General features: G+C 69.7%; 59 protein-coding genes and 1 pseudogene (2 of these 60 only partly in view). 39 read left to right on the top strand and 21 right to left on the bottom strand.

The features are described from left to right. From ACIRGB_RS32645 to ACIRGB_RS32605, 9 genes and pseudogenes are all read left to right on the top strand, one after another. Positions 1-919: the 3' portion of a hypothetical protein gene (locus tag ACIRGB_RS32645; protein WP_403872534.1), read on the top strand. 473 nt of this gene lie to the left of the window's left edge; only the last 919 of its 1,392 coding nucleotides appear in the window; the start codon falls outside the window, past its left edge; its stop codon occupies positions 917-919. Positions 920-951: 32 nt separating this feature from the next. Then, positions 952-1,614: a hypothetical protein gene (locus ACIRGB_RS32640; RefSeq protein WP_403872532.1), complete on the top strand. Its 663-nt coding sequence runs from the start codon at positions 952-954 to the stop codon at positions 1,612-1,614. Then, a complete protein-coding gene (locus ACIRGB_RS32635) occupies positions 1,611-2,216 on the top strand; it encodes a hypothetical protein (RefSeq protein WP_403872530.1) in 606 nt (201 codons plus the stop codon). Before ACIRGB_RS32640 ends, ACIRGB_RS32635 begins: the two co-directional genes overlap by 4 nt. A gap of 292 nt (positions 2,217-2,508) precedes the next feature. Next, positions 2,509-2,808: a WXG100 family type VII secretion target gene (locus ACIRGB_RS32630; RefSeq protein ID WP_403872528.1), complete on the top strand. Its 300-nt coding sequence runs from the start codon at positions 2,509-2,511 to the stop codon at positions 2,806-2,808. Between the two features lie 96 nt (positions 2,809-2,904). Further along, complete coding sequence (locus ACIRGB_RS32625) at positions 2,905-3,216, top strand: hypothetical protein (RefSeq protein ID WP_403872526.1); 312 nt, start codon at positions 2,905-2,907, stop codon at positions 3,214-3,216. A 3-nt stretch (positions 3,217-3,219) separates the two neighbouring features. Continuing rightward, the gene (locus ACIRGB_RS32620) at positions 3,220-4,473 is read left to right on the top strand and encodes a putative T7SS-secreted protein (RefSeq protein WP_403872524.1); all 1,254 of its coding nucleotides are present in this window, start codon (positions 3,220-3,222) and stop codon (positions 4,471-4,473) included. A gap of 12 nt (positions 4,474-4,485) precedes the next feature. Continuing rightward, positions 4,486-5,058: a hypothetical protein gene (locus ACIRGB_RS32615; protein ID WP_403872522.1), complete on the top strand. Its 573-nt coding sequence runs from the start codon at positions 4,486-4,488 to the stop codon at positions 5,056-5,058. After that, on the top strand, positions 5,055-5,753 hold the full coding sequence (locus tag ACIRGB_RS32610; RefSeq protein ID WP_403872520.1) for a hypothetical protein: 699 nt from the start codon (positions 5,055-5,057) through the stop codon (positions 5,751-5,753). The genes ACIRGB_RS32615 and ACIRGB_RS32610 overlap by 4 nt, the downstream gene beginning before the upstream one ends. A 720-nt stretch (positions 5,754-6,473) precedes the next feature. Then, positions 6,474-6,569: pseudogene (locus ACIRGB_RS32605) on the top strand (IS5/IS1182 family transposase); the annotation flags it as partial. Between the two features lie 15 nt (positions 6,570-6,584). On the opposite strand, the gene ACIRGB_RS32600 reads toward ACIRGB_RS32605, so the two are convergent. From ACIRGB_RS32600 to ACIRGB_RS32580, 5 genes are all read right to left on the bottom strand, one after another. Beyond that, positions 6,585-7,022, bottom strand: coding sequence for an MOSC domain-containing protein (locus ACIRGB_RS32600; RefSeq protein ID WP_403872518.1), 438 nt, complete (start codon positions 7,020-7,022; stop codon positions 6,585-6,587). A gap of 203 nt (positions 7,023-7,225) precedes the next feature. Then, entirely contained in the window at positions 7,226-8,299 is a 1,074-nt protein-coding gene (locus ACIRGB_RS32595; protein WP_403872517.1) for a hypothetical protein, read from the bottom strand. A gap of 8 nt (positions 8,300-8,307) precedes the next feature. After that, entirely contained in the window at positions 8,308-8,979 is a 672-nt protein-coding gene (locus ACIRGB_RS32590) for a hypothetical protein (RefSeq protein ID WP_403872515.1), read from the bottom strand. Positions 8,980-9,137: 158 nt separating this feature from the next. Next, entirely contained in the window at positions 9,138-10,187 is a 1,050-nt protein-coding gene (locus ACIRGB_RS32585) for a hypothetical protein (protein WP_403872513.1), read from the bottom strand. After that, positions 10,175-10,861: a hypothetical protein gene (locus tag ACIRGB_RS32580; RefSeq protein ID WP_403872511.1), complete on the bottom strand. Its 687-nt coding sequence runs from the start codon at positions 10,859-10,861 to the stop codon at positions 10,175-10,177. Before ACIRGB_RS32580 ends, ACIRGB_RS32585 begins: the two co-directional genes overlap by 13 nt. Positions 10,862-11,108: 247 nt before the next feature. Here ACIRGB_RS32580 and ACIRGB_RS32575 point away from each other — a divergent pair, with 247 nt between their 5' ends. Beyond that, a complete protein-coding gene (locus ACIRGB_RS32575; protein WP_403872509.1) occupies positions 11,109-11,600 on the top strand; it encodes a hypothetical protein in 492 nt (163 codons plus the stop codon). A 290-nt stretch (positions 11,601-11,890) separates the two neighbouring features. Then, positions 11,891-12,175, top strand: a complete 285-nt coding sequence (locus tag ACIRGB_RS32570) for a hypothetical protein (protein ID WP_403872507.1) — start codon at positions 11,891-11,893, stop codon at positions 12,173-12,175. A gap of 52 nt (positions 12,176-12,227) precedes the next feature. Here the strand turns inward: ACIRGB_RS32570 and ACIRGB_RS32565 are convergent, their stop codons facing one another. The 3 genes from ACIRGB_RS32565 to ACIRGB_RS32555 form a co-directional block, all read right to left on the bottom strand. Continuing rightward, entirely contained in the window at positions 12,228-14,378 is a 2,151-nt protein-coding gene (locus ACIRGB_RS32565) for a hypothetical protein (RefSeq protein WP_403872505.1), read from the bottom strand. Between the two features lie 92 nt (positions 14,379-14,470). Continuing rightward, complete coding sequence (locus ACIRGB_RS32560; protein ID WP_403872504.1) at positions 14,471-15,220, bottom strand: hypothetical protein; 750 nt, start codon at positions 15,218-15,220, stop codon at positions 14,471-14,473. A 43-nt stretch (positions 15,221-15,263) separates the two neighbouring features. Beyond that, on the bottom strand, positions 15,264-16,139 hold the full coding sequence (locus ACIRGB_RS32555; RefSeq protein ID WP_403872502.1) for a hypothetical protein: 876 nt from the start codon (positions 16,137-16,139) through the stop codon (positions 15,264-15,266). A gap of 516 nt (positions 16,140-16,655) precedes the next feature. On the opposite strand from ACIRGB_RS32555, the gene ACIRGB_RS32550 reads away from it, so the two are divergent. The 9 genes from ACIRGB_RS32550 (at position 16,656) to ACIRGB_RS32510 (ending at position 23,407) form a co-directional block, all read left to right on the top strand. Continuing rightward, on the top strand, positions 16,656-17,378 hold the full coding sequence (locus tag ACIRGB_RS32550) for a hypothetical protein (RefSeq protein WP_403872500.1): 723 nt from the start codon (positions 16,656-16,658) through the stop codon (positions 17,376-17,378). Positions 17,379-17,396: 18 nt separating this feature from the next. After that, the gene (locus ACIRGB_RS32545; protein ID WP_403872498.1) at positions 17,397-18,290 is read left to right on the top strand and encodes a hypothetical protein; all 894 of its coding nucleotides are present in this window, start codon (positions 17,397-17,399) and stop codon (positions 18,288-18,290) included. Then, the gene (locus tag ACIRGB_RS32540) at positions 18,287-19,594 is read left to right on the top strand and encodes a CpaF family protein (protein WP_403872496.1); all 1,308 of its coding nucleotides are present in this window, start codon (positions 18,287-18,289) and stop codon (positions 19,592-19,594) included. The genes ACIRGB_RS32545 and ACIRGB_RS32540 overlap by 4 nt, the downstream gene beginning before the upstream one ends. 50 nt (positions 19,595-19,644) lie before the next feature. Next, positions 19,645-20,646, top strand: a complete 1,002-nt coding sequence (locus tag ACIRGB_RS32535) for a type II secretion system F family protein (protein ID WP_403872568.1) — start codon at positions 19,645-19,647, stop codon at positions 20,644-20,646. Then, entirely contained in the window at positions 20,643-21,563 is a 921-nt protein-coding gene (locus ACIRGB_RS32530; protein ID WP_403872494.1) for a type II secretion system F family protein, read from the top strand. Before ACIRGB_RS32535 ends, ACIRGB_RS32530 begins: the two co-directional genes overlap by 4 nt. A gap of 113 nt (positions 21,564-21,676) precedes the next feature. Beyond that, positions 21,677-21,937 (top strand): hypothetical protein, encoded by a 261-nt coding sequence (locus tag ACIRGB_RS32525; protein ID WP_031035077.1) that lies wholly within the window; start codon positions 21,677-21,679, stop codon positions 21,935-21,937. A 193-nt stretch (positions 21,938-22,130) separates the two neighbouring features. Then, entirely contained in the window at positions 22,131-22,511 is a 381-nt protein-coding gene (locus ACIRGB_RS32520) for a TadE family protein (RefSeq protein ID WP_356855687.1), read from the top strand. After that, a complete protein-coding gene (locus tag ACIRGB_RS32515; RefSeq protein ID WP_403872492.1) occupies positions 22,512-22,946 on the top strand; it encodes a TadE/TadG family type IV pilus assembly protein in 435 nt (144 codons plus the stop codon). Continuing rightward, positions 22,943-23,407, top strand: a complete 465-nt coding sequence (locus ACIRGB_RS32510; RefSeq protein ID WP_403872490.1) for a TadE/TadG family type IV pilus assembly protein — start codon at positions 22,943-22,945, stop codon at positions 23,405-23,407. Before ACIRGB_RS32515 ends, ACIRGB_RS32510 begins: the two co-directional genes overlap by 4 nt. A 281-nt stretch (positions 23,408-23,688) precedes the next feature. Here the strand turns inward: ACIRGB_RS32510 and ACIRGB_RS32505 are convergent, their stop codons facing one another. From ACIRGB_RS32505 to ACIRGB_RS32480, 6 genes are all read right to left on the bottom strand, one after another. Next, a complete protein-coding gene (locus ACIRGB_RS32505) occupies positions 23,689-24,027 on the bottom strand; it encodes a hypothetical protein (RefSeq protein WP_403872488.1) in 339 nt (112 codons plus the stop codon). A gap of 22 nt (positions 24,028-24,049) precedes the next feature. Further along, complete coding sequence (locus tag ACIRGB_RS32500) at positions 24,050-24,673, bottom strand: hypothetical protein (RefSeq protein ID WP_403872486.1); 624 nt, start codon at positions 24,671-24,673, stop codon at positions 24,050-24,052. Then, complete coding sequence (locus ACIRGB_RS32495) at positions 24,673-25,086, bottom strand: hypothetical protein (RefSeq protein WP_403872484.1); 414 nt, start codon at positions 25,084-25,086, stop codon at positions 24,673-24,675. The genes ACIRGB_RS32500 and ACIRGB_RS32495 overlap by 1 nt, the downstream gene beginning before the upstream one ends. A gap of 345 nt (positions 25,087-25,431) precedes the next feature. Further along, positions 25,432-27,018, bottom strand: a complete 1,587-nt coding sequence (locus ACIRGB_RS32490) for a WXG100 family type VII secretion target (RefSeq protein WP_403872482.1) — start codon at positions 27,016-27,018, stop codon at positions 25,432-25,434. A gap of 79 nt (positions 27,019-27,097) precedes the next feature. Continuing rightward, positions 27,098-27,289, bottom strand: coding sequence for a DUF397 domain-containing protein (locus ACIRGB_RS32485; protein ID WP_403872480.1), 192 nt, complete (start codon positions 27,287-27,289; stop codon positions 27,098-27,100). 8 nt (positions 27,290-27,297) lie between these two features. Then, a complete protein-coding gene (locus ACIRGB_RS32480; RefSeq protein WP_403872478.1) occupies positions 27,298-28,149 on the bottom strand; it encodes a helix-turn-helix domain-containing protein in 852 nt (283 codons plus the stop codon). Between the two features lie 220 nt (positions 28,150-28,369). On the opposite strand from ACIRGB_RS32480, the gene ACIRGB_RS32475 reads away from it, so the two are divergent. Further along, on the top strand, positions 28,370-28,795 hold the full coding sequence (locus ACIRGB_RS32475) for an ATP-binding protein (protein WP_403872476.1): 426 nt from the start codon (positions 28,370-28,372) through the stop codon (positions 28,793-28,795). A 71-nt stretch (positions 28,796-28,866) separates the two neighbouring features. Next, positions 28,867-29,076, top strand: a complete 210-nt coding sequence (locus ACIRGB_RS32470; RefSeq protein WP_403872474.1) for a hypothetical protein — start codon at positions 28,867-28,869, stop codon at positions 29,074-29,076. Here the strand turns inward: ACIRGB_RS32470 and ACIRGB_RS32465 are convergent. Both ACIRGB_RS32465 and ACIRGB_RS32460 read right to left on the bottom strand, forming a co-directional pair. Then, positions 29,066-30,181, bottom strand: coding sequence for a hypothetical protein (locus tag ACIRGB_RS32465; protein ID WP_403872472.1), 1,116 nt, complete (start codon positions 30,179-30,181; stop codon positions 29,066-29,068). The genes ACIRGB_RS32470 and ACIRGB_RS32465 overlap by 11 nt on opposite strands. Beyond that, positions 30,169-30,834: a hypothetical protein gene (locus tag ACIRGB_RS32460; protein ID WP_403872470.1), complete on the bottom strand. Its 666-nt coding sequence runs from the start codon at positions 30,832-30,834 to the stop codon at positions 30,169-30,171. The genes ACIRGB_RS32465 and ACIRGB_RS32460 overlap by 13 nt, the downstream gene beginning before the upstream one ends. A 283-nt stretch (positions 30,835-31,117) precedes the next feature. On the opposite strand from ACIRGB_RS32460, the gene ACIRGB_RS32455 reads away from it, so the two are divergent. From ACIRGB_RS32455 to ACIRGB_RS32440, 4 genes are all read left to right on the top strand, one after another. Further along, on the top strand, positions 31,118-34,132 hold the full coding sequence (locus tag ACIRGB_RS32455) for a BTAD domain-containing putative transcriptional regulator (RefSeq protein WP_403872468.1): 3,015 nt from the start codon (positions 31,118-31,120) through the stop codon (positions 34,130-34,132). Next, positions 34,129-34,872: a prepilin peptidase gene (locus ACIRGB_RS32450; protein ID WP_403872466.1), complete on the top strand. Its 744-nt coding sequence runs from the start codon at positions 34,129-34,131 to the stop codon at positions 34,870-34,872. Before ACIRGB_RS32455 ends, ACIRGB_RS32450 begins: the two co-directional genes overlap by 4 nt. 78 nt (positions 34,873-34,950) lie before the next feature. Further along, complete coding sequence (mqnC, locus tag ACIRGB_RS32445) at positions 34,951-36,150, top strand: cyclic dehypoxanthinyl futalosine synthase (protein WP_403872464.1); 1,200 nt, start codon at positions 34,951-34,953, stop codon at positions 36,148-36,150. A gap of 7 nt (positions 36,151-36,157) precedes the next feature. Then, entirely contained in the window at positions 36,158-36,757 is a 600-nt protein-coding gene (locus tag ACIRGB_RS32440) for a hypothetical protein (RefSeq protein ID WP_403872462.1), read from the top strand. Positions 36,758-36,791: 34 nt separating this feature from the next. On the opposite strand, the gene ACIRGB_RS32435 is transcribed toward ACIRGB_RS32440, so the two are convergent. Beyond that, the gene (locus tag ACIRGB_RS32435) at positions 36,792-37,802 is read right to left on the bottom strand and encodes a hydrolase (protein WP_403872460.1); all 1,011 of its coding nucleotides are present in this window, start codon (positions 37,800-37,802) and stop codon (positions 36,792-36,794) included. 190 nt (positions 37,803-37,992) lie between these two features. On the opposite strand from ACIRGB_RS32435, the gene ACIRGB_RS32430 reads away from it, so the two are divergent. The 4 genes from ACIRGB_RS32430 to ACIRGB_RS32415 are packed head-to-tail and all read left to right on the top strand — an operon-like array spanning position 37,993 to position 42,476. Beyond that, on the top strand, positions 37,993-38,403 hold the full coding sequence (locus ACIRGB_RS32430; protein WP_403872458.1) for a hypothetical protein: 411 nt from the start codon (positions 37,993-37,995) through the stop codon (positions 38,401-38,403). An 18-nt stretch (positions 38,404-38,421) separates the two neighbouring features. Then, on the top strand, positions 38,422-40,641 hold the full coding sequence (locus ACIRGB_RS32425) for a bifunctional polysaccharide deacetylase/glycosyltransferase family 2 protein (RefSeq protein ID WP_403872457.1): 2,220 nt from the start codon (positions 38,422-38,424) through the stop codon (positions 40,639-40,641). Beyond that, complete coding sequence (locus ACIRGB_RS32420) at positions 40,641-41,738, top strand: acyltransferase (RefSeq protein ID WP_403872455.1); 1,098 nt, start codon at positions 40,641-40,643, stop codon at positions 41,736-41,738. Before ACIRGB_RS32425 ends, ACIRGB_RS32420 begins: the two co-directional genes overlap by 1 nt. Positions 41,739-41,780: 42 nt before the next feature. Then, entirely contained in the window at positions 41,781-42,476 is a 696-nt protein-coding gene (locus tag ACIRGB_RS32415; protein WP_030145363.1) for a demethylmenaquinone methyltransferase, read from the top strand. On the opposite strand, the gene ACIRGB_RS32410 is transcribed toward ACIRGB_RS32415, so the two are convergent. Both ACIRGB_RS32410 and ACIRGB_RS32405 read right to left on the bottom strand, forming a co-directional pair. Further along, positions 42,463-42,855, bottom strand: coding sequence for a PASTA domain protein (locus tag ACIRGB_RS32410; RefSeq protein ID WP_403872453.1), 393 nt, complete (start codon positions 42,853-42,855; stop codon positions 42,463-42,465). The genes ACIRGB_RS32415 and ACIRGB_RS32410 overlap by 14 nt on opposite strands. Before the next feature lie 109 nt (positions 42,856-42,964). Further along, complete coding sequence (locus ACIRGB_RS32405; RefSeq protein WP_403872451.1) at positions 42,965-43,486, bottom strand: GNAT family N-acetyltransferase; 522 nt, start codon at positions 43,484-43,486, stop codon at positions 42,965-42,967. Between the two features lie 97 nt (positions 43,487-43,583). Between ACIRGB_RS32405 and ACIRGB_RS32400 the strand changes: the two genes are divergently transcribed. Continuing rightward, positions 43,584-44,876, top strand: coding sequence for a geranylgeranyl reductase family protein (locus ACIRGB_RS32400; protein WP_123625696.1), 1,293 nt, complete (start codon positions 43,584-43,586; stop codon positions 44,874-44,876). A 72-nt stretch (positions 44,877-44,948) separates the two neighbouring features. On the opposite strand, the gene def is transcribed toward ACIRGB_RS32400, so the two are convergent. Together def and ACIRGB_RS32390 are read right to left on the bottom strand one after the other, a co-directional pair. Continuing rightward, complete coding sequence (gene def / locus ACIRGB_RS32395) at positions 44,949-45,575, bottom strand: peptide deformylase (protein WP_403872450.1); 627 nt, start codon at positions 45,573-45,575, stop codon at positions 44,949-44,951. A 130-nt stretch (positions 45,576-45,705) separates the two neighbouring features. Continuing rightward, on the bottom strand, positions 45,706-46,545 hold the full coding sequence (locus tag ACIRGB_RS32390; RefSeq protein ID WP_403872448.1) for a C40 family peptidase: 840 nt from the start codon (positions 46,543-46,545) through the stop codon (positions 45,706-45,708). A gap of 803 nt (positions 46,546-47,348) precedes the next feature. Between ACIRGB_RS32390 and ACIRGB_RS32385 the strand changes: the two genes are divergently transcribed. The 8 genes in view from ACIRGB_RS32385 to nuoH are tightly spaced (at most 12 nt apart) and all read left to right on the top strand, a layout consistent with a single transcriptional unit that may run on beyond the window. After that, positions 47,349-47,708 carry an NADH-quinone oxidoreductase subunit A gene (locus tag ACIRGB_RS32385; protein ID WP_003974383.1) on the top strand — a complete coding sequence of 120 codons (360 nt, stop codon included), beginning with the start codon at positions 47,349-47,351 and terminating at the stop codon, positions 47,706-47,708. A 12-nt stretch (positions 47,709-47,720) separates the two neighbouring features. After that, positions 47,721-48,275: an NADH-quinone oxidoreductase subunit B family protein gene (locus ACIRGB_RS32380; RefSeq protein ID WP_031141109.1), complete on the top strand. Its 555-nt coding sequence runs from the start codon at positions 47,721-47,723 to the stop codon at positions 48,273-48,275. After that, positions 48,272-49,027, top strand: coding sequence for an NADH-quinone oxidoreductase subunit C (locus tag ACIRGB_RS32375; RefSeq protein ID WP_403872446.1), 756 nt, complete (start codon positions 48,272-48,274; stop codon positions 49,025-49,027). Before ACIRGB_RS32380 ends, ACIRGB_RS32375 begins: the two co-directional genes overlap by 4 nt. Next, positions 49,024-50,346, top strand: a complete 1,323-nt coding sequence (locus ACIRGB_RS32370; protein ID WP_403872444.1) for an NADH-quinone oxidoreductase subunit D — start codon at positions 49,024-49,026, stop codon at positions 50,344-50,346. The genes ACIRGB_RS32375 and ACIRGB_RS32370 overlap by 4 nt, the downstream gene beginning before the upstream one ends. After that, on the top strand, positions 50,343-51,215 hold the full coding sequence (gene nuoE / locus ACIRGB_RS32365) for an NADH-quinone oxidoreductase subunit NuoE (RefSeq protein ID WP_403872442.1): 873 nt from the start codon (positions 50,343-50,345) through the stop codon (positions 51,213-51,215). Before ACIRGB_RS32370 ends, nuoE begins: the two co-directional genes overlap by 4 nt. Next, a complete protein-coding gene (gene nuoF, locus ACIRGB_RS32360) occupies positions 51,212-52,561 on the top strand; it encodes an NADH-quinone oxidoreductase subunit NuoF (protein ID WP_171987339.1) in 1,350 nt (449 codons plus the stop codon). The genes nuoE and nuoF overlap by 4 nt, the downstream gene beginning before the upstream one ends. Next, complete coding sequence (locus ACIRGB_RS32355) at positions 52,558-55,062, top strand: NADH-quinone oxidoreductase subunit G (protein ID WP_403872440.1); 2,505 nt, start codon at positions 52,558-52,560, stop codon at positions 55,060-55,062. The genes nuoF and ACIRGB_RS32355 overlap by 4 nt, the downstream gene beginning before the upstream one ends. Beyond that, positions 55,059-55,120, top strand: the beginning of a protein-coding gene (gene nuoH, locus ACIRGB_RS32350) for an NADH-quinone oxidoreductase subunit NuoH (protein WP_403872438.1). The gene runs 1,318 nt beyond the window's last position; 62 of the gene's 1,380 nt are visible here — the first part of the coding sequence; its start codon is at positions 55,059-55,061; the stop codon falls past the right edge of the window. The genes ACIRGB_RS32355 and nuoH overlap by 4 nt, the downstream gene beginning before the upstream one ends.

Raw genomic sequence — 55,120 nt, 5'->3', positions numbered from 1 at the left:
CAAGGACCTCGAGGCGAAGAGGAAAGCAGCCGGCGACGAGATCGACGCAGCGCGCGAGAAGATCAACGACGCGAAGCGGATCCGCGACGAGGCCGCCAGGCGTGCCCGGGAGTCCATAGACGCGATCATCAACCACGACTCCCTCAAGGACGGGTTCTGGGAGTCCCTGGTCGACGACATCGCGACCATCACCTCATGGGTCGCCACGGTGTGTGGGATCTTGTCGTTGCTCGTGGGCTGGATCCCGGTGATCGGGCAGGCTCTGGCCGGAGTGCTGGGCGCGATAGCAATGATCGCGACGCTCATCAATTTCGTCGCCACACTTGTTCAGGTCGCTCAGGGCAACGCCGACTGGATGGACGTGGGCATGGCGGCCCTCGGCTTCCTCATGATGGGCGTGGGCAAGGGCTTCTCCAAGATCGCGGGGAAGTTCGCGAAGGGGACGCTGGGGCGGCTCGGCAAGGCCGGAGCAGCGCGCACCGCGCGTCAGGTGAGCCGGGCCAACAAGAATCTCCGCCGGGCGGCCTACAAGGACGTCAAGCTCGGGAAGGGCGACGTCCTGAAGTCACTCAAGGAACCTTTCACGGAGCCCTTCTCCAAGGCGGCATGGGCGAAGAACCTGAAGACATTGAAGCCGGGCAGCGGAAACTGGAACGCAGCCAAGAACGAGTTGAGCCTGCGTGGTGAGGGAAGCGCCCTCAAGGGACTCCCCAGATCCTTCTCCATGGCTGACCCCGGTGTCGCCTCCGACCTGAAGTCGGTCAAGATGGGGACCGCCGCCTTGGGCGGCCAATTCGATGCCAACGCCGTCAACCAGATCTCCAAGACGGCCAGCCGTCTGTCGGTCGTCGGGGCCGGTATTACGCTGGGCGGGCTGAGCCTGGACGGAAACCTCCAGAAGATGGTCGGAATCGGCTGAGCCCCGTCCGTACCCGTATGAAAGGACCGAGCATGACCGCATCGGACGACCCCGCTCCGCTGGATGAGACCTTCGAGTGCACCTTCGAGTTCCAGCCCGGCTGGATCGACCTCACGCTGCGCGAGGGGACCAGGGCCGAGGCCAAGGCGCTGGCCACGGAGGTCGTGAACCGGCTCAATCCGCTCGGTCTCGAGATCGAGAAGAGCGCGGTCTTCGATGACATGGTCGAGCGAGCCGTGGACCTCAACGACGACGTGCCCACACTCGCGGCGGCGTACTACTCCGAGGCGGGGGAGGCCCTGGCCAACCTCACGGTCGACTCGTACGGAGACGAGGGCGTACCCCGCCCCGGCCCGGAAGAGGTCGTCCCGCTGCTTCTGCAGTGGGGGAACGCGGAGGTCACGGGCACGCCCCAGATCACGCACCTCGAGTTGGCCGCGGGACCTGCCGTGCGGATCCAGTCGATGCTCAAGGTCAAGCGGATGCTCGGCTTCGGCCGCAAGCTGACCGAGTTCATCAAGTACGCCGTCTTCCCACCCGGCATGGAGAGTCTCGTCGTCGTCACGGTGACCTGGGAGAAGATCGCTCTCACAGAGCAGATCACCGAGCTGGCCGACGAAGCGGTGCGGACCATGCGGATCACTCCGCTCCCGACGGGAGGCGCCCGGGCGTCCGCGGACGGAGGCACGGCATGAAGACGGCCGACCAGTTCTCCTCAGCGCCCACGGACTACAACGTCGTCGTCCCGGACGGCTGGTTCCAGCTCGCACTCGAGCCGGAGGAACGTGACCGCGGCATCGTGGCACTCGCCGAGCTGACGTTCCGCGGCCAGGACAACGCTCCGCACCTCAAGAAGCAGTTCATGCAGGACCTCCAGCGGAAGGCGAAGGACGCCTACCGGGTCGGTGGCACGGAGCTCTACCTCTCCACGATGACCGTCGGCCCCGTGCCCTTGTCGTCCTCGCTCCTCATCAGTGTTCCTGGCCCCGGAGAGTGGCCCGAGACCTCGGACGCCGCAGCGCTGGCCGAGCATGTGGCCGACCGGCGCGGCGACGAAGAGATCAGCGTGGTGGAACTGGCCGCCGCCGGCCGGGCCGTACGGCACCGCCGCCGCGAGGCACCCGACCCCGCACGGCAGTTGGGTAACACCCTGCCGACCACGACCTTGACCTACTACGTACCGATCCCCGCCACCACGCGCTGGCTGCTGCTGAACTTCTCGACGCCCGTCGACCAGCTTGCGGACCAGATGGTGGCGCTTTTCGACACCGTGGCGGGGACGCTGCACTGGGGCTGATCTCCGGTGAAAGAGCCGACGACGTCGGCATCGTGGTCGAGGGCGTAGCCGTCGGCGAAGGACTGCGGAGCGCCGCCGGGGCCGGGCCACACGACCCTCCACCTCACTGGACCGAGGCCGCCTTCACTGGCCGATATGTGCACCGGTTCACGCTTGTGCCGTCTGGTGTCCCTGTCGCCACAAGTGCCTCACCCCTAGGATCTTTGCTCATGCGGACGGCCTGTGGATGAGGGGCGTCCGCGTCAGTCACGCCACGGGGGAAGGCCCTGAGGCGATGGGAGGGAGAGCTGTCATGGCGAAGGACACAGACCTTACTTACGCCGAGATGGAGAAGAAGGCCACCGACCTCATCAAGGCGATGGGCGACATGGAGGACATGTTGAAGGCCATCGAGAAGGGTGTGGAGGAGCTCGTTGCCAACGGCTTCACCACGCAGAAGGCTTCCGGTGCCTACGACGAGTCCATCAAGGACTTCACCAAGGGCGCGGCCAAGACCATCAAGGGCCTGGAGGGCCTGTCCAAGTTCCTCACCAATGCCAAGAAGGCGTACGAGGACCTGGACGAACAGCTGGCGAAGAGCACCAAGAGCTGATGTCGATGTCGTCACTTTGTCCGGGCGCGAGGCGGCACGTACCCGTGTCCAGCCGCGTCCGGATGAGGTGGTGCCTGAGGAAGAAAGTCTGAACGGATGGCAGACAGAACTCGGCTCGACCTTGACGTGATCAAGGAATGCTCGAAGTCCCTGTACCGCATGCACCGCGAATTCAAGGACAACGGCAACCCGGCCGACGGGTACGGTGACGCGCTGGGCAGTGACAAGTTGCGCGACATATTCAGCGACTTCTCCGACACTTGGAAGAAAAATCGCAAGAAACTAATGGAGGACATCGAGAATCTCGCCAAGTACACCGGTAATGCGGCCAAGTCGTACGAAGAAATCGATCACGAGCTGGCGAACGCACTTAGGGAAGCCAAGAAGAGTGGGAAGAAGGGGAAGTAAGTAGTGACAGCCCGTCCGAAGGACTGGTCACCGATATACGACTCCGACCCAGTGCCTGGTGACCCGTACGAGGTGGCACGGCTCGGCAAAGAGTTGCGCGGCATGGCCGACGAGATCGACAAGCAGGCGCGGAACATCAAGGCGCTGGCATCAGTCGAAGGTTGGGACAGTGACGCCGGCCGCGCATTCCACGAGATTGCCGGTGACACGGCGAGTCGTCTCAAGGACGCCTACGACCGCTACGACGAAGCGGCGACCGCGATGGGTACCAAGGTCCAGGAGGGGGACGGGGAATCGTCCGAGTACGCCAGCGAACTGCACCGGGCGCAGCGGTTGGCGGACAAGGGGTTGCAGGAGTATCGCGATGCCGAGGTCGATTACAAGGCCGCCCACAAGATCCTGGACCCGTTGAAAGGCAAAGTGCTGACGGGTGATGACGCGGCACAGCACAGCAAGCATCAGAAGAAGAGCGACGATGCCGCGCAACTCATGCTCGAAGGCGAAAAAAAGATCATGCGGGCGAAGATCATCCGTGATGATGCAGCACGCCATGCCGCCCGGAAGATCAAGAACGTGATCCACCACGACGGGGTCAAGGACCCCGGAGGATTTATGAACTGGATCGCGGATCACGCTGACTGGTTCTCCGCTGCGGCGACATTCTTGGCTGTGGCGGCGTTGGTCGCTGCGATTGTTCTCTCTGGCGGCACCCTAGCGGTGTTCCTCGTTGTCGCGGCCGGGGCGTTGAGTGCCACCGCCTTGTCGGGGCGTCTTTACGACTACTTCGCTCGGGGTGGAAAACTCGACTTGCTGAAGATGGGGCTCGATGTCTTGGGTATTATTCCCGGGCTCGGGGCGCTCAAAGGCCTCACGGCAGCGGCAAAGGGGGCACGCCTACTCGCTGCAAGGAACGCCATCTGGTCCGGGTTTACTAATGGTTTCGCGGTGAAGAACTTCAACAAGGGTGTGGTTTGGGCCTCGAAGTTCCTGAAGAGTAAGGACATAACCAAGATCAAGCTGCCAGCGGGTGGATTCAACCCGGAAGTTCTTACGCGCTACGTCAAGGGTGCATCGCTGGTCAATTTGGGTGTACGCGGCGTAGTGAAGTTGAAGAACCGGTTCGAAGATCTCGGTGACTCGTCAGGTGAGGGCAAGACATCAAGCCAAGGACCTCGGCCCACACCGTCGCCATCGCCACAGCCAAGCCCGAAGCCGCGGTCGACGGCATTCCACACCGCACTGGCCCCCACTGGGTAAGGAGATGACCTCGTGAGCGACTACCACGCCATGGAGCCCGGAACGTTCGTCGATGACCAGGGCGCCGTCCACACCATGGTTCCGTCGTCGGTCGTGGCTGCCGTTCCGGAGGCCAAGGCCGCCGCCGAGCGTTTCGGACAAGAGGTGCGCTTCGATTTCCTCGATGACAGCGCTGTGCACTGGATGCTTTTCCAACGGCGTGAGGACACGGAGAAGGGGAGCCTCCTCGGATGTCTGCTCGTCCTGCCATTGCTTGTCTTCGGTGTGGGGGCCTGGCCTTTCTGGGACCTCGTCGCATCCCAGAAGTCACGCCAGTTCCAGATCGCCTTCATCGCCGTGGACGCCCTCATCGTCTGCGCTGCGATTCTTGCGGTCGTCCTGGTCCGGCGGCGCAGCCTCCTCGACCCCGTTGTGCGGAACGTACGCTGCCGCGCTCGCCTGTATCGGAAGATCGTTGGTATCGCCCGCAAGGGTGGCGCTGACATCCCGAGCATGTACCCCTATTACGGCATGTATGCGACCTCAAGGAAGTTCTTCCCCGACGCACCCGAACGCCCCATACCCGAAAGGGAAGAGTCCCCGTGACGAGCCGGTCCGAACTCGCCAAGCTGATCCCCACCCACCCGGCCCCGCCCCTGCTTCACTCCGACGACATCCAGGTGCGCTGGGTGATGCCGGAGATCTTCCACGACATCCCGGTCCAGGAGACAGACGACGATGAGGCCGTCCGCCTGCTGGGCGAACTCGCGGAGAAGGCACTTCCGGGTGCCGGCGACGAGGCTCAGACAGCACTCGCGGTCACGTGCGCGCTGGGCGTGGACGACCTTCTGGCAGCCGGTGCCCAGTACGCCGGCCTCTGCGTCACGGCGGTCGACGACACCCTCTGCACCGCCACGGTGTTCGCCACGCTGGTAGACAGCCCGGACGCCGGGGGCGTGGGTGACGCGGTGAAAGCGATTGCCGAACACCTGGACAAGCTCGGCGACGCAGAGGTGTCCGAGATCGAGCTGCCGTGTGGATCAGCCGTGTCGTACATCGGCAGTCGCGACGACAAACTGATCGGTGAGCTCACGGACACGGGCGAGGAGCTCATGTTCGAAACCTGGTACATACGCGTCTACGTGCCGCTTCCGAACGGCACCTCTCTCGTGATGGAGATGTCGACTCCCACCATGGCGGGATGGGAAACGTTCTCGACGATGTTCGGCAACACTGTCAGTAGCATCCGTTTGTTCCACGCTGACGGAACACCGCTCATCACCTCCGTGGCGGCAGCGTGACGACGTCCGCACCGGAGCTTCCGCCTGCGGACTACCGCATCTTGGTCCCGCGTGACTGGTTCCGGGTCGACCTCATGCAGGACCGCTGGCGTGGTCAGTTGAAGACCTACGTTGACAAGGAGTTTGCAGGGAGTCGGAGTTCCGGGGACATCTCCCGCAGTGTTTGGGTGACCTTGCGGAACACGGTCGAGAACAGCCTGTCGCGCGGTGCGTTGGAGTTCTTCCTCCGCACGGAATCACTGGAGGGAAGGGCTCCCGCACCGGCCTCTCTGCTGATCTCGTGGCCACCGATGCCTCGCGGCCTTGCTCCGACGCCGGAGGCGTTCGCCGAGGCACTGAACGGGCCCGAAAGTTCGGGCCACAACGCCGATGCCGACGTGGATGTCATCGAACTGCCAGCGGGGCGGACGATACGCAGCCGTACGGCGACATCACTGGATTACCACGTTCGGATGCCTGGCGACGCTGGCTACTTGCACCTGGCCTTTTCAATGCCGCTGAGTGGCACTGAGGGCCCCTTGGGCGGTCTCTGTGAGGCCATGGCCCAATCCCTGCGCTGGGTCCCGGGGGGATAATCCGACCCCAAAGGGCCCATCGACGCACAGCACATACGACCACTGAAGGTCGCCCTGCTCTTGTTCTGGGAGGAGCCAGAAGGTCGGCGGATCTGTACTACCAGATTGGCTCACCGCTTGGGCCCGCCACGGTGGTACCGGTCACCAGTGGCGAGGCCTGGCCACGCAAACGGACAAGCTCGCGATCGCCTACCAGGCCGCACTCCACCTCGCCGCCATCCTCATCTGGGCACGCCGATGACCACGGAACAAGAACCTAGACCCGTTCCAGCGGGCGGTGAGGGAGGGGCGGGAGTTCGACTCGGGCGGAATCGTCGGGGCGGACGGTCCCGCCACGGCGGACCACAGCCATGACGCCAGACTTGAAGGTGAACTCGCCGGACGCGGGGTCCATGGCGAAGACCTCACCGAGCAGTCCCTTGCGAAAGTCGTTGATGTTCTCGCCGAGATGGCCCGCGGAGACCTTGAAGCCCTTGAGTGCGAGTTCGTCGAAGAGTTCCTCGTGCATCAGGTGGGCCTGGCGCAGGTTGGGCAGGTCCGGCTCGTAGGTCATGCGGAACTGGTGGCGGATCGCCTCACCTGCGTGAACGTCTCCTTCCACTCCGAGCCCCGTGAGCAACGTGATGGCATCGCGATTGGGCTTGCTGAATGAGTACACCTCGTTGCGGCTCACTGCGGCGACCTGACCGGGCATCACGCCCTCCCCCTGTTGCCGTTCTGCGGCCGGTCGATCGTAGAGGTGGTGCCACCAACCTTGTGGGGGAGGCATGCAGTGAGCGGACCTCATGGGGCGGATGCGTCAGGTCCGGCACCCGACCGGCACCGTCCCGTCACTGAGCACCAAGGAGACAGCTCCTAGTCGCGTCTTCGCGATCTACGCGAGCCCTGCCGATCTCATCAGCGGTTGACCGCCTGGATCTCCTGGACCGTGACCGCCTGGGCGTTCTCGAAGGTGCCGTCGGGCAGGTCGCCGCCCGTGCCGCCGGTGCCGGTCCAGGCGATGTCCCAGGTGATGGTGGCTTGGAGGTTGAAGGTGCCGTCTCCGGACGAGCGGAGGTACTTGATGCCGCAGGGTGGCGTCCGGTCGGCCTTGCCCTTGGCGTAGGGCTCGCCGATGGAACCGTCGTCGTTGATCGTGCACTCGCCGGACGCCGGGTACGTCTCGGCATCCGGGGTGCCCGGTTCCAGCTTGAGCGAGACCGGTTTCGCGGTGGTCGTGGCCGTGAGGGCGAAGCCGGGGGCCTCGATGGCCGCCGTGGCCTGGACCTCGTGGAAGTCGGCCTTGTCGAGCCAGGCCCAGGTCGGCAGGTTCACCTTCGTGGTCCCGGCGGGGGCGAGGGTGACCTCGGTGCCGGGCAACTCCATGTGCTGGTACGCGAGGGCGGCGAGTATCTCCGGAGTGATGGCCTCCTCGTACTGGGGCGGCGGGGCCTCGCCGTTGTCGACCCAGAACGGGAGGTCTGTGCACGAGTTGCGCTTCAGGTAGTCTGGCTCGTTGGGATTCTCGACGCCGGCCCAGAACATGCCCTCGCCGTCCTTGGCGACGTTGTAGTCCTTGTAACCGGGGGTGTCGGTCCAGCCGTACTCGTCCTCGTAATGACGCTTCGTCTCGCCGATCGCTGCGGCGGGGGTCCCTGTCATCCCGGGCGCGCTCGCGGCCTCCTCTATCTCGGCGGACATCTTCTTCTTGAAGTCCTTGGCGCCGAGGTAGGGGGCGTACCAGCACGGTGGGGGAGACCAGTTGACGTCGGCGGACGTCACGTTTCCGGTGCCGCCGTTCGGGGCGACGGATCCGGAGTACTGGATGCGGACGGCGGCGTAGATGTTGGAACCCTTGCGGCCCCCAGCCTCCTTGGTGCCGGCGCCCTGGTCATTCCCGGTCGGTTCCGCGGCGTGGACTGGCGCACCGAGTACGGCAGTGCCGAAGGCCAGCATCAATGCTGCTGTGCCGGCGCCCAGTGTCGTACGCATTGCCCCCTTCACTGGCACTGCTTCGCCTTCGTCTCGACGAACACCTTGGATGCCTGCCAGAGGTGTTCGGCCGTGGGGTACTTGACCATGATGATTTCGAAGTGGTCGAAGTCGGCGATGCTGGGCGCGCTCTTGAGGACCTTCCCGGTCTTGACCTCTTTCCCGTAGAACTTGCTGGAGTCTACGCAGAAGGCGACCTCCACCGAGTTGCCGTTGGAGGCAGAGCGAGTGGAGACGTCGTAGTGACGTCGGGTGCCGGTCGAGGTCCATCCGCCGTCGATGCGGCTGTTGATCTGCGTCTCGGCGTAGTGCAGCCCGTCGCCGGTGGCGTATGCAGCCACAGCGGCGTCCTTGGCCGTGCGCTTGTCGACACCGCGATAGATCGCGCGGATGTAGTTCGCCGCATCCTCCATCGCGGCCGCTTCGTTCTCGTCCTTCGGCTTGTCCCAGTCGAAGACGAGGTTCATGTCCTTCGGAAGGGACAGGTCCACGCCGTCCGGCCTGTCCTCCGCCGGTGCCGCCGAGGGCTTCGTCGACTCCTTCGGAGTCTCCGTTCCCTGGTCGGCCCCCGCGATCTTGTCGTTGTCGCTGGACTTGTCGTCCCCGCCCCCGCAGGCCGTCAGTAGCAGAGCGGCTGAGGCGGCGAGCGCGGCAGCAACGGGCAAAGAGCGGCGCTTCACAGTGGACTCCCTGTGTGACAGAAGTGCGGTCGAGGTTACTGACGGTATCTGCATGCTTCCCGGTTTCGCCAGAGCGAATTACTACAGAAACTAGGGAAATTCAGCTGTTATGCGTGCATGCGGTACGGCCGACCGGTCCCTGGCGGATCGGGTGCTGTTCAGCGGTTGATGGACTGGATCTCCTGGACAGTGACGGCCTGGTCGTTGCCGAAGGTGCCGTCGGGCAGATCGCCGCTGGTTCCGCCGGTGCCGGTCCAGGCGATGTCCCAGGTGATGGTGGCTTGGAGGTTGAAGGTGCCGTCTCCGGAGGCACGGAGGTACTTGATACCGCAAGGTGGCGTCTGGTCGGCTTTGCCCTTGGCATAGGGCTCGCCAATCGAATCGTCGGTGTTGATGACGCACTCGCCGGAGGCGGGGTAGGTCTCAGCGTCGTCCGTGCCCGGCTCGAGCTTCAAGGACTTCGGCTTGGCGGTCGTCGTAGCCGCGATGTGTAGGCCACCCACATTCAGCTCGGCGGTGACTGAGACCTCCTTGAACGTCGCCCGATCGAGCCAGGCCCAGGTCGGGAGATTGACCTTGGTGGCCGCAGGGGGCGCGAGCGTCACTTCGGTCGTCGGCAAGCTGACCCGGTTGTAAGCGAGTTCGGCGAGGATCTTGGGAGTCACCGCGTTCTCGACGTCCGGGGCCTCGCCGTTCTCCACCCAAAACGGCTCCTTGTCGCAGAGCTGTGCCTCCGGCTCCATCCAGCGGTCCTCGTCCTGGACTGCGACCCACCAGTTGCCCTTGTCCGCCTCGTCCAGGTTGTAGTTCTGGTACTTCCCGTCCTTGTATCTGTCCCGGAACTGGCCGACGGAGGTCTTGGCGTAGCCGTGCTGGCCCGGGGCATTGACCGTCTCGTTGTAGGTGTCTTCGACGTACTTCGAGAACTCCTGGGCCGAGCGCGGTTCGTACCAACAGGCCGGCGGCGACCAGTCACCGACTGGCTGCACCCTGTCGGTGCCGCCCCCGCCATCATTTCCCCCGACGGCTCCGCGGTACGTAACACGTGAAGTGATGCTGCCACCGTGGCCGCCACCACCGGTTTCGGTTTTCTGGCCGTTCGACTCGCCGGGTGTGCCCCAGGCGAGTGCGGTACTTGGTGTCAGCGCAATGATTCCGGCAGCCGCGCTAGTGGCAAGCAATCGGCGGCGCGACTTCACCGAACGCACTTCTTGTTCCCCCGCTCCGAGTCCAGCTTTGTCGTCTGCCAGACGCCCTTGGCGTTCTTCTGCAGGCGAGTGCTGTACAAGACGTAGGACTGGTCGGTGGCGGGAACCTTGTCGACCTTCTGCGTCTTCCTGTTCTTGTTGTAGGCCTTGCTCTCGTCAGCGCAGTACGAGACCCCGGCGGTCTTCTTGTCGAACACGCTGATGTCCGGGTTGTAATAGCGCACAGCCCCGGAGTACGTCAGTCCCGCGTCGATGATCCCCTTCACCCAGTCCCGGCTGCCGGCGAGTGCCGTTCCTGACTGGTAAAAGCTCAATGCCGCTGACTCCGGGTCGCCTTGAGTGATCGCGTAGGTGACCGCGGTCTGTGCGTGTCCTGCGTCGGTCAGGACGGCAGCCTCCGTGGCGTCGCCGCTCTTCCAGCCCTCGAACGTTTCGGTTACGTCGTCCGGAAGCTCCATCGTCGGCCGTTCGGTGGTGTCGCTCGAAGCGTCTGGGGAGCCCGACGTCGCGGGTGCGGACACATCGGCCCCCGCGATCTTGTCGTTGTCGCTGGACTTGTCGTCCCCGCCCCCGCAGGCCGTCAGCAGCAGAGCGGCTGAGGCGGCGAGCGCGGCAGCAACGGGCAAAGAGCGGCGCTTCACAGTGAACTCCCCGTGAGACAGAAGTGCGGTCAAGGCTACTGACGGTATCTGCGTGCTTCCGGGTTTCGCCAGAGTGAACTGCTCCGGGGATCGCTACGGTGCTCTGGACACGCGAGGGGCTAGTGAGGGGCGGAGTCACGTGGCGGACGTCATATCCCGAAATAGGGCGGCCGCATCCGATGTGGTGCGGTGGCTGGCGTTCAGCCTGCTGTGTGCCGGGGGGTCGCTGGGGTTGGCCTGGCTGGGGCCCGTCGTGCCGCTCCCCTCCATGGTGCGTGGAGTGGGCGGCCTGTTCGCCGTTTTGATCTTTCCCCTGGCGTCGCTCCTGGTCCCGCTCCTCCTGCTGCGCCGCGTGCCGCGCAAGAAGCGCAAGATGGCGTGGCAGTTGATCGTGCCGCTGATCGCCGGAGCGGCCCTGGGGATTTTCGGTACGGCCGCCGGGGACACGGCCGCCCTCGCAGACCGGGGTGTGTCGGCCGACGCGGTGGTCGTCAGTGCGGACTACAGCAGCACCAACCACTGCGAACTGCGCACCGTCGACGGACGAGACATCTCGCCCTCGCTCTCGGAAAGCGACGGATGCAGTGACTGGACGTCGAGGGGCGACGAGTTGCCCGTGCGGTACGACCCCGAAGGCGTCGCGAGCCCCGACGACGGGCACGCCGGCTCCGACGGAGTGCTCCTGGCGACGCTCTTCGGGGCGGCCGTCGTGATGGGCGCGTGGGGCGGAGTACGGCAGAGCAAGTGGGATCGGGCGTATGGCGATGCGTGAGCGAGGGAGCGGGCAGGAGCAGCGAGAGCAGGCTCGCGGCGATCGGTTTCGTGTGCGAGACGGGGGCCGTGATCGTAGGGTTCGTCGTCGTCGCGGGTGTCGTCGTGTTTCACGGCTTCGGGGGTGCGCGCTGGGCCGCCCGTGAGGGTGCGCCTGCGCTGTACGGGCTTCCCGGAGGAGCCTGGAGCGTCGGGGGCGTTCTGGGGCTGGTCACTCTGCTCGGTTGGGGTGGCGCTCTGTCGGAGCGATTCGAGAGTCGTAGCGCGGGCGCGTCCAGGATGCTGCGGGGGGTGGTCCGCGGGGTGTGCTGCTTCGCTGCCATCGCCCCGGTCTTCTTCCTGCTCAGCGGGCTCCGGGGCAGGAACTGCCGGTCCTACGAGCCGGATTGCTCGTACGTCCCCGGCACCGGTCCCGCGCTCCTCGTGTACGTCGGTTGCGTGGCCGTCGTGGGATGGCTCGCCTACCGTCGGCGCCGTGCCGTCCTCGAAGAGCGCCGTGCGCGGGAGCGGGAGCGTCTGCGGAAGCTGCGCAAGAAGGGGAGGGGCAAGAGCCGCCGCGCTGCTTCCGGGCGGTAGCCGGCTCTCGTCTGTTCCTCTCGGGGGCGGGGACACCAGCCTGCTGCCCATCTCAGCGCGCAGGCGACGACTCCCGGGCCGCGGACACGAGCCGGGAGATCCCGTCGCGGAGCACCGACAGGGGACTGCCGTCCGGCTCGTCGTACGGCACCCGGCTGCCGGCCGGGCCCGGCAGCGTCAGCATCCGCTCACGCAGTTCGTGCGGGGCGGCGGTGGCCGAGTCCAGGCAGAGGGGGCAGAGTGGCAGCATGCGTCTGCGGTTGCCCTCCGCGGAGACCCGTACGTGGCGGCGCCCGGCCGCGGGGCCGTGGAGCGGGTTGATGCCGCAGCAGCGGTCGTTGGTGTCGCCGTCGAGGGCGTTGCGGGACGCGCGGGCGAGGACGATGACGGCCAGAAGGGTCGCCGGGTCGGTACCCGGTGCGCCCGATGAGCGCTCGATGTCGATGTCGCCGTCGACGAGGAACATGGCGGCCTCGAAACGGTCCCAGGCGAGGGCGAGCGTCGTCTCGTTCCCGAGGTCGGCCTCTTCGATGGCCTGTGCCGCGGCATCGAGTGCTGTGCCGGCCGTACGGCGCAGATACGCCGTGGACGGCTCGCTCGGTGCCGACGGATCCAACGCCCCCACCGGCACCGCTGCCGGGCGGCGCCTGCGCAGCACCGCCCCCACGATCCCCAGGACGACCGCCACCAGGCCGAGCAGCAGCAGCGCCGCGACGGCGCCGACGAACAGGCCCGGCCAGAAGTCGGTGGCGAACAGCGGCGGGAGGCTGTTCTCCGCCTTTGGGCTGAGGGGGCGGGCCGGGTCGCCGGAGGTGGTCGGCTCGTCGGTGCGCGGCGACTTGTCGAGGTACGTCATCAGCGCGTCGAGGCGCTCGCCCAGGAGGTGGTCGTCGGCCTCGTCCGCCCGGTCGTCTCCGTAGGAGATGAAGTCGGGGAGGTCGAACTGGAGGCGGTGACTCTCCACGCGCAGTCCGTGGTTGAAAACGTCGATGTAGCCGTCCAGCGGGTCGGCGACGACGTACACGCCGTCCGCTTCGCCGCCTCTGCCCGCCTTGGTGAGGTTTGCCCGTACCGCGGCCGCGAACAGCTCCTCGTCACCGGCTGACTCGTCCTCCGGCAGGTGCGGCACGACGGTGACGTACACCGGGCCGCCGCCCTCCGAGCCTCCGAACCGCTCGATGCGGTCGTGCAGTCGGGAGAGCTGGGCCTCGTCCAGCATCCGTGGGCTTTCCGGGTCGACGTAGACCGGGTCCTGGGCCAGGCCCTTCGCGACCCGTTCGACCCGAGCCGTCATGTCGCCGCTGGTGGGCAGCGGAGCGGGGCCGCGCTTCGTCTGGTCGAAGACGAGCGGAGCGGTGAGGGCGATCGCGCCCGCGGTGGCGAGGGCGAGGCCCGGGACGAGCAGGCGCCGCCACTTCGGGCGGGGTGCGGTCGGGCGGCGGTCGGCCTTCGGGCGGGTCGGGGTCGCTCGCGGGAGGCGACGCCGTGCCCGCCGTACGTACGGTGTCAGCAGCAGGATCGTCAGCGGTACGGCGGTGAGCGCGATGCCCGTGACGAAGGACTGGTTCTGACGGTCGGACGGGCCGATGTACATCGACTTGGGCTCGCTGCCGTCCCGGAGCTTCTCGCGGGCCGCGTCCGCCCGCGCCTCGGCCTTCTCGGTGCCCTGCGCCACGACGTCCACGAAGAGTTCGAAGCTGCGCAGCGGGCCCGCGTCGTAGGGGAGTTCGAAGACGGTGGTCGTCCGGGCGGCCTCCGCGGGGACGCGTACGCCGTAGGCGGCCGCCTCCCTCACCCCGGATTCGTCGAGGAGCACGAAGAGCCCGTCGCGCCCGAGCCGGTCGTGCACCGCGGTCAGCAGCTCCCCGCCGGAGCCGCTCTGGCCCGGCAGAACGAGCACGTACGTCGGTACGCCGGTGCGTTCGGCGAGCCGGGCGAAGTCCGGCGCCATGGAGCACGGGATCTCGCGGGGGAGCTGGTCCGTGACGTGGACCGGGTTTTCGCGGAGGCGGTCGGCCAGGTAGGTGGCCTGGCCGGACGGTCGGCTCGCCGCCGGCGCGTCGGCGGCGCGCGCCGGGGCTGCTGCCAGGTTCGCGGAGGTGAGGAGCAGGGCGGTGAGGCCGCAGAGGGCGAGCAGCAGGCGGAACGCACCGCTTGCGGTGTGGTCGGCCGGCGCCCGCCCAGCCGTCGTGAGTGTGGTCACCACTCGCACTCCCCGTGCCCCCGTCCCCCGGTCGTGGGTTCCTCGCCCGCGGCACTCTACTGAGGGCTTCGCTGCCGCGAAACCGCCCTTCTTCAGCCGAGCTTCGCGTTCTGTGCCCCCACCACCGTCGGTGAAAGCCGCGCGTCGCTCGGCCTGCCGTTGGCGATGGCCATGCCGTCGACCGAGAAGTAGACGGCGAGTACGTCGCCGCTGCGGACGACCTCGCCGTGCAGGACGTGCTGGACGCCGCGGAAGGTCATCGTGGACGTGAAGCCGAGCGACTCGTCACCGGCCGGGGTGACCTTCTCCGCCGTGACGGAGTCGTACGGGCTCTCGTTGCCGTTCGCCTTGGCCGTGAAACCGTCCCCGCACGCGTCCACGGCTTTCCGCGCGTCGGCGAAGGTGGGCCGCGCCTTCCCCGGGGCGTAGGCCGCCAGCGTGACGTACGTGAAGGTGACGCCCTTCGTCAGCTTCGTCGGCGCGTCCGTCGGTCCCGAGGTCAGCCGGGTCAGGTCGGCCTCGGGGGTGCCGAGGGGGAGTTGGTTCATGGCGTAGGCGAGACGTGCGCAGACGGGCTTGTCGACCGTCACCTCGTTGGTCGACTTGGCGAAGGCGTACGCGTCGTCCGGCTCGTCCACCTTGAAGCCGTCGGTGTCGGCCTCCGTGACGATCGTCGTGGCCAGGTGCTCCGCAGGGGAGGGGGCCTTCGACGAGGACGACGACGTGCTCGCCTTCGGTTTGCCGGTCGCCGGGTCCGAGTCCGAACCGCCGCCGCATGCGGTCAGTGCGGTGAGGGACAGCAGGGACAGGGCGGCGAGGGCGGCCGATGTGGGGCGGTTCACGGGTACTCCGTTGCTCCGTAGTTCGATGGTGGGGGGTTACGGGTCAGTCGCCGTCGACCAGCTTGCGCAGCTGCGGGGACAGCTCCGGTACACGTGCGCCCGCGGCCTGGGCTGTCTCCAGGGCCTTGATGTACTTCAGGGCCTCCTCGCGCAACTCCTCCTTCTCGCGGCCCTGGCGACGACCCGCCAACCAGACCCAGATGGCCAGGGGAACGAGGAGGAGGGCCGCGTATCCGACCGCGGTGCCCACGGTGACGGCCCAGGTCACGCCGCCCGCGCCGGCGAGGATCAGGAGGCAGCCCGTCTCGTCGTGCCAGCCGCCCGCGTCCACCGTCTGCTCGTAGTGCGAGACGGCCCAGGGCTTCGGCGGTACGGGTGCCGGTACGGGGACGGTGGTCGAGGGTGCCGCCGCTGTCTCCGCAGGGGCTTCCGGCGCCGGTTCCACCGGCGGATACGTCGGGATCGGCGCCGCGCCCTTCCCGCCCCCACTGGTCGTCCGGCCCTCCAGCCACGGCGGTATGTGCGCCAGCGGGATGCCGTGGGCGCGGGCGACGCCGAGGACCTCGCGGTAGCCGACCAGGGGACCGTGCGTCAGGGCGCGCTTCCACCGGGCTCGCACACGCACGAGTACTGCCACGCCGATGACCGTCATGCCGCCCGAGGCACCCAGTACGGCGAACAGGTGGGCATTAGGCGCGGGAGACATCCGAAGCCCGAACGGCAGGAACAAGCCCGTCACCAGTAGGAGCATCCCGAACCAGGCCGCCGGCTGTCGCTGCTCCGCCTCCAGGGACCTGCGCCCCTCCGCCAGCAGCGTGGTCACGGCCGCGTCGTCCGTGTAGTCGACGCCGTACCGGGCGCCGATGTCCCGCGCGGCCTCCCGTACCCGGGTGTCGGACCGCAACACCGTCCCGCTCACCGGAAGTAGGTCCATCCCCGTGCCCCCAAGCTCTCCGTGGCCGCCCCGTCACTGATCCGAGCGAAGATCATGGCACGGGCCGTCGGGCCCCTCGTGAGTGATTCGTGCAGGGCCCATGGGCGCTCCGTGACGAACAGCACGCGGACGGTGCCCGGGACCGGCCGTGCCGAATTCGCGCGAGCACAGTGGGAGAGGCCGCTCGGCGGGCCGTGCTCAACGGGGTTGCACGGGTGCGAAGTTGCAGATGGGTAACGGTGGGCGGGGTGGGTGGGCAGGGGGTGGGCATGCCTTGAGGGGCTTATGTGCGGCTGATACGGTGCGATGGCTTGACACTCGCCTTACTGCTGGTTATTCGCCCAGGTCGGGCGGGTGCGTCAGGGGATGCCCCGGGACGCCATCGGTCGGGCGGACACGGGCGAAGTGTCCGAAATTGCAGATGATTCTGCGTACTTGGACGATCGGCGTCCGAGTGGGTACGTGGCAGACAATTTTCTTGGTTGTACGGGGAGCGGTTGCGTGAAGATCCAGGAGCGTACGGGGGCGGGCGCGGGACGTTCCGCGGCTCCGGTTCAGCCGTCGGTCGGTGACCGGCTTCCCAGCCCCCCTCGCGAGCGCAAACCGGCGCTGGCCGCGCTGGCGGTGCTGCTGATCCTGGTGGGCGCGCTGGGCGCGACGATGCTGGTACTGCGGGCCGGGGACCGGGTGGAGGCCATCCAGTTGACGGCCGACATCAAGGCCGGTGAGTCCATCACCGACAAAAACATCAAGTCCGTCATGGTGAACGACGACTCCGGCGCCAACTTCGTCGCCTGGTCCCAGCGCGAGGGCCTGAAGAAGCTCCAGGCCAAGTCCACCCTCTACAAGGGTACGGTCGTCGTCGGCGAGATGTTCGCCGACAAGTCCGGCATGGAGGAGGGCAAGGCCACGGTCGGCGTCTCCCTCAAGGAGGGCCAGTACCCGAAGGGCCTGGACGCGGGCGACAACGTCGCCGTATACCGCGTCGGCAGCAAGACCTCCGGCGGCAGCGGTCAGGACGGGGCTTCCGGTTCCGCCGGTGGCGCCGACAGCTCGCTGCTGGTCGAGCGCGCGGTGGTCGAGTCGGCCGACGCCTCCTCCGGCGACAGCCTCGCCAGCACCAACCTGCCCGTCACGCTGACCGTCGACGCCGCCGACGCCGCGGCGCTGGCACAGGCCGCGTCCGCCGGCGAGGTCGCCATCGTCCTGATCCCCGGCAACTAGAAGGCGACCGAAGAAGCCATGGCCCTCATCGCCCTCGCCGCCGACAAGGGTTCCCCCGGCGTCACCACCGCGGCCGTCGCCCTCGCGGCGGTCTGGCCGCGCCGTGTCCTGCTCGCCGAGACCGACCCGGCGGGCGGCGACCTGGTGTACCGGTCGGCCGCCGCGCACGGCGGTCCGCTGAACCCGAACACCGGCATGCTGTCGATCGCCGCCACCGCGCGCCGCGGCCTCGTGCCCGACCAGCTCTGGGACCACGTACAGCCGCTCAGCGGCGGCCTCGAAGTCCTCGTCGGACTCGGCATCTCCGAGCAGGCCGCCGGGCTCGCCGGGCTGTGGCCCACCCTCGGCCGGGCCTTCGCCTCCCTCGCCGACTCCCCGAACGCCCCCGCCGACGTCATCGCCGACTGCGGCCGCGTCAGCGGGGACTCCCCGGCCACGGAACTCTTCCCGCACGCCGCCCTGGTGCTGCTGATCTCCCGCACCGAGCCGGAGGCCATCGCCCGGGTACGGGACCGCGCCGCCGCCCTGTCCAACAAGCTGCACGGGGGAGCGCGCGGCGCCGCGAGCCTGGGCATGCCGCTGATCGGCGTCGTCCTCGTCGCCGACACCAACAGCGCCGGCAAGCTCTCCAGCCAGGTCAACGACATGCTGGTGCACGCCCAGACCGGCGCCCGCGTGGTCGGCACGATCGCCGACGACCCCGCCGGGGCCGAGCAGTTGGCCGGGCGCAGGCGCGGCCGCCTGGAGAAGTCGCTCCTCATCCGCTCGGCCCGCAAGGTCACCTCGGACCTGTACCAGCAGTTCGGCGCCGCCTGGTCGATGCCCACAGGACCGGCCGGCCACGCCGGTCCCGGTGCCGCGGGCCATGCCGGTCCGGCCGGCAGGTCCGGCCACGCGGGGGCGGGCCGATGACCGCTGTCGACCACTCGTTGGTCAAGCGGTTCCGGCAGGACGCCGGCGACCGCATCGCCGAGCAGCGCCGCCAGGACCAGGTCGCCGGCGTCACGCCGATGTCCAACGAGGACGAACGGCACTACGCGCGCGCCGTCATCGCGCAGATACTCGAGGAGTACGCCCGCGCCGAGATCAACGCCGGGCGTACGCCGCTGGACGCGGAGACGGAGGAGGCGTACGCGGCGGCCGTGCACGCCGCGCTCTTCGGCGTCGGGCGGCTCCAGCCGCTGCTCGACGACCCCGAGGTCGAGAACATCGACATCAACGGCTGCGACCACGTCTTCGTCGGCTACTCCGACGGGCGCGAGGTGCGCGGCGAGCCGGTCGCCGAGACCGACGAGGAACTCATCGAGCTGATCCAGATCCTCGGCGCCTACTCGGGCCTGTCCTCCCGCCCCTTCGACTCCGCCAACCCGCAGCTGGACCTCAGGCTGCCCGACGGCTCGCGTCTGTCGGCGGTCATGGACGTCGCCCGGCGCCCGGCGCTCTCCATCCGCCGCGCCCGCCTGGGCAAGGTCTTCATCTCCGACCTGGTCGGCAACGGCACCCTCACCCCCGAGCTGGGCCACTTCCTGGCCTGCGCGGTCCGGGCCCGCAAGAACATCATGATCGCGGGCGCCACCAACGCCGGAAAGACGACGCTGCTGCGCGCCCTCGCCAACGAGATCCCGCCGCACGAGCGCCTGATCACGGTGGAACGCGCGCTGGAGCTGGGCCTCGACACCTTCCCCGAACTCCACCCCAACGTCGTGGCGTTCGAGGAGCGGCTGCCCAACTCCGAGGGACAGGGCGCGATCAGCATGGCGGAACTGGTCCGCCGTTCGCTGCGCATGAACCCCTCCCGCGTCATCGTCGGCGAGGTGCTCGGCGACGAGATCGTCACCATGCTGAACGCGATGTCGCAGGGCAACGACGGCTCGCTCTCCACGATCCACGCCAACAGCTCGCACGAGGTCTTCAACCGCATCTCCACGTACGCCCTCCAGGCGTCCGAGCGACTGCCGATCGAGGCCAGCCAGATGCTGGTGGCGGGCGCCGTCAACTTCGTCGTCTTCGTCCAGCGGCGCAACGACTTCCAGAGCGGCGGCCGCCTCCAGCGCACGGTCACCTCAGTCCGCGAGGTCAACGGCGTCGACGGCCGCGTGCTGTCCAGCGAGGTGTTCGCCGAAGCGCCCGACGGCCAGGTCGTCCCGCACGCCCCCATCGCCTGCCTGGAGGATCTCATCGCCTACGGCTACCGGCCCAACGGAACATGGGGGTGACGGGGACGATGCGGATGACCACACTCGCGGCACCGGGCTCGCTCGGCTCCATGGGCGGACTGTTCTCGACCACGATGCTGTACGCGCTCGGCTGCGGTGTCGCCGTCGGCGGCGGCCTCGCCCTCCTCCTGGTCGCGGTACGCGGACTGCCCGCCAAGCCCGAGCACGAGAAGCGGCAGGCCAGCGAGCGCGTCAACGAGCTGATCCGCTGGGCGGGCCGGCGCGGCTCCGCCGCGGCCCTGGTCGGCCTCGCCGTGCTGCTCCTGACCCGCTGGGCGGTGCTCGGCATCGCGGCCGGTGTCCTCGTCTTCTTCTGGGACCGCCTCTTCGGCGGTGCCTCCGAGGAACGCGCCGCCATGAAGCGGGTCGAGGCCCTCGCGTCCTGGACGGAGTCGCTGCGCGACACCATCGCCGGCGCGGTCGGCCTGGAGCAGGCCATCCCCGCCTCCGCCCGCGCCGCCGCGCCCGTACTCCGCCCCCACCTGGACGCCCTGGTCGACCGGCTGCGCTCGCGCACCCCGCTGCCCGACGCGCTCCAGCACCTCGCCGACGAGATCGACGACGCGTCCGCCGACATCATCGTCGCGGCGCTGATCCTCAACGCGCGGCTGCGCGGCCCGGGTCTGCGGCAGGTCCTCGGCGCGCTCGCCAAGTCGGCGCGCGAGGAGGTCGACATGCGCCAGCGCGTGATGGCGCAGCGCGCCTCGACCCGCCGGTCCGTGCAGATCGTGGTGGCGGTGTCGGTCCTCTTCGTCCTCGGCCTGTCCATCTTCAACCGCGACTTCGTCGAGCCGTACGGCTCACCCGTCGGCCAGCTCGTGCTGGCCTGCGTGTGCGGGCTGTTCGCGCTGGGCTTCTGGTGGCTGCGCAAGCTGTCGACCATCGAGACGCCGGAACGCTTCCTGGTCCGCGACGGCTCCGACGTCCAGTTCGTGCGCCCCCGTACGCCGGGCCAGCCGGGCCACTCCGGTCAGCCGGGGCAGCCCGTGCAGCGCCTGCCGCAACCGGCGCAGCCGTCGCCGGCGTCTGGGGACGAGGGGGTACGACGATGAATCTGACCATGCCGGTCCTGGTCGGCGCCGTCCTCGGCCTGGGCATCTACGCCCTGGTCAGGGCCCTGATGCCGAGCAGACGCAGCCCGATCCAGCAGGTCGCCCGGATCGACGCGATGCGGGCGCGCGGAGCGGCGTACGAGTCGTCCCGCGCGGCGAAGGACACCAGCCGGCTCGGTTCGCTGCGGGCCCAGGTCGGCGCCCGGGTCGCCGAGCTGTACCTCCAGCAGGGCTGGGAGCAGCGCTCGCTGCGCGCCGACCTGGCGGTGCTCGACCGCAGCTGGGAGAAGTTCCTGGCGACGAAGGCGCTGCTGGCCGCGGGCGGGCTGTTCTTCGGCCCGTTCCTGTTCGCCATCGTGTGGCAGCTGGGCTTCGGCGACAGCCCGATCATCCCGGTCTGGCTGGCCCTGCTCTGCGCCGCGCTCTTCTTCTTCCTGCCCGACCTGGAGGTCCGCAGGGACGCCGCCGAAAAGCGCCGTGACCTGCGGCGCGTGATCGGTGCCTACCTGGACCTGGTCTCCATGAGCCTGGCCGGCGGCCGCGGTCTGCCGGAGGCGCTGATGGCGGCGGCCGAGGTGTCGGACGGCTGGGCCACCCACCGCATCCGCAACGCGCTGGCCGACGCGCGCATCACGGGCATCAGCCAGTGGCAGGCGCTGGGGCAGCTCGGCGAGGACCTGGGCGTCGAGGAACTCAAGGACCTCTCCGCCTCCCTCGCCCTGGTGGCGGACGACGGCGCCAAGGTCCGCGAGTCCCTCGCCTCCCGCGCCGAGACCATGCGCCACCGCGAACTCTCCGAGATCGAGGGCAGCGCGGGTGAGAAGTCCCAGTCGATGCTCGTGGCCCAGCTCCTGCTGTGCGCCGGGTTCCTGGTGTTCCTCATCTACCCGGCGGCTATGAGGGTGTTCCAGGTGTGACGCACCTTTCCCCGCACCCGCACCCGCACCCGCATCCGCGCCCGCCCCGGCCCCGATCCAGCAGCTCCGAGCCGCTTCGCTCCCCGAACCGATACGAGAGGACGGAACCCACCATGAACGGACGGAACTTCCGCACCGGCACCACGGGCATCGTGCCCGTCGACTTCCTGATCACCTTCCTGCGGGCCCGCGTGGACCGCGCCCGCTCCGGCGAACTGGACCGCGGCGCCTCCGCGGTCGAGTGGGTCATCATCTCCGCGGTCGTCGTCGCGATCGTCGGCGTGGTGGCCGCCATCATCAACGCCGCGCTCAGCGACGGCGCCAACAAGGTCGGCGACTGCATCAAGGGCGCGGACGCGGGCAAGACCTGCTGACGGCCGTACGCGGCTGTACGGCTCTACGGCTATGGGCGCTGACGGGGACGACGTGACGGGACAGACGGGGACGAGGACGCCGGGCGCGGTGCGCGGCGTGCTCAGGGGCGCACTCGGGAGCGTGCACGGACGGGTGCGCCGCAGGGTGGACGCCGCGCGGGAGGCCGCGACCACCCGCGGCGACGACTCCGGCATGACCGCGATCGAGTTCGTGCTGCTCACCCCGGTCCTGTTCTTCATGATCTTCGCGACGGTGCAGTTCGGTCTGTACTTCTTCGCCGACCACGTGGCGCAGGCCGCGGCCCAGGCGGGCGCGCGCAAGGCCCGCGCGACGGCCGACGCCCAGCCCGGCGCGTGGCGCGGCGAGGCCCAGGACGTGGTCGACAGCTACATCCGCCAACTCGGCCCGCAACTGGTCCTGTCGCCCGACGTGAAGATGGTCCAGCCCGAGCAGAACACGGTCGGCGTGGAGATCACGGCCCGCATCCCCACGGTCTTCCCCGGCCTGGACCTGACGGTGCACGCGCAGTCGATGGGCCCGGTCGAGCGCTTCGTGCAGGAGGGGGGCAACTAGATGCACCTCTCCCGCCTCAGGGCCGGCCGACCGCAGGGGAACGGGGACGACCGGGGCCTGTCCACCGTCGAGGTGGTCATCCTGGCCCCCGTGATGATCCTGTTCATCCTCGTCCTGGTGGCCTTCGGCCAGCTGGTGGACGGCCGCGGCGCACTCGACGGCGCCGCCAGGGACGCGGCCCGCGCGGGCTCGATCCAGAAGGACCACGGCACGGCGATTGCGGAGGCCAAGAGGGCCGCCGAGGCGAACCTCTCGGACGTCTGCTCCGGCCCGGTCTCGGTCGTCCAGAAGAGCCCGGGCTTCGAACCGGACACCCTCTTCACGGTCGAGGTGAGCTGCGAGGTGCGCGGCCTGGCCTCGATCGGCCTGGACATCCCCACCACCCTGTCGGCGACCTTCAGTTCCCCGCTGGACCCGTACCGGAGGACGGCGTGAGATCTCCTCTCGTACGCGCGTGGCTCGCGGACCGGCGCACCCGGCTGGACGACCGCGGCTCGGGCGCCGGCGCGGTCATCATCTTCGCGCTGGTCTTCCTCTCCCTGTCGGCCTTCGTCATCGACGGCGGCATGTCCATCTCCAAGCGGGAACGCGCCGCGGACATCGCCGAACAGGCCGCCCGCTACGCCGCCCAGGACATCGACCGCGAGGCCCTCTACGACGACGTGGGCGGCCCCGCCCCCATCAACTACGAGAACTGCAACGCCCGCGTCAAGGCCTTCGCCGCCGAGATGGACATGACCGGCGCGGACATCGCCGCGACCCACTGCGTCACGGCCGACGCGGCCCAGGTCCAGGTCGAGGTCCAGCTCACCTACTCCCCGGTCTTCACCGGCATGTTCTACGGCGGCGACGTGGTGGTCCACGGTCAGGCGGTGGCGGAGAACGAGGTGGGGTGAGCGGACGCCCGCAGGCGTCGGCCCACTGGTGTCCTTGCCGGTCATCAGCCGAAGTACTTGCGGACCTCCCGCTGAGGGTTCCCCGACTTGCGCCACTGCGCGGCCAGGTGCGAGGCCAGCAGAACGAAATCTTCGTCGGCGTTCACCGAATGGAACGTCCCGTCTTTGAGATCCAGCCGGCGCACCCCGACGGGGCCACCGTCCTCGTCGGCCGGACGGACCGAACCCGCGAAGGCCAGCCGCAGAGAGAATGCCCTCGTCAGGGCCGGCCTCCGACGGCGCTACTTCTCCCCACCCCCACCCTTTCCTTTCCGCTTGTCTTCCGTCTTCACGGCGTCGTTGACCTTCTTGGTGAGGTCGTCGTCGAGCTTCTTGAACTCGCGGACCACGGCGTCCGACATGTTGGCGAGTGCGTCGAGTTGCTGGGTGATGTCCTCGCGGCCGTCCTCCCAGTTGGACTCGAAGTCGTCGAGCGCGTCGTTGACGCTGCCGTCGCCGATGTCGTCCTTGTAGGACTCGAAGAGTTTCTTGGTGTGGTTCAGCCGCGTCTTGAGCGACCGCAGCTGGCGACCGTAGTCCTCCAGCTCGGTCAACGGGATCGCGAGGTCGCTCCTGCCCATGGCCCGAAGTCCTCTCTGCGCGTCAGACGAAACGGAACGTGCCGGTCACAGCGTCGAAGATGTCGTGGAACGCCTCGGCGAGATCCAGCACCGGGCTGGCTCCGGAGACGAGGACGACCTGCTCGGTGGTTCCCGGGACGGGGATGTACGTCTGCGTCAGCACCATACGAAGCGTACGACTGTCGCCCTGCGCGACGGGCACGTCCTCCACGCCGTACGTCCGCGCGGCCGGGCCCACTTCGGGAATGTCGACGGTCGTCACCTTGCGCCAGGCGTCGCCTTCGCGGCGGGCGCTGATCGTTCGCAGGCTCTCGGCGATGGCCCGAGGGTCGGTGGACAGGGCGACGCCCTGCTTGTTCTTGGCGCCGAGGACGGACACGGTGACGGTCGCGGAGAGCGGCACGCCGTCGAAGTTCTCGGCCATACAACCCAAGTAGAGCGCCCCGGAGTCGTGGGCGTCCTTGGCCATCTTGCGGAGCATGGCGGTCAGGTCGGCGCGGTAGGGGGCCAGGTCGGGTACCTCGCTGACACGCTCGTCCACCAGCGCGCGGATCGTCGACTCTCGACCCTCGGGGCGGATGTCGAACTCCCACCACGACTCGGGCACCGATAGGGAAACACCAAGGGGAGCGGAACGCGTGGACATCAGGCCTCTTCGTCGTAACTAACCGGGGAGTAACTCTGGACGTACTCCGTGAGGAACGCGACCGCTTCACGAGGCAGGTGCAGCGGTGCGCGCGCTACGTACTCGAGCAGCAGTTTCGGCGGGTAGTAGTCGATCGCTTCGTATTCCACGACATCAGGTTCGTAGCGATCCGCCACACCCAGGACGGACAGCAGGGACGCGAGGCTCAACTCCATGACGTCGCTGCCAAGGTCCACCGGGAGACGGTACGGGACGACGTCGGAGGACGACCGGGGAATGACGCCGCGGGCGATTTCCGTAATGTCTTCCAAGTGCAGACGGAACCACGGCCCGTTGCGGTTCACCACCATCCACCGATCGGCAACGCCGCTCTGGAACACGCAGCATTCGGCACCGGAGAAAATCTCCGTCATGCCCAGTCCCATCCTGGTAAGCAGAGGAGGGGATCCGTCCAGGCTCTCGATCTCTTCGTGGCCGGCTCGCAGCATACGGGTGAACTCTTCGAAGAACAGCCCGTTCCGATCGGACTCCGACAGGCAGGAGAAATGGAGGTTTCCGTCGAGGAAGGAGGGCTTCGAGGCCCACGGATCCCGCAGTAGACGGTACCCCGCGACACTGTCGCTCTGTCCCGTGATGAGTGGGGCCGGAGCTCCACAGATCTGGCACTCATTCACGTCTGGCATCTTGATCGCCTGTCGGTCCGGGTTTGGGTTGCTTGAATCGCAGAGTAAAGCGGGCAGTGCGCCGCTTATTTGTCATCATAGGCCGGTCACTGGGACGATTCCGCCGCGGTCGCTGATAGGGCCACCCGGAGGGTAAGTTCCCTGGGGCAGCTCCAGAACACCGGTGTTGTCGAAGAACCGGACTTGCCCGTCACGGCTGATGACCGCTTCCATATGAGGGGTCCGCTTGTTGTCCAGGTCGCGGCTCATGCTGTTCTTCAGGCCGCGAGCGGCTTCCATCTCGTCGGGCGGCCCGGGCAGGCGGTCCTCGGGATGCGTGTGCACGGTGAACTTGTAACCCTCGTCGCGCAGCTCCTTCGGAACGATCGTCGTCACCTCATCCCCTTGGAAGAGACGCATCTGACCCGAGGGGTTCTGTACGACTGCGTGCTCCACTCCGTGGAACTGCTGAAGTTCGGACATGTGGGATATGTTGACTTCGTTGGGTGAGATGTGAACGGGCCCTTTGGTCAGATCCCTTGCCAATTGCCGTGCCTTGGGGGTGAGGGCCCGGTAGGGAATCGTGCCGCCGAAGAGGCGGGTAGATCCCTTGAAGGGGCGGTAGATGCCGCGTAGGCCATCTCCCGCCCTCAGCTGCTGGATTTTCTTGACCAGCCCCCCACCGATGCCCTTCATGAACCCGGTGCCCAAGGCCCGCAGGCCGCCCGCTTTCCACAGCTTGCCGAGCTTTGCGAGGCTGGTGAAGCCCTTGGTGGCCGGTATGCAGTCCAAGGCGGCCCATAGGAGATCGCCCCAGCCGGCCTCCCCTTTGATGACTTTTCTTATCGTGTCCGCCATCACCACAAGTGCCGCCGCGAAGACCAACCAGCCCAGCGGGCCGCCCACGACCATCACGATGATGCCGACGATCGTCACGACCCACTTGCATATCGTGACGATCTCGTCCCAGTGGTCGGAGACCCAGTCGCCGATCTCCTCCCACCAGTGCCGGTTCGGGATACCGGCGTCAGAGGCTTCCCGGAGCTTGGTCACCGTCCGGCGAGCGGCCTCCTCACGCAGCCCCTTCGCCTGACCGGCGAGCTTCTTGGCCGCGTCGAGGGCGCTCTGAGCACTCTCGACGTTCCGTTCCGCCGCAGCCCGGCGGGCTTTCGCGTGCTGGGCGTCACGCGTGGCGCGGCGGACGTCGGCCTCGTCGGGCTTGGGGACGTCCTTGCCACCGCTCTTGACCGGGTCGTACGAGTCGGTCTTCTCGGTCGCCCTGCGCACCCAGTCCTCGGCGCCGGTCAGTGCGGTCTGCGCGGTGGTGAGTTCCTCACGGGCCTTGCGCCCGTCGCGCAGCGCCTTGTCGGCCTTCTCCTGGGCGTCCTGGAGGTCGGGCCAGAACGAGGCCAGCGCGTCGCCCGCCAGGCCGTACGACTTCTTCAGCTTGCGCAGCTTCTTCGGGGCGTCCTCGAACTCCTCGGCGAACACCTTCGCCGTCTTGCCCGCCCAGGAGAGGATCTCTTCCTCCTTGGCGATGCCCTTGAGGTCGCGCAGGACGTCGGACACGTCGTCGGCGAAGTCGTGCAGGGTGCCGGCGAGTTTGCGAATGCGGTCCGGATCGCCCGGTGTCGGGTCCTTGTCCAGGTCGAGTACGTACCAGTCCGCCGGCCTGTGCGACACCGTGTTTCTCCCCCGTGCACGTGCGATGTCCTCGCTTAGAACGCGCGTATGAACCTATCGCACGCGATCCGTCTCCCGGTCAGACAGTGGTCCTCTTGAGGCTCTGGACCAGGGAGGTGAAAGAGCGGAGAGGAACGGTAAGTGTGCCTTGGGACGGCGCCTTCGAGTCGCGTATGGCTATGCGGTCGGGGAGGAGCGCGATCTCGACGCAGGTGTCGCCCTCTCCGCCGCCCGAGAAGGACGACTTGCTCCAGTTCTGCGGCTCGGTCATGGTTCCCCTCACAGTTCTCTGGCCATGTCGTGGATGACGTTCCGCGACGTCTGAGGATCCAGGGATGCTTCTTCCACCCTGCTGAGCAGAGTTCGGAGCCGGGCCAGCTGGGCTTCCGCGTCAAGGAACACGACGCCCGTCGGGGCGTCCCGAAGTCCCGTGTCCAGCTGGGGGACCTTGCCCTCCAGGTACAGCATCGAGGCTCCGGCCCCGGCGAAGCCGTCCTGGTCGGTCGGGATGATGCGTACGCCGACGCGCTCCTCCTCGATCAGGCCCAGGATTTGTCGGAGCTGCTCGCGGGCGACCCGGCGGTCGGCCACGCGGATGCGCAGCGCCATCTCGTGAACGATCGTCGTGTACGGCGTGGGCTCGTCGCCCTCGATGACCGTCCGTCGTCTCAGCCGGTGTTCCACCCGAAGGGCCAACTCTCGTTCAGAGAGTTCGGGGTTCATGTACTGGAATACCGCCCGGGCGTAGTCCGGGGTCTGAAGTAGCCCAGGGACGTAGGTGGTGACGATTTCCCGAAGGTAGGTGGCGTGGTGCTCAGCCTCGGCGACATCCAGGTGCACCGGGGAGAGGCGCTCGCGGTACTCGTCCCACCAGCCGCGCCTTCGGTCGCCCGCCATGGCGACAAGCGCGTCGATCAGGGCGTCATCCGTGCAGGAGTAGTGGGCCGCGAGGGCGCGGATGCGCTCCGCGCTGACCGCGGCGATGCCTGCCTCGATGTGACTCATCTGCCCTGACGTCGTGTTGAGGAGCGCCGCTGCGTCGCGAGCCTTCAAGCCTGCGGACTCGCGCAGTTTGCGCAGCTCCGCTCCCAGACGCGCTTGCCGTGCGGTGGGGTGGCTCCTCGGCGCCATGCGTCCTCCTGTTCCTCTCAAGAGCCTTGAGGCAGTGCCTCGTTCGAGTGGCAGAGTACGCGAGCGGGTTGCAGGGGCAGAAATTAGTGCCCTACATTCGGTGGCGTACCGAGCACGCTGCGGAGTGTGGTTCGGAAGTGCACCGCTCAGTTCCGCTGGGACTACTGCGGCACCGCCACCGGCCTCTCCTCTCCCCCTCTTCACTGAACGGAGTTCCCCCATGTCCGAAACCGAGCCCGTCGACCCGGTCGCACCCTGGGAGTACACCCTCTACATCCCGAACGACTTCCGCGCCGTCACCGTCTGTCGCCGCACCCTCCGTCTCATCCTCACCATGCACGGCCTCATCCGCCTCGTCGACACCGCCGAGCTGCTCGCGACCGAGCTGGTCTCCAATGCCGTACGGCACACCAAGGGCCCCGCCGCGCTGCGGGTCCGCTGGGCGGCCGGGGTGCTGCGGGTCGGGGCGTGGGACGCCGACCCGGGGCCGCCGGAGCCGCCCGGGAACCTGGAGGCGCTCACGGAGGCGGAGGAGGGGCGGGGGCTCGCGCTCGTGCGGGCGTGTGCGGACCTGTGGGGGTGGCAGCCGCTGGCCAGGGGCGGGAACCGGGGCAAGTACGTGTGGTGTGACCTTGTCGCGGCGTAAGGCGTTGATCACGTCGTACAAGAGGGGTGGAACTCGTGCCTAGGAAGATCCGGTATTTCTTCGACAATCCCGTGGCTCTGCAGGTGCGAGAGGAAGGCCGGGTGGAGGGCCGGATCGAGGAGCGTGCCCGGATGGTGCTCCGCATTCTCGAATGGCGGGACATCCCGGTGTGCTTCGCCCTGCGGGAGCGTGTGCTCGACTGCTGGGACCTCGGCCGGCTCGAAGTGTGGGCGCGGCGTGCGCTGACCGTGGAGCGGGCCGAGGACCTGTTCAGCGGTTGATGGACTGGATCTCCTGGACTTCCATGGCCTGAGTCGTCTCGAAGGTGCCGTCCGGCAGGTCGCCCTGGGCGCCGCCGGTGCCCTCCCAGGAGATCTCCCAGGTGATCGAGGCGCTCAGCTGGTACGGCTCGCCGTTCGATGCCCGGAGGTAGCGGATGCCGCAGGGCGGGGTCTGGTCGGCCTTGCCCTTCGTGTACGGCGTACCGATGGAGCCGTCGGTGTTGATCTCGCAGTCGCCGGAGGCGGGGAAGGTCTCGGCGTCGGCCGTGCCGGGGTCCAGGTGGAGGGCGACGGGCTTCGCGGTCGTCTCCGCCCACAGCCCTGTGTTGGGCAGCTCGGCCCGGACCTTGACCTCCTTGAAGGTGCCCTTGTCCAGCCAGACCCAGGTGGGAAGGTTCACGGTGGACTTGGTCTGCGGCTTTAGCTCGACCTCGGTCTTTGGTACGTCGATCTGGTCGTACGCGTAGGCGGCGAGCGTCTCGGGAGTGGGGGCGTGTTCGTCGTCCGGGATCGTGCCGGCGTCCTGCCAGAACATGACGCGGCCGCAGTCCCAGGCCTCGGTGTCGTGCTCGTGCCCCTTGCGGACCACGCTGCGCCAGAACATCCCGTCCTTGCCCAGGTTGTAGTCCTTGTAGCCCTTGGCCATGGTGTTCTTCGACGAGTTGATGTCGAAGTTGTCCTGCTCCTCACCCTCCTCGTAGTGATCTACGAAGATGCCCGAGGTCCAGAATTCATGGGCGTTCACGGCGCCCAGGCCGCCGTTCTTCTTCAGGTCCGCGACTGCGGACTTGAGCTGTTCGGGAGTGAACACCGGCTCGTACCAGCAGACGGGTGGCTTCCAATTGGGGTCGACGGAGGTCAGGTCCTCCATGGAGCCGCTGCCGGTCCGGCCGTCGGGGTAGGTGAGCTGGATCCTGGACTGGGAGACGGAGGCCAGCAAGGTGCGGTTGTTCGCACCGCCCTCCGGTTTGTCGCTGCTCCCGGGTGTCGGAGTGGTGCCACCCACAGGCTTGTCGGCATGGGCCACTCCCGCGACCCACAACACAGAACCGGCGGCAAGCGCAACGGCCCACTTCACACGGCCGGGAGCGATCAGCCTCGGCATTCCGCGGCCTTCCCCTCGACGGTGATCTGCTGGGCCCGCCACACCGGCGAGTCCTGCTGGGGTGCCATGAGGAGGCTGAACTTCTGGTAACTGGCCAGGCTTTCCTCGGTGCGGTGGACCTTTCCGGTCTTCACTTCCTTGCCGTACGCCTTGGACTGGTCCTCGCAGAACGTGACGAGGATCGACTTGGCCTTCTCGCCCTCACCCACAGGGCTGGTGTCCGCCCGGTAGTACCGGTCCTCGCCGGTCACGGTCCAGCCGCCGTCCACGTACTCCTGGATCTGCGACTCGGCGTACCGGGCGGCACCGGCCGCCGAATAGAAGCCGTACGCCGGGTCCTTGACGTTCTGCTCGGTGATGCCGTGGTTCAGCGCTCTGATGTAGTTCGCGGCGTCCTCCAGCGCAGCCGCCTGCTCCGCGTCCGACGGCTTCTCGAAGTCGAAGACCAGCTTCAAATCCTCGGGCAGGCTCACGTCCGGACGCTTCACGTCGGCCGCGCCCGACGCCGTAGCCGACGGGGAAGAGCTGCCCGCCCCCGTCTCCGCTCCCTTGATGTCGTCCGGCGCGGAATCCTCCCCGCCGCAGGCGGTCAGGAGCAGGGCTGCCGTCGCGGTGAAGGTGGCGGCGGTCATGGTGAGGGCGCTGCGGGCCACTGGTGTTCCCCCCGGGGTACGACGTGTGCGACAGGGAACGAAGCTACCAGGGGGGCGTGCGCGGCCTCTGGCCGGTTTTCGGGGATTGTGTGCGGAGTGTGAAGGGGGTACCCGCAGAAGCGGGCAAAGCGCATGAAGCGGGCGGACGTTGTGAGGTGGGCCTCCCTCGACCCCTTCGCCGCTGTCGGTGGGAGTCCATAAGATCTCGGTAGGCTCAGCACACCCCTCATACCGGACGCCCCGCGGCCTTCGCCGCCCACGACCACGATCCAGGACTCCGCCCATGCCGCGACGCCGCACATCAAGCTCCTCAAGCTCGACGGCTCCCTCGGCACCCTCCGCACCCTCCACTCCGAGAAACCGCACGCCCCAGCCCGTGCGGGTGCGGCGGCGGTCGTTCGGGGACTTCGTCAAGGCGTTCCTCGCCTTCCTGGTGCTGCTCGTGCTGGTCGTCGGGGTGCCCCTCGCGCTGGCCACCCAGATCGGCTGGCCGCTGCCCGACGGTGCGCCGAGCCTCGACTGGCTGCAGCGTGAGATCACCGTGCAGACCTTCCTGCACATCCTCACCGTCATCGTCTGGTTCGCCTGGGCGCAGTTCACCGCCTGCGTGCTCGTCGAGGTCAAGGCCGCGCTGTCCGGCGTCGGGGTGCCGGGGCGGGTGCCCGGGTCCGGGCCCAGTCAGCTGCTCGCCCGGCAGCTCGTCGCCGCCCTGCTCCTCGTCGGCGCCACCGCGGCGAGCCTCACGCCGGGGCTGTCGCAGCTGGGGCAGAGCCTGGAGGGGAACCAGAAGCCCTCCGTCGCCGCCGCCCAGCAGACGCCGGGACTCTTCGCCCAGCAGCAGGAGCAGGCCGCCGCCACCGCGGGCGCCCTCGCCGAGCAGGCGGGACAGGCGGGCCAGGCCGCCGCGCGTGCCGACGGCGGTTCTTCCGCCGCGCACGGCGACACGAAGTACTACCGCATCCAGCCGCCCGAGGGGCGCCACCACGACTCCCTTTGGGAGGTGGCCGAACGGCACCTCGGCGACGGGCGGCGGTACAAGGAGATCTTCGAGCTCAACAAGGACCGGGTGCAGCCGGACGGGTCCCGGCTGTCCGAGGCCAGCCTCATCCGGCCCGGCTGGATCATGGAGATGCCCGGCGACGCCCGCGGCGGCGAGCTGGTCGAGATGCCCGACGAGGCGCCGAACGTCTCCGAGCAGGTGCGGCAGCACATCAGCGACTACGCCCGGACCGGCGACCACGCCCAGGGCGGAGGGGGAGCGCAGGGCGGCGACGCCCAGGTGTCCCTGCCCGAGCAGCGGCCCGCGCCCACACCCGCGAACCCCGTCACGCCCGCCACGCCGGTTCCCGGCACCGGACAGGAACACGCCACCCCCGCCGCCGGACAGGCCGAGCGCTCCTTCGGGCTGCCCGAGGCCCTCCTCACCGCGCCGCTGCTCGCCGCCGGTCTCCTCGGCGCCCTCGGACGCCGGCGTCGGCAGGCGATGTGGCAGTCGGCGCTCGGCGCGGTCGGTGGGCGGCGCGGCATGGAGCCGCCCACCCCGACCGGTGACGCCCAGGACGTGCAGGACGCGCTGCTCGTCGGCGCCGACCCCGAGGGCGTACGCCTGCTCGACCGGTCGCTGCGCGGGCTGGCCGCCTCCCTCGCCGCCGAGTCCCGCCCGCTGCCCGTCGTCTACGCGGCCTGGATGAGCGGCAACGGCGACCTGCACCTCCAGCTCGCCCAGCCCGCCGGGAAGCCGCCCACGCCCTGGCAGCAGGGGCAGGACCAGACCTTCTGGATGCTCGCCCGCGCCGACGCCGAGCGGTACGAGGACGCGGAGACCGCCGCGCCCTACCCCGGTCTCGTCAGCCTCGGCACCATGGACGACTCCCGGCTGCTGCTCAACCTGGAGGCCGTGCCCGGCATCGTCTCGCTCGGCGGTGCCGAGGCCGACCGGGCCGCCGTGTTCGCGTCGGTCGCCGCCGAACTGGCCACCAACGGCTGGTCGGACCGTATGACCATCACCCTGGTCGGGTTCGGGGACGACCTCACGCCTCTCGCGCCCAACCGGATCCGGCACCTCGACGGGTTCGAGGACCTCTTCGAGACCATGTCGGCCGAGACCCGGCAGCGGCGCGGCGCACTCGGCGCCGCCGGGCACGACTCCGTGCTCACCGGCCGCACCGGGCCCGCCCAGCACACCCGCTGGGCCCCGCACCTCGTCCTGCTCGCCGCCCAGCCCTCCGACGACGACGCGCTGCGGCTGGCCGAGCTGGCCGCCGACGCCGGTCGGCTCGGCATCGGCTACCTCGTCGGCACCGAGGGCACCGACCTGCCCGGCGCCGCCTGGGAGATGGAGATCACCGACGAGGGCCGGCTGCTCGCACCGCTGCTCGGGCTCGAACTGGACGCCCAGCTGCTGCCGGCCGCGCAACGGCGTGCCGTCGTCGAGCTGTTCACCGACGCCGACCCCGGCTCCGGCCCCGAGGGCGGGCCCGGCCGGCCGGCCGACGCCCCGCCGTTCCTCGTCGACATCAGCGAGCAGGGCCGGCCCGCCGTGTACGCCCGCCTCGTCGGGTCGTACGAGATCATCGGCCTGGACGCGCCCGACGGCGAGCGCAGCGCCCTGCTGCACGAGGCGCTGGCGCTGCTCCTGCTGCACCGCGAGGGGGTCCACCCGCGCGTGCTGTCCTCCGCGCTGTGGCCGCGCGGTGTGACGGCGGACGTGCGCGACGCGCTCCTCGAGCGGCTGCGGATCTGGCTGGGCACCGACCCCGACGGCACGCCGCGGCTCGCCACCGACGCCACCGGCCGGCTCACCCTCGCCAAGTCCGTCGTCTCCGACCTCGACGTCCTGCGCTCCCTCTACTACGAGGCCACGCAGGGCCGGGGCGTCGGCAGCCGTCAGGTGCGCGGGCGGCTGCTCACCGACGCGCTGGTGCTGGTGCGCGGGCCGCTGCTCGCCGACCGGCCCGAGGGCCGCTACCGCTGGCTCACCCACGAGATCGTCGACGCCCAGCTCCCCCTGCTCGTCGCCGACACCGGGCTTGCGCTCTCCGAGTTCCACCTGGAGAAGAACCGCGCGGAGAAGGCCATCGAGGCGCTGAACGCGGCGCTGCGCACGGCCCCCGCCGACGAGCGCCTGTGGCACGAGCTGCTGCGCGCCACGCACACCACCGGCGACCCGGACCGGCTGCGCGCCCTCGCCGCCGACCTGGTCGACCGCAGCGGGGCACGCGGCCTGCCGCCCCGCACCGAGGCGCTGCTCGACGAGTTGCTGCCGACCTGGCGCGAGGGCGTCTCCGCCGCCGGATGAGCCTCGACCCCGGCCTCCTGGTCGTCCTCGTCGCCGCGCTGTGGGGTGCGGCGACGGGCGCGCTGCTGCCCCGCGCGGCCTACCGGTTCTCCGCACCGTCCGGGGAGGCGTGGCGCGAGCGGTGCCCGGACGGGCATCCCGTCCGGGGCTGGCTCGGCCGGGCCCGGTGCGGGCAGTGCCCGCCCGATCAGGCGTCCTACGGCCCTCGCGCCGCGTCCCTCGCCGTCGTCACCGCCCTCGTCTGCGCCGCCCTCGCCGCCGCCACCGGCACTCGGCCCGAGGCCGCCGTCTGGCTGCTGCTCGCCCCGGCCGGCGTACTGCTGGCCGTCGTCGACCTGGCGGTACGGCGGCTGCCCGACCCGCTCACCCTGCCACTCGCCGGGGCGGCGCTCGTCCTGCTCGGCCTCACCGCACTCGTGCCCGAGCACGCGGGGGAGTGGACCACCGCCCTGCTGGGCGCCCTCGCGCTCGGCGCCGGCTACCTCGTGCTGTTCCTCATCAACCCGGCCGGCATGGGCTTCGGCGACGTCAAGCTCGCCCTCGCGGCCGGTGCCGTCCTCGGCTGGTACGGCTGGCCCACGCTGATGCTGGGCACCTTCGCCGGGTTCCTGCTCGGGGCGTTGTACGGCGGCGCCCTCCTCGTCGCCCGGCGCGCGGACCGCAAGACGGCCATCCCCTTCGGTCCCTTCCTCATCGCGGGCGCCTTCCTCGGCGTCCTGGCCGGGGCGTACGCGGCCTGAGCACGAGCGGGCAAAACGCCTGGCGTACGCTGGGCAGGTCCGTCCACAACCCTTACGAACCTTGCGAAAGGGACGCCGGTGACCGAGAAGGCCGACCTTCAGCCCATCCTCGACCGCGCCGCCGCCGGTGGGCGGATCACTCCGGAGGAGGCGCTCGTCCTCTACCGCGACGCCCCGCTGCACGCGCTGGGCGCCGCCGCCGACGCCGTACGCAGGCGCCGGTACGCCGGTACGGAGCACATCGCCACGTACATCATCGAGCGCAACATCAACTACACGAACGTGTGCGTCACGGCGTGCAAGTTCTGCGCCTTCTACGCGGCCCCCAAGGACACCAAGAAGGGCTGGACCCGCGACCTCGACGACATCCTGCGCCGCTGCGCGGAGACGGTCGAGCTGGGCGGCACCCAGATCATGTTCCAGGGCGGCCACCACCCGGACTACGGCGTCGAGTACTACGAGAAGCACTTCGCCGCCATCAAGAAGGAGTTCCCCCAGCTCGTCATCCACAGCCTGGGGGCGAGCGAGGTCGAGCACATGGCGCGGATCTCGGGTGTCTCGGTCGAGGAGGCCATCACCCGCATCCACGCCGCCGGGCTCGACTCCTTCGCCGGTGCCGGTGCGGAGCTGCTGCCCGAGCGGCCGCGCAAGGCCATCGCGCCGCTGAAGGAGTCCGGCGAGCGCTGGCTGGAGATCATGGAGATCGCGCACGGGCTGGGCGTCGAGTCGACGTCCACCATGCTGATGGGCACCGGCGAGACCAACGCCGAGCGCATCGAGCACCTGCGCATGATCCGGGACGTGCAGGACCGCACCGGCGGCTTCCGCGCCTTCATCCCGTACACCTACCAGCCCGAGAACAACCACCTGAAGGGCCGCACCCAGGCCACGCTCTTCGAGTACCTGCGGATGATCGCCATCGCCCGGCTGTTCATGGACAACGTCGCCCACATCCAGGGCTCCTGGCTGACCACCGGCAAGGAGGTCGGCCAGCTCTCCCTGCACTACGGCGCGGACGACCTCGGCTCGATCATGCTGGAGGAGAACGTCGTCTCCTCCGCCGGCGCGAAGCACCGGTCCAACCGGCTGGAGATCATCGACCTGATCCGCAAGGCGGGACGCGTCCCGGCGCAGCGGGCCACGACGTACGAGCACCTGGTCGTGCACGACGACCCGGCGAACGACCCGGTCGACGAGCGCGTCGTCTCCCACATCTCGTCCACGGCGATCGAGGGCGGTACGGCGCACCCCGAGCTGAAGCTGCTCGCCTCCAACTGACGCCGCCGTGCTGACGATTCACGTCGCCGAGGCCTCGCCCGAGACGGCCGTCGTGGTCGACGGCGCGCTTCTCGCCGCCGTCGGCCCGTACGAGGCGCTGGCCGCCGGCCACCCGCGGGCGCGGGTGCGCCGGTGGCCCGGCATCCTGACCCCTGGACTGCTCAACCGGTACGGCCCGGAACTGCTGGAGCGGGCCTACCACCCCGACCCGCGCGAAGCGGACCGGCTGGGCACCGAGCCGCTCTTCGGGGAGCGCGCGCTCGCCCTCCTCGGCGCGGACGCGTCCGCGCGCGGCGCCAGCGCGCGCCGAGGGGTCCAACGCATGCTGGCCCACGGCACGGTCGCCGTCGCCGGGGAGCTGCGGAGCCGCGCGGCCCTGGACGCGGTGCGCGGGGCGGGACTCGCCGTGGCGGCGCGTCCGGCCACCCTGCCCGGGCCCGCGTCCCTCTCGCCGGTGCCGCTGGTGCTGCTTCCCGCACTCGCACCCGGCCGGCCCGCCCGGTTCGCGGTGTTCGACGTACCCGACCGGGCCGCGCTCGTGCGCCAGGGCGCGTCCACGTGCGTGGCCACCGTCGTGGGCGGCCGCCTGGTGTACCGGGGGCGCTGACCGCGCGGCCCCGCGGGGCTCGTCGGACCGACACCTACGCGCCGAACGCCGTGCCGAACGCCCCGTCCTCCTGCTCGACGCCGCTGCACGTGGTGAGCGCGTCGGCGGCCGACGCGTCCGCCCCGCACCGCTGGTCGCGGAAGGCCGCCCACAGCGACACCCAGGCGATGCCCTGCTCCTCGGCGAAGGCGCGCACCTCGGCCGCGTCGGCGAGCGTGAACGTCTCACCGGCGACGTCGTTGGCGCCGAGCATCGAGGTGAGCGCCATGCCCCGCCAGGCGTCCGCGTCGGAGGTGCCGAAGACCTTCCTCAGCTGGGTGTGCGCGGCCTTCGCCGAGGCGAGGGCGTAGTCGCCCATGTCACCGGTGTACGACTCGCCGTAGTTCATGGTCATGAGGTTGACCGCGGAGACCCGTACGCCGTGGTCGTTGGCCGACGCCAGCAGCGCCAGGCCGTCGGTGTCCAGGCCCGAGGGCATCACCGGGAGGGTGAAGGACACCTCCAGGCCGCCGCGTTGCTCCTGGAGCAGCGCGATCGCCTCCGAGCGCAGGGCGACGGAGTCGGCGTCGGTCAGTTCGTCGCCCTCGACGTCGAAGTCCGCCCGCGTGGACCCGGCGGCGTCCAGGGCCGCGCCGTACGCCGCCGCCAGGGCCGAGGCGCTGTCGCAGGCCGCCGCCAGCTCCGTGCCGGACGCGCCGCCGAAGGAGACGCGGGCACCGGCCCCGGACTCCTTCAGCTTCTCGACGCGGGCGGCGACGGAGGCGTCGTTGATGTCCTGGACGCCGTTCCAGCGGGGGACGCAGTCGTCGCCGGACGAGATGACGAACGCCAGGTTGTACGCCGTGGGGGAGCCCGCCGTGTCGGTGGCGGAGGCGGTGGTGGCACTGACGTAGGGGGCGTAGGCGGTGGTCGGCGTGGCGGACGCGGACGGTGCGGACGGTGCGGCGGGGGCCGCGTCGGTGGTGCCGTCCGGTCCGGCGCAGCCCGCGGCGGCCAGGGCGAACAACAGGGCGCACCCGGCTGCCGCGTTCCGGTGAACCCTCATGAGCGCACGCTCCCGTTCTCGTCCGTTGTCGTCGGACCAGTGAAGGTGGCACGCGTTCCTGGGTCTTCGCTGAGGAAAGGGCGCGGTCGGGACCCATCTCCCAGGAAACGGACAGGACGGGGCGAGTTTCACCGGGACCTCTCAAGGAACTGCCAGGTCGCGCCAGGCAAGGCTGCCTAACGTCCGGGGCATGCAACCCGAGCCTGCCCTCGCCTCCCGTGCCGCCCCGCGCGGTCGCCGCCGCAAACGCGACGACGGATCCGCCGAGGGGCCCGTGTTCGTCGACAGCACCGGACGCCGGGCCCGGCTGCTGCGCCGGCTGGGGCTGCTGGTGGGGGCCGTGTGCGTCGGCTACACGGCCGTCCTGGGGCTGGCCTTCATGGGCGTCGGCATCTCGGTCAACCCGTCCTCGCTGCTGCCCTTCGGCGGGGGCGGTGGCGGTGGCGGACCCGAGGGCGGCGCCGGGCCCGGCGGTGACACGCGTCCGCAAGGCGGGGTCGCCCCCACGGGTGCCCCGCCGAGCATCGCGCCGCCCACCGTCTCGCCCAGCGCGGTCCCCAGCACCGCTCCCACTACTTCCACCACCGCCCGCACCGACTGACCGGACGCCCCCACCCTCATGACCACGCCCCGCACACCCCCCACCCCGCCCGCCCGGGGCCGCCGCCGCGCCCCCTCCCGCATGGAACGGGCCGCGGGCCGGGCCGCCGCGCTGCAACGCCCCCGGGTCCTCCTCGCCCTGCTGCTCCTGCTCGCGCTGACCTGCGTGATGCTCCTCGACGGCTATCTGCGCGCGGAGGTCGGCGGCGACCAGCGCGTCCGCACCGGCGCCCCGGCCGACGACGTCCCCGACGACGTACTGGACGGCGGACCGATCCTGTCCTTCCCCGGCGGACGGGCCACCACCGTCTCCGTCCCGGACAAGACGATCGTGCTGACCTTCGACGACGGCCCCGACCCCACCTGGACGCCGCAGGTGCTGGAGATCCTGGAGAAGTACGACGTGCCCGGCACGTTCTTCCTGGTCGGCTCGATGGTCTCGCGCCACCCGGGCATCGTGCGGGACATGGTCGAGCAGGGCAACGAGGTGGGCGTCCACACCTTCACCCACGTCGACCTCTCCTACCAGAGCCAGGCCCGCGTCACCCGCGAGATCGAGCAGACCCAGCTCGCCCTGGCGGGCGCGGCCGGCATCACCACCACGCTGTTCCGGGCGCCGTACTCCTCCCAGACCGATGCCATCGACAACTACAGCTGGCCCGTCTACGAGAGCCTCGGCGCGGACGGCTACACCAGCGTCTTCGTCGACACCGACAGCGACGACTGGAAGCGGCCCGGCGTCTCGAAGATCGTTGAGTGGGCGACGCCGGAGGACGGCGAGGGCGCGTCCGTCCTCTTCCACGACGCCGGGGGCGAGCGGTCGCAGACGATCGAGGCGCTGCCGAAGTACATCGAGAAGATGAAGGCGAAGGGCTACACCTTCACCACCGTCAGCGGTGCCCTGGCCGAGCAGCAGCCGCGGCAGCCCGGAGGCGGCGGCCTCCAGGCCGCCCATCACCAGGCCACCGGCGCCACCCTCTACGAGGGCAAGGCGCTGATCGCGGCCGTCGCGGTCGCCGAGTGGACGGTCCCGGCGCTGTCGGCCGGGCTGGTGATCGTGGGCGTGACCGTCATGGGCCGGTTCGCGATGATGCTGCTCCTCGCCCGCCGTCACCACCGGCAGCGCAGCAGACGCCGCTTCAGCTGGGGTCCGCCCGTCACCCGGCCGGTCAGCGTGATCGTCCCGGCGTACAACGAGAAGGAGTGCATCGAGGCGACGCTGAGATCCCTGGCGCGCAGTACGCACCCGATCGAGATCGTCGTCGTGGACGACGGGTCGACGGACGGCACGGCGGAGATCGCCGAGTCCCTGGGGCTGCCCGGCGTCCGCGTCGTCCGGCAGGCCAACGCGGGCAAGCCCGCCGCCCTCAACAACGGCGTCCGGCACGCCCGGTACGACATCGTCGTGATGATGGACGGCGACACCGTCTTCGAGCCCGACACCGTACGGCACCTGGTGCGGCCCTTCGCCGACCCCTCCGTCGGCGCGGTCGCGGGCAACGCCAAGGTCGGCAACCGTCGCACCCTCATCGGCGCCTGGCAGCACATCGAGTACGTGATGGGCTTCAACCTCGACCGGCGCATGTACGACCTGCTGCGCTGCATGCCGACCATCCCCGGCGCGATCGGCGCGTTCCGGCGCGAGGCGGTCCTCCAGGTCGGCGGCATGAGCGACGACACCCTCGCCGAGGACACCGACATCACCATCGCCCTGCACCGCGCGGGATGGCGGGTGGTCTACGAGGAGCACGCCCGCGCCTGGACCGAGGCGCCGGGATCGCTCGGCCAGCTCTGGTCGCAGCGCTACCGCTGGTCCTACGGCACGATGCAGGCGCTGTGGAAGCACCGCCGCTCCCTGACCGACAAGGGACCCTCGGGCCGCTTCGGGCGGGTCGGAATGCCGCTGGTGGTGCTCTTCCAGGTGGTCACGCCGGTCTTCGCGCCGCTCATCGACGTGTTCACCCTCTACTCGATGGTCTTCGTCGACTTCCGCGCGGCGCTCCTCGCATGGCTCGCGGTGCTGGCCGTGCAGTTGGTGTGCGCGGCGTACGCCTTCCGGCTCGACGGGGAGAAGTACCGGTACCTGCTGATGATGCCGCTCCAGCAGTTGGCGTACCGGCAGATGATGTACCTCGTCCTCATCCACTCCTGCGTCACCGCGCTGACCGGCGGGCGGCTGCGCTGGCAGAAGCTGAAACGGACCGGCGAGGTCGGCACGCCCACGGGGACCGGTGGCTGATGGGCGCGCACCGCAAGGGCGCCGTGCGCGCCGCCCGCGCGGCGGGGGATGCGCCGGCACGGGACCGGGGCCGGGACCGCTACTTCGACACCCTGCGCGCCCTCGCCCTGGTCCGGGTCGTCGCGTACCACGCCTTCGGCTGGCCCTGGGCCGGGCTGGTCTTCCCCTCCATGGGGGTCATGTTCGGCCTGGCCGGCACCCTGATGGCCCGCTCGCTCCAGCGGCCCGCCGCGGCGGTGCTCCGGAGCCGGCTGCGCCGCCTGCTGCCGCCATTCTGGTGCTGGGGCCTGTTCGTGGTGGGCGCGATGCTGGCACGCGGCTGGATGCCGGGGTGGCAGATCGTCTACTGGGTCGTGCCGCTCGGCGACCCGCCGGGCAGCGCGTGGGGCGAGCAGGCATGGGAGATCCTCTGGTACCTCAGGACGTATCTGTGGTTCGTCCTGCTCTCCCCGCCGCTGCTGCGGGTCTTCCGGCTCGCGCCCGTGCCGGTGCTGCTGCTGTCCCTCGCGCCGATCGTGGCGTTCCAGTTCCTCTGGCAGCCGCCGGACAACCGCTTCGGCACCGGACTGCTCGACCTGGCGACCTACGGCTTCTGCTGGGTCCTCGGCTTCGCCCACCGCGACGGAGTGCTGGCCCGCCTCAGGCCGGTCGCCGTCGTCACCCCGTCGCTCGCCGCCCTCGCCTGCGGCGCCTGGTACGCCTTCGCGCACCGGGCCGAGTACGGCACCTACGACCTCGACGACATCCCGCTCGCGCAGGCCCTCTGGTCGGCCGGGTTCGTGACGCTGCTGATGTACGCCAAGGCGCGGCTCGGGACCGACTTCTCGGGACTGGCCCGGCTGCGGTGGCTGGACCGGCTGGTGAGCGTGTTCAACGCCCGCGCGGTGACGGTCTACCTCTGGCACGAGCTGGCCCTGATCCTGGCCGTGCCGCTGATCGACCGGTTCTGGGACGTGCCCGCCTTCGCGGCGCACCTGCCGCTGGGCAGCCAGTGGTTCCTGCTGGCGGTGGGCTGGGTCCTGATCGCGGTGTTCGTGCTGTTGTTCGGGTGGGTGGAGGACGTCGCCGCGCGGAGGAGGCCGCGTCTGCTGCCGTGAGCCCGTCGGCGGCCCTGGGGGAGGTGCTGCAACAATGGGCCCGTGACCCGCGCTTCCCTGAACAAGCAGCCGCATGAAGTCGCCTCGATGTTCGACCACGTCGCGGAACGGTACGACCTGACGAACGCCGTGCTCTCGCTCGGCCAGGACCGGGCGTGGCGCAAGGCGGTCGCCAGAGCCGTCGACGCCCGTCCGGCGCAGAAGGTCCTGGATCTGGCGGCCGGCACGGCGACCTCCTCCCTGCCCTTCGCCCGCACCGGCGCCTACGTCGTCCCCTGCGACTTCTCCCAGGGCATGCTCCAGGTCGGCAAGGAGCGGCACTCCTGGCTGCCGTTCACCGCGGGCGACGCGACGCGGCTGCCGTTCAAGGACGACGTCTTCGACGCCGTCACCATCTCCTTCGGGCTGCGCAACGTGCAGGACACGGACGCCGCGCTGCGCGAGATGTACCGGGTGACGCGGCCCGGCGGCCGGGTCGTCATCTGCGAGTTCTCGCACCCGACCTGGGCGCCGTTCCGCACCGTCTACACCGAGTACCTGATGCGCGCCCTGCCGCCGGTCGCCCGCGCGGTGTCGTCCAACCCCGACGCGTACGTCTACCTCGCCGAGTCCATCCGGGCCTGGCCCGACCAGCCGGCGCTCGCCGAGCGGCTGGGCAAGGCGGGCTGGTCCAAGGTGGCGTGGCGCAACCTGACGGGCGGTGTGGTGACGCTGCACCGCGGGTTCAAGGCGAGCTGAGCGCGGCGCAGCAGGACGGCCGTTTCCCCGGTTCGGCCGGTTTCCCCGGTTCACCCGGATTCCCCGGCTCCGTCAGCTCGCGGCGGAGCCCGCCCGGCGGCGGCCGCGGCACGCGCGGCTCGCGGATGCCGCCGCCGCCCTCGCCCTCCCCGAAGTCGAACCACACGTACACCGCCGACTCCCGCGCCACCGGTGCGTCGGCCGGCGGGTACTGGCGTACGACGTGGTCGGCGACGGCGGCCCGGAGATCGGGCCGGTCCGGCGCGGTCAGGAACAGGCCCCGCGCGCGGGCGGCCTCGTGCGCGTCCACGGCCAGCAGACCGACCAGGCGCGGCACGCGGACGTCACGGTTCTCGGGTTTCTCGGGTACCAGGCGCACGGACGTCACCCCCAGCGGTACCCGGCAGAGTAGCCCCGCCGTGCACCGCCCGGAAGCGACAAGTGGCTTACTGTGACAGTCGATTACCCTCCGTCATGGCCTGGTGGGGTCAGAGGGAGGGCTGGGTCAGGGGAAGGCGGTAGCAGTGCCCCCGCTGCTCGGAGGACGGGATCGTGAACACCTCGGCGAGCCGCATGCCCAGCCGTTCCGTGACCGCGATGGACCGGGCGTTGCGCGCGTTGACCATCGCGACCACCTCCGCCACACCCGCGGCGCGCACCCGCTCCAGCGCCTGCCGGGCGGCCGCCGTGACGTACCCCTTGCCCCAGTGCGCCCGCCCGAGCCGCCAGCCGATCTCGATCTCGCCCTTGGGGCCCCAGTCCCCCGGCCACGGCTGGGCGCCGGTGAACCCGATGACCCGGCCCGACTCGTCCACCATGGTCCACAGGCAGAAGCCGTGCTCGGCGTCGTGCCGGCGCTGGCGGGCGGTCAGCTCCTCGTAGACGGACAGCTCCGCGGGCCGCCCGCCGTGGAACTCCATGACGTCCGGGTCGTCGAAGATCCGGTGCCAGGCGACGGCGTCCTCGTCGGTGGGGACGCGCAACCGTACAACGGGGAGAGGTCGCTTCACGGGGCAGCCCTTCAGCCGGGTGATCGGTGACGCTGAATAGACTGCCCATGACCAGTGCCGGTCGGCACGCAGATTTCGAACTTGGGGAGATCCCGCCGTGACCGTCGAGACTGAGCCGCTCTCCGAGAACACCGCCGACGTGATCGTCGTGGGCGCGGGGCCGGCCGGCTCCACCACCGCGTACCACCTGGCCAAGTCGGGACTCGACGTCCTGCTGCTCGAGAAGACCGCGTTCCCCAGGGAGAAGGTCTGCGGCGACGGCCTCACCCCGCGCGCGGTCAAGCAGCTCGTCGCCATGGGCATCGACATCTCCGAGGAAGCCGGCTGGCTGCGCAACAAGGGCCTGCGCATCATCGGCGGCGGCTCCCGCCTCCAGCTGGACTGGCCGGATCTGGCCTCCTTCCCCGACTACGGACTCGTCCGCAAGCGCGACGACTTCGACGAGCAGCTCGCCCGGCAGGCCCAGAAGGCCGGCGCGCGCCTGTACGAGCGCTGCAACGTCGGCGCCCCGATCATCGACGACCGCACCGGCCGCATCACCGGCGTGCACGCCAAGCTGGGCGAGGACAAGCGCGAGGTCACCTTCCACGCGCCGCTGGTCGTGGCCGCCGACGGCAACTCCACGCGGCTGTCCCTGGCGATGGGCCTGCACCGCCGCGAGGACCGTCCCATGGGCGTCGCGGTCCGCACCTACTTCACCTCGCCCCGCCACGACGACGACTACCTGGAGTCCTGGCTGGAACTGTGGGACCGGCGCGGTGCGCAGGACCGCCTGCTGCCGGGCTACGGCTGGGTCTTCGGCATGGGCGACGGCACCTCCAACGTCGGCCTGGGCGTCCTGAACACCTCCGCCGCCTTCAAGGAGCTGGACTGGCGCGAGATCCTCAAGGCCTGGTGCGCGTCCATGCCCGAGGACTGGGGCTACACCCCGGACAACATGACCGGCCCGATCCGCGGCGCCGCCCTGCCCATGGCCTTCAACCGCCAGCCCCACTACACCAAGGGCCTGCTCCTCGTCGGCGACGCCGGCGGCCTGGTGAACCCCTTCAACGGCGAGGGCATCGCCTACGCCATGGAGTCCGGCCAGATCGCCGCCGACGTCGTCGTCCAGGCCCACGCGCGGGCCACGCCCGCCCAGCGCGAGATCGCCCTCCAGCGCTACCCGCGCGTCCTCAAGGACACCTACGGCGGCTACTACAACCTGGGCCGCGCCTTCGTGAAGCTCATCGGCAACCCGAAGGTTATGCAGATCGCGACCCAGCGCGGCCTCACCCACCCGATCCTGATGAAGTTCACCCTGAAGATGCTCGCCAACCTGACGGACCCGACGGGCGGCGACGCGATGGACCGCATCATCAACGGACTGAGCAAGGTCGCGCCGAAGGCCTGATCAGAAGCGCCTGATCAGAAGCGCCTGATCAGAAGAGCCTGATCCGGAGGTGCCTGATCCGGAGGCGCCTGCTCAGGCGGCGAAGGCCGCGGCGTTGGCGGCCCGGCGCGCGAGGACCTCCTCGCGCCGGTCCGCCGACTGCCGCAGCGCCGCCTTCCGTTCCCGGCCGGAGAGCCGGTCCAGGTAGACCTGCCCGTTCACGTGGTCGGTCTCGTGGGCCAGGCAGCGCGCGAAGTAGCCCGTGCCCTCGATGAGGAGCGGCGCGCCGTCCTTGTCCAGGCCGCGCACGACCGCCCGGTCGGGTCGCGGTACGGCCATGACGGCGCCCGGCACCGACAGGCACCCCTCGCCCTCGTCGAGCAGCCGCCGCGCGGCCGGATCGAGGGGCTCCAACACCGGATTCACGAGGTGACCGACATGTCGGACACCGTCGTCGTCCGGGCAGTCGTAGACGAACAGGCGCAGGTCGACCCCGACCTGATTGGCCGCCAGTCCGGCCCCCTCCGCGACATACATCGTGCGGAACATGTCGTCGATGAGCGCGGCGAGATCGGGCCCGAACTCCGTGACGTCACGGCACGGCCGGTGCAGCACCTCCTCGCCGACCTCGGTGACGCGTCGCACCGATCCGCGCCGGGCCTCGGGCGCGAACGGGGGATAGGAGGCGGTGGGCCGCCCCTGGACGAACACACTCGGCATGACGTTCTCTCCTTCGGCTCGTGGACGGGCCGGTGGAGCACCGGCCCGTGCCCGAGCATGCCAGGAGCCCGCGAAGGGCCGCAGCCCCCGAGCGGCTGCGGCCCTTCGCGTGTGTACGGGTGGGTGCGGCTTACAGGACGCGCACCGCGCCGCTCGGCGGGTCGTACGACAGCGGCTTCTCGACGACGCCGGTGGAGGAGTTCTGCGCGCCGACGAACATGCCGCCGCCGACGTAGACGCCCACGTGGTACGCGCTGCCCGCGCCGCCCCAGTAGAGGATGTCGCCCGGCTGGAGGCTGTCCAGGCCGACCTGGGTGCCGGCCGTCGACTGCGCCTGGGAGACGCGGGGCAGGCTGATGCCGACCTGCTTGAAGGCGGCCTGCACGAGACCGGAGCAGTCGTAGGCGGACGGGCCGGTGGCGCCGGAGACGTACGCCTTGCCGACCTGGGCCTGCACGAAGGAGACGACGGCGGCGGCCGAACCGGTCGCCGTGGACGTGCTGGTGCTCGTGCTGCTGCCGGTGCCGGTGGAGGAGCCGGTGTCCGAGGAGGCGGAGGCGCTCAGGGTGGTGCGCGCGGCGGCGCGCGAGGCGCGCTCGGCGGCCTCCTTGCGCTCGGCCTCCTCGGCCTTCTTCTTGGCTTCCGCGGCCTTCTTCTTGGCCTCGGCGAGGTCGGCCTTGGCCTCCTTGGCGGCCTTGGCGGCCGCCGCGTCACGCTCGGCCTGCAACTGGTAGCTCGCGGCCGCCTGCTGCGTGACGTCCGCGGACTGGGCGACCTGAGCGGCCAGGTCGGCCGTCAGGGTGGGCAGTTCGAGGGTCTGGGTCACCGGTTCGGCCGCGTTGGCCGACCCCGACGCACCGGCCACTGCCAGGGTGCTGAGGACGCCACCGGCAACTCCGGCCCGCATCGCGATCGTCGACGCGCTGCGGCGGGGCTTCCGGTGGCTGCGTATGTGAGCGGTGTGGGACATAGGGACAAGCGGTATCAGTAGCTCCTCCATACCTTCAAGAAACGTGTGCTGCGCCACAGTTGTTCAATCAGGCCTCCGAAGCCCGGGCGTGTCGCTCTTTATTGACGCCGTAACGGACATTGCGGACGGGCCGTAATCGGCCTGTGATCACGGTCTTTGATCGTTACGCCCGAATTGCCCCGCGCTTACCACTGGTTGGGACACTTGGCCAAGCCCGGTTCTCAGACGCCTCTCATGAATGTGGCGCAGGTCACGGAACGGTTACCCCGGTGCGCGCGTCCGTCGCGTGCGAGACGGCCCGGATGGGCTCGCCCGTGTTCGTGAACGCGTGCACGTGTCCACATCGGCCCCCGTTCCTCCCCCTCATGTGTGAACGCCTCCTCTATCAAGGGCATGCGTCCAGCGCCAATTTGCATGCAAGAGAACCCTCTTGATATGGAGACGCACCGCGCTCGGGGCCCCTGGCCAGCGACGACGAGCGAAATTGTCACCTCTGGTGATCAGGTGAACGCTTCTTGTGTGAAGATCACCGCTCATCCGACTTCATGATCGTTCGTCAGGTGGTGGAGATCACAAAGCTTGTGCAATACCCCGTGTCGCAGATCACAGAGCGTCGGGCATAGGATGCGAGGCAGTTGGGCTTGTGACCTGCTTCACATGTTCGCGATCTTCGTCGGGACGGGCGTGGCTCGTGGGGCTGTTGGGGCAGCTGTGAGTCCAGTGCAACCTCCCCCAGGTCTCGGCTCCGCTCGACCAGGGGGGACCCCCATGCAGTCAGTGCCGACTGAGAGGAGCGAGGAGCGGTGAACGCGTATGCGCCCATCCTCGTACTGGGAGCCCTCGGGGCAGGCTTTGCGATCTTCTCCGTGGTGATGGCCACGCTGATCGGTCCGAAGCGGTACAACCGGGCGAAGCTCGAGGCCTACGAGTGCGGCATCGAGCCGACCCCCACGCCGGCCGGCGGCGGGCGCTTCCCCATCAAGTACTACCTGACGGCGATGCTCTTCATCATCTTCGATATCGAGATCGTCTTCCTCTACCCCTGGGCCGTCACCTTCGACGCCCTGGGGATTTTCGGGCTCGTGGAGATGCTGCTCTTCGTGCTCACCGTCTTCGTCGCGTACGCGTACGTATGGCGGCGCGGCGGCCTGGAATGGGACTGAGGGGCCTTTGACATGGGACTCGAAGAAAAACTGCCGAGCGGCTTCCTGCTGACCACCGTCGAGCAGGCCGCGGGCTGGGTGCGCAAGTCATCCGTCTTCCCGGCCACGTTCGGCCTCGCCTGCTGTGCCATCGAGATGATGACCACCGGCGCCGGCCGCTACGACCTGGCGCGCTTCGGCATGGAGGTCTTCCGCGGCTCGCCGCGGCAGGCGGACCTGATGATCGTCGCGGGCCGGGTCAGCCAGAAGATGGCGCCGGTGCTGCGGCAGGTCTACGACCAGATGCCGAACCCGAAGTGGGTCATCTCCATGGGGGTCTGCGCCTCCTCGGGCGGCATGTTCAACAACTACGCCATCGTCCAGGGCGTCGACCACATCGTCCCGGTCGACATCTACCTCCCCGGCTGCCCGCCGCGGCCCGAGATGCTGCTGGACGCCATCCTCAAGCTCCACCAGAAGATCCAGAGCTCCAAGCTCGGTGTGAACGCCGAGGAGGCGGCCCGCGAGGCGGAGGAAGCAGCGCTCAAGGCCCTGCCCACGATCGAGATGAAGGGGCTGCTGCGGTGAGCGACGCGAACAACACCGCGGGTGACGCGAACGGTGTGAACCCCGAGAAGGACCTGTCCGCGGAGAACCTCCCCGGCCAGCGGGGCCAGGGCGGCGAGGAGATCCGCGTCCAGCGCGGCATGTTCGGCGCCGCCAACGGCGGCGACACTTCCGGCTACGGCGGCCTGGTCCGCTCCGTCCGGCTCCCCGGACCGGCGAGCCGCCCCTACGGCGGCTGGTTCGACGAGGTCGCCGACGAACTCGAGGGCGCGCTGGAGGAGCAGGGGCTCCTGCCCGACAACGCCATCGAGAAGACGGTCGTCGACCGGGGCGAGATGACCTTCCACATCGAGCGCGAGCACCTGGTCCGCGTCGCCCGCACCCTGCGCGACGACCCCGCCCTGCGCTTCGAGCTGTGCACCGGCGTCAGCGGCGTCCACTACCCGCACGACAAGGGCCGCGAGCTGCACGCCGTCTACCACCTGCGCTCGATCACCCACAACCGGCTGATCCGCCTCGAAGTCAGCGCGCCCGACAGCGACCCGCACATCCCGTCGCTGTTCTCCGTCTATCCGACGAACGACTGGCACGAGCGCGAGACGTACGACTTCTTCGGCATCGTCTTCGACGGTCACCCGGCCCTGACGCGGATCATGATGCCGGACGACTGGCAGGGCTTTCCGCAGCGCAAGGACTACCCCCTCGGCGGCATCCCCGTCGAGTACAAGGGCGCCCAGATCCCGGCTCCGGACCAGCGGAGGTCGTACTCGTGAGCACTTCCCACGCCTCCCCCAGGGAGACGACCGAAGGCACCGTCTACACGGTCACCGGCGGCGACTGGGACGAGGTCGTCCAGTCCGCGGCCCGCGCCGACGACGAGCGCATCGTCGTCAACATGGGCCCCCAGCACCCGTCCACACACGGTGTCCTCCGCCTCATCCTGGAGATCGACGGCGAGACGGTCACCGAGGCCCGCTGCGGCATCGGCTACCTGCACACCGGCATCGAGAAGAACCTCGAGTACCGGACCTGGACGCAGGGCACCACGTTCGTGACGCGCATGGACTACCTGACGCCGTTCTTCAACGAGGCGGCGTACTGCCTGGGCGTCGAGAAGCTCCTCGGCATCGAGGACCAGATCCCGGACCGGGCCACGATCATCCGGGTCATGCTCATGGAGCTGAACCGGCTCTCCTCGCACCTGGTGGCCATCGCCACCGGCGGCATGGAGCTGGGCGCCACCACGATCATGATCTACGGCTTCCGTGATCGTGAACTGATTCTCGACATCTACGAGCTGATCACCGGCCTGCGGATGAACCACGCGTACATCCGCCCGGGCGGACTCGCCCAGGACCTGCCGCCGGGCGCGGTGGACCAGATCCGCGAGTTCGTGAAGAAGATGAACAAGAACCTCCCGGAGTACGACAAGCTCGCCACCGGGAACCCCATCTTCAAGGCCCGCATGCAGGACGTCGGCTACCTCGACCTGGCCGGCTGCATGGCGCTGGGCGCCACCGGCCCCGTCCTCAGGTCCACCGGCCTCCCGCACGACCTGCGCAAGTCCCAGCCGTACTGCGGCTACGAGACGTACGACTTCGACGTCCCGACCGCCGACACCTGCGACTCCTACGGCCGCTTCCTGATCCGGCTGGAGGAGATGCGCCAGTCGCTCAGGATCGTCGAGCAGTGCCTGGACCGGCTCCAGCCCGGCCCGGTCATGGTCGCCGACAAGAAGATCGCCTGGCCCGCCCAGCTCGCCCTGGGACCGGACGGCCTCGGCAACTCCCTCGACCACATCAAGAAGATCATGGGCACCTCCATGGAGGCCCTGATCCACCACTTCAAGCTGGTCACCGAGGGCTTCCGGGTGCCGCCGGGACAGGCGTACACGGCGGTCGAGTCGCCCAAGGGCGAGCTCGGGGTGCATGTCGTCTCCGACGGCGGCACCCGCCCCTTCCGGGTCCACTTCCGCGACCCGTCCTTCACCAACCTTCAGGCCATGGCGGCGATGTGCGAGGGCGGCCAGGTCGCCGACGTCATCGTCGCCGTGGCGTCCATCGACCCCGTGATGGGAGGCGTCGACCGGTGACCACCTCTTCTTCGGAGCGGGGCGTCAGCCTGGGCATGCCGGAACTGCCCGCGCCCGCCTACCCGGACGACGTCCGGGCCCGGCTGGAGACCGACGCGCGCGAGGTCATCGCCCGCTACCCGGACTCCCGGTCCGCCCTCCTGCCGCTGCTGCACCTGGTGCAGTCGGAGGAGGGGCACGTCACGCGCACCGGGATGCGGTTCTGCGCGGACATGCTGGGCCTCACCACCGCCGAGGTCACCGCGGTCGCCACCTTCTACACCATGTACCGGCGCGGGCCGAGCGGCGACTACCAGGTCGGCGTCTGCACCAATACGCTCTGCGCGGTGATGGGCGGCGACGCGATCTTCGAGTCCCTCCAGGAGCACCTCGGCGTCGGCAACGGCGAGACCACCGAGGACGGCAAGGTCACCCTGGAGCACATCGAGTGCAACGCGGCCTGCGACTTCGCCCCGGTCGTGATGGTCAACTGGGAGTTCTTCGACAACCAGACCCCGGCGAGCGTCAAGTCCCTCGTCGACGACCTGCGCGCGGGACGCCCGGTGACGCCCACGCGCGGGGCGCCGCTGTGCACCTTCAAGGAGACCGCCCGGATCCTGGCGGGCTTCCCCGACGAGCGGGACGGCGCCGTCGCGGCCGGCGGCAGCGCGGGTCCCGCATCCCTGGCCGGGCTCAAGCTCGCCAAGGGCGAGGCGTCCGCGGCGCGCGTGGTGCACCCGCGGGACGGCGGGCCGCACGACGCGTCGCAGGACCGGGACGTGCACGACCCGTCCCCGACGGAACACCTCAGCTCGCACGACGCGCCGCAGGACACATCGGCGTCCGACCCTTCCAACCCGGCAGGGCCCACCGCCGAGGAGGGGGAGTGATGACCGTGGCAGCCGAGATCAGGGGCAGCAGCCCGGAGAAGCTGCTCGCACCCGTGCTGTCGGCCTTCTGGGACGAGGACGAGTCGTGGACTCTCGACGTCTACCGGAGGCACGAGGGGTACGAGGGGCTCCGCAAGGCGCTGGCGATGGCGCCGGACGACCTGATCGCGTACGTCAAGGAGTCCGGTCTGCGCGGACGCGGCGGTGCCGGGTTCCCGACCGGGATGAAGTGGCAGTTCATTCCGCAGGGGGACGGCAAGCCTCATTATCTAGTTGTCAACGCCGACGAGTCGGAGCCGGGGACCTGCAAGGACATCCCGCTCCTCTTCGCGAACCCGCACAGCCTCATCGAGGGCATCGTCATCGCGTGTTACGCCATCAGGTCTTCGCATGCCTTCATCTACCTGCGTGGTGAAGTCGTCCCAGTGCTGCGGCGGTTGCACGAGGCCGTGCGCGAGGCCTACGCGGCCGGCTTCCTCGGCGAGAACATCCTGGGCAGCGGACTCGACCTCACCCTCACCGTGCACGCGGGCGCGGGCGCGTACATCTGCGGTGAGGAGACCGCACTGCTCGACTCGCTCGAAGGCCGCCGGGGTCAACCGCGGCTCCGTCCCCCCTTTCCTGCCGTCGCGGGCCTCTATGCCTGCCCGACTGTGGTGAATAACGTCGAATCGATCGCTTCAGTTCCCGCGATCCTGAACAAGGGCAAGGACTGGTTCAGGTCGATGGGCAGCGAGAAGTCCCCGGGCTTCACGCTCTACTCGCTCAGCGGCCACGTCGCGGGCCCCGGCCAGTACGAGGCCCCGCTGGGCATCACGCTGCGCCAGCTCCTCGACATGAGCGGCGGCATGCGCCCCGGCCACCGCCTCAAGTTCTGGACGCCGGGCGGCTCCTCGACGCCGATGTTCACCGACGAGCACCTCGACGTCCCCCTCGACTACGAAGGAGTGGGCGCCGCCGGTTCCATGCTCGGCACCAAGGCGCTCCAGTGCTTCGACGAGACGACCTGCGTCGTGCGCGCCGTCACCCGCTGGACCGAGTTCTACGCCCACGAGTCCTGCGGCAAGTGCACACCCTGCCGCGAGGGCACGTACTGGCTCGTCCAGTTGCTGCGCGACATCGAGGCCGGCAAGGGACAGATGTCCGACCTCGACAAGCTGAACGACATCGCCGACAACATCAACGGCAAGTCCTTCTGCGCCCTCGGCGACGGTGCCGCCTCGCCGATCTTCTCCTCGCTCAAGTACTTCCGCGAGGAGTACGAGGAGCACATCACGGGCCGCGGCTGCCCCTTCGACCCGGCCAAGTCGACGGCCTGGGCCGACCGCACGGAGGTGAAGGCATGACAGTGACCACCAATGCTCCCTCGGGAGGGGGAGAGGCGGCGGTCCCGCCGGAGGACCTCGTATCGCTGACGATCGACGGCGCCGAGATCAGCGTGCCCAAGGGCACCCTGGTCATCCGGGCCGCCGAGCAGCTCGGCATCGAGATCCCCCGGTTCTGCGACCACCCCCTCCTCGACCCGGCCGGCGCCTGCCGCCAGTGCATCGTCGAGGTCGAGGGCCAGCGCAAGCCCATGGCGTCCTGCACCATCACCTGCACCGACGGCATGGTGGTGAAGACGCAGCTCAGCTCGCCCGTCGCCGAGAAGGCCCAGCACGGGGTGATGGAGCTGCTGCTCATCAACCACCCGCTGGACTGCCCGGTCTGCGACAAGGGCGGCGAGTGCCCCCTCCAGAACCAGGCGATGTCCCACGGCCAGGCCGACTCCCGCTTCGAGGGCAAGAAGCGGACCTACGAGAAGCCCGTGCCGATCTCCACGCAGGTCCTGCTCGACCGCGAGCGCTGCGTGCTGTGCGCCCGCTGCACCCGCTTCTCCAACCAGATCGCGGGCGACCCGATGATCGAGCTGATCGAGCGGGGCGCGCTCCAGCAGGTCGGCACCGGCGAGGGCGACCCCTTCGAGTCGTACTTCTCCGGCAACACCATCCAGATCTGCCCGGTCGGCGCGCTCACCTCGGCGGCGTACCGGTTCCGCTCCCGGCCCTTCGACCTGATCTCCTCGCCCTCCGTGTGCGAGCACTGCTCCGGCGGCTGTGCCACCCGCACCGACCACCGGCGCGGCAAGGTCATGCGGCGCCTCGCGGCCAACGAGCCCGAGGTCAACGAGGAGTGGATCTGCGACAAGGGACGCTTCGGGTTCCGGTACGCGCAGCAGCGGGACCGGCTCACCACGCCGCTGGTGCGCAACGCGGAGGGCGAGCTGGAGCCGGCCTCCTGGCCGGAGGCGCTCCAGATCGCCGCGCAGGGACTGCTCGCCTCCAGGGGCCGCACCGGCGTCCTGACCGGCGGACGGCTCACCGTCGAGGACGCCTACGCGTACAGCAAGTTCGCGCGCGTGGCGCTCGACACCAACGACATCGACTTCCGCGCGCGCGTGCACAGCGCCGAGGAGGCCGACTTCCTGGCCGCCCGGATCGCCGGACGGGGCCGCGACCTCGACGGCACCGGCGTCACGTACACGTCGCTGGAGAAGGCGCCCGCGGTCCTGCTGGTCGGCTTCGAGGCCGAGGAGGAGGCGCCCGGCGTCTTCCTCAGGCTGCGTAAGGCCTGGCGGGGGCACGGGCAGAAGGTCTTCTCGCTGGCCACGCACGCCACGCGGGGCCTGGAGAAGGCGGGCGGCACCCTGCTCCCCGCCGCTCCCGGCACCGAGACCGAGTGGCTGGACGCCCTCGCGAGCGGCGTCGGCCTGGAGGAGGGCGGCGCCCAGGCGGCCGAGGCCCTGCGCGCCGAGGGCGCCGTGATCGTCGTCGGCGAGCGGCTGGCGTCCGTGGCCGGCGGACTCACCTCCGCCGTACGGGCCTCGGCGGCGACCGGCGCCCGGCTGGTGTGGATCCCGCGCCGGGCCGGTGAGCGCGGCGCGATCGAGGCGGGCGCGCTGCCGTCGCTGCTGCCCGGCGGCCGTCCGGCGACCGACCCGCGCGCGCGTGAGGAGGTCGCCACCCTGTGGGGTCTGGCCGACCTTCCGCACCGCTACGGCCGCGACACCGGCGAGATCGTCGAGGCCGCCGCCCGGGGCGAACTCCAGGCGCTGCTGGTGGCGGGCGTGGAGGTCGCCGACCTGCCCGACCCGGCACGCGCGCGTGCGGCACTCGACGAGGCCGGGTTCGTGGTGTCGCTGGAGCTGCGGCCCAGCGAGGTCACCGAACGCGCCGACGTGGTCCTGCCCGTCGCCGCGGTCGCCGAGAAGCCCGGCACCTTCCTCAACTGGGAGGGCAGGGTGCGCTTCTTCGAGGCCGCGCTCAAGCCCGACCAGATGACCCGCCGGCTCGCTCCCACCGACGCCCGCGTCCTGCAGATGCTGGCCGACGCCATGGACGTGCACCTGGGCCTGCCCGATCTGCGCACCACGCGCGCGGAGATCGACCGGCTCGGCGCCTGGGACGGGCCGCGGGGCGGCGAGCCGTTGCAGACCGCGAGCGCGCTGCCGCGGCCGGCCGCCGGAGAGGCCGTACTGGCCGGGCACCGGCTGCTGCTCGACCAGGGCCTGCTCCAGCAGGGCGACGAGGCGCTCGCCGGCACCCGGCACGCCGCACACGCGCGCGTGTCGGCCGCCACGGCCGCCGAGGCGGGCGTCAAGGACGGCGATCTCCTCGCCGTGACCGGACCGGCCGGAGCCGTCGCGTTCCCGCTCCAGGTCACCGAGATGCCCGACCGGGTGGTCTGGCTCCCGCTGAACTCGGCCGGCACCGGCGTCGCCTCCGACGCCGGAGTACTGCCCGGAACCCTCGTCCGCATCGGTCCGGCGGTGCCCGCGGGCGCCGCCCCCAAGGAGGTGGAGGCATGAGCCCGTACCTCGCCGCTGAAGACCTCTCGATGTTCGGCACCGACCCCTGGTGGCTGGT

This window comes from Streptomyces sp. NPDC102490, assembly GCF_044765285.1.
Classification (GTDB): Bacteria; Actinomycetota; Actinomycetes; order Streptomycetales; family Streptomycetaceae; genus Streptomyces.
Note: the sequence above shows the minus strand (reverse complement) of the source record. Positions and strands in the feature narration are given on the sequence as shown.

Excerpts from the sequence above, each read along its gene's own strand:
- ACIRGB_RS32635 (WP_403872530.1), top strand. The coding sequence starts at position 1,611 with ATGAAGACGGCCGACCAGTTCTCCTCAGCGCCCACGGACTACAACGTC.
- ACIRGB_RS32390 (WP_403872448.1), bottom strand. The coding sequence starts at position 46,545 with ATGTCCCACACCGCTCACATACGCAGCCACCGGAAGCCCCGCCGCAGC.
- ACIRGB_RS32455 (WP_403872468.1), top strand. The coding sequence starts at position 31,118 with ATGCCGCGACGCCGCACATCAAGCTCCTCAAGCTCGACGGCTCCCTCG.
- ACIRGB_RS32430 (WP_403872458.1), top strand. The coding sequence starts at position 37,993 with ATGCAACCCGAGCCTGCCCTCGCCTCCCGTGCCGCCCCGCGCGGTCGC.
- ACIRGB_RS32625 (WP_403872526.1), top strand. The coding sequence starts at position 2,905 with ATGGCAGACAGAACTCGGCTCGACCTTGACGTGATCAAGGAATGCTCG.
- ACIRGB_RS32545 (WP_403872498.1), top strand. The coding sequence starts at position 17,397 with ATGGCCCTCATCGCCCTCGCCGCCGACAAGGGTTCCCCCGGCGTCACC.
- ACIRGB_RS32485 (WP_403872480.1), bottom strand. The coding sequence starts at position 27,289 with ATGACCGAGCCGCAGAACTGGAGCAAGTCGTCCTTCTCGGGCGGCGGA.
- ACIRGB_RS32520 (WP_356855687.1), top strand. The coding sequence starts at position 22,131 with ATGACCGCGATCGAGTTCGTGCTGCTCACCCCGGTCCTGTTCTTCATG.
- ACIRGB_RS32495 (WP_403872484.1), bottom strand. The coding sequence starts at position 25,086 with ATGACGGAGATTTTCTCCGGTGCCGAATGCTGCGTGTTCCAGAGCGGC.
- ACIRGB_RS32630 (WP_403872528.1), top strand. The coding sequence starts at position 2,509 with ATGGCGAAGGACACAGACCTTACTTACGCCGAGATGGAGAAGAAGGCC.
- ACIRGB_RS32640 (WP_403872532.1), top strand. The coding sequence starts at position 952 with ATGACCGCATCGGACGACCCCGCTCCGCTGGATGAGACCTTCGAGTGC.
- ACIRGB_RS32530 (WP_403872494.1), top strand. The coding sequence starts at position 20,643 with ATGAATCTGACCATGCCGGTCCTGGTCGGCGCCGTCCTCGGCCTGGGC.
- ACIRGB_RS32595 (WP_403872517.1), bottom strand. The coding sequence starts at position 8,299 with ATGCGTACGACACTGGGCGCCGGCACAGCAGCATTGATGCTGGCCTTC.
- ACIRGB_RS32525 (WP_031035077.1), top strand. The coding sequence starts at position 21,677 with ATGAACGGACGGAACTTCCGCACCGGCACCACGGGCATCGTGCCCGTC.
- ACIRGB_RS32435 (WP_403872460.1), bottom strand. The coding sequence starts at position 37,802 with ATGAGGGTTCACCGGAACGCGGCAGCCGGGTGCGCCCTGTTGTTCGCC.
- ACIRGB_RS32380 (WP_031141109.1), top strand. The coding sequence starts at position 47,721 with ATGGGACTCGAAGAAAAACTGCCGAGCGGCTTCCTGCTGACCACCGTC.
- ACIRGB_RS32505 (WP_403872488.1), bottom strand. The coding sequence starts at position 24,027 with ATGGGCAGGAGCGACCTCGCGATCCCGTTGACCGAGCTGGAGGACTAC.
- ACIRGB_RS32475 (WP_403872476.1), top strand. The coding sequence starts at position 28,370 with ATGTCCGAAACCGAGCCCGTCGACCCGGTCGCACCCTGGGAGTACACC.
- ACIRGB_RS32500 (WP_403872486.1), bottom strand. The coding sequence starts at position 24,673 with ATGTCCACGCGTTCCGCTCCCCTTGGTGTTTCCCTATCGGTGCCCGAG.
- ACIRGB_RS32465 (WP_403872472.1), bottom strand. The coding sequence starts at position 30,181 with ATGCCGAGGCTGATCGCTCCCGGCCGTGTGAAGTGGGCCGTTGCGCTT.
- ACIRGB_RS32540 (WP_403872496.1), top strand. The coding sequence starts at position 18,287 with ATGACCGCTGTCGACCACTCGTTGGTCAAGCGGTTCCGGCAGGACGCC.
- ACIRGB_RS32355 (WP_403872440.1), top strand. The coding sequence starts at position 52,558 with ATGACAGTGACCACCAATGCTCCCTCGGGAGGGGGAGAGGCGGCGGTC.
- ACIRGB_RS32515 (WP_403872492.1), top strand. The coding sequence starts at position 22,512 with ATGCACCTCTCCCGCCTCAGGGCCGGCCGACCGCAGGGGAACGGGGAC.
- ACIRGB_RS32480 (WP_403872478.1), bottom strand. The coding sequence starts at position 28,149 with ATGGCGCCGAGGAGCCACCCCACCGCACGGCAAGCGCGTCTGGGAGCG.
- ACIRGB_RS32450 (WP_403872466.1), top strand. The coding sequence starts at position 34,129 with ATGAGCCTCGACCCCGGCCTCCTGGTCGTCCTCGTCGCCGCGCTGTGG.
- ACIRGB_RS32535 (WP_403872568.1), top strand. The coding sequence starts at position 19,645 with ATGGGCGGACTGTTCTCGACCACGATGCTGTACGCGCTCGGCTGCGGT.
- ACIRGB_RS32420 (WP_403872455.1), top strand. The coding sequence starts at position 40,641 with ATGGGCGCGCACCGCAAGGGCGCCGTGCGCGCCGCCCGCGCGGCGGGG.
- ACIRGB_RS32600 (WP_403872518.1), bottom strand. The coding sequence starts at position 7,022 with ATGCCCGGTCAGGTCGCCGCAGTGAGCCGCAACGAGGTGTACTCATTC.
- ACIRGB_RS32425 (WP_403872457.1), top strand. The coding sequence starts at position 38,422 with ATGACCACGCCCCGCACACCCCCCACCCCGCCCGCCCGGGGCCGCCGC.
- def (WP_403872450.1), bottom strand. The coding sequence starts at position 45,575 with ATGCCGAGTGTGTTCGTCCAGGGGCGGCCCACCGCCTCCTATCCCCCG.